Source organism: Brevibacterium sp. S22, assembly GCF_004745485.1.
Lineage (GTDB): Bacteria > Actinomycetota > Actinomycetes > Actinomycetales > Brevibacteriaceae > Brevibacterium.
Map to the genome: position 1 here is coordinate 172,340 of NZ_RHFG01000004.1, position 57,671 is coordinate 230,010.

General features: G+C 65.1%; 52 protein-coding genes and 1 tRNA gene (1 of these 53 cut by a window edge). 19 read left to right on the plus strand and 34 right to left on the minus strand.

What is annotated here, in order from left to right:
- Window positions 1-375 carry the 3' end of an NAD(P)/FAD-dependent oxidoreductase gene (locus EB835_RS06230; protein ID WP_240688580.1) on the plus strand. It extends 711 nt beyond the left edge of the window, so 375 of the gene's 1,086 nt are visible here — the last part of the coding sequence; its start codon lies beyond the left edge, outside the window; the stop codon is at window positions 373-375.
- Window positions 376-426: 51 nt separating this feature from the next.
- On the opposite strand, the gene EB835_RS06235 is transcribed toward EB835_RS06230, so the two are convergent.
- From EB835_RS06235 to EB835_RS06325, 19 genes are all read right to left on the minus strand, one after another.
- Entirely contained in the window at window positions 427-822 is a 396-nt protein-coding gene (locus EB835_RS06235) for a universal stress protein (RefSeq protein ID WP_135808597.1), read from the minus strand.
- 159 nt (window positions 823-981) lie between these two features.
- Entirely contained in the window at window positions 982-2,412 is a 1,431-nt protein-coding gene (locus EB835_RS06240; RefSeq protein ID WP_240688581.1) for an APC family permease, read from the minus strand.
- Between the two features lie 105 nt (window positions 2,413-2,517).
- A complete protein-coding gene (locus EB835_RS06245) occupies window positions 2,518-3,219 on the minus strand; it encodes a type 1 glutamine amidotransferase (protein WP_135808599.1) in 702 nt (233 codons plus the stop codon).
- Window positions 3,216-4,403 (minus strand): dipeptidase, encoded by a 1,188-nt coding sequence (locus EB835_RS06250; protein WP_135808600.1) that lies wholly within the window; start codon window positions 4,401-4,403, stop codon window positions 3,216-3,218. The genes EB835_RS06245 and EB835_RS06250 overlap by 4 nt, the downstream gene beginning before the upstream one ends.
- Before the next feature lie 193 nt (window positions 4,404-4,596).
- A complete protein-coding gene (locus EB835_RS06255) occupies window positions 4,597-5,754 on the minus strand; it encodes a DUF819 family protein (RefSeq protein ID WP_135808674.1) in 1,158 nt (385 codons plus the stop codon).
- Between the two features lie 136 nt (window positions 5,755-5,890).
- Complete coding sequence (locus EB835_RS06260; RefSeq protein ID WP_135808601.1) at window positions 5,891-6,199, minus strand: DUF3870 domain-containing protein; 309 nt, start codon at window positions 6,197-6,199, stop codon at window positions 5,891-5,893.
- 131 nt (window positions 6,200-6,330) lie between these two features.
- The gene (locus EB835_RS06265) at window positions 6,331-7,161 is read right to left on the minus strand and encodes a serine hydrolase (RefSeq protein ID WP_240688582.1); all 831 of its coding nucleotides are present in this window, start codon (window positions 7,159-7,161) and stop codon (window positions 6,331-6,333) included.
- A 65-nt stretch (window positions 7,162-7,226) separates the two neighbouring features.
- Entirely contained in the window at window positions 7,227-8,375 is a 1,149-nt protein-coding gene (locus EB835_RS06270) for a S66 peptidase family protein (protein WP_240688583.1), read from the minus strand.
- Between the two features lie 121 nt (window positions 8,376-8,496).
- Entirely contained in the window at window positions 8,497-10,152 is a 1,656-nt protein-coding gene (locus EB835_RS06275) for an ATP-binding cassette domain-containing protein (protein WP_135808603.1), read from the minus strand.
- Entirely contained in the window at window positions 10,152-11,150 is a 999-nt protein-coding gene (locus EB835_RS06280; RefSeq protein ID WP_240688584.1) for an ABC transporter permease, read from the minus strand. Before EB835_RS06280 ends, EB835_RS06275 begins: the two co-directional genes overlap by 1 nt.
- Window positions 11,150-12,310, minus strand: a complete 1,161-nt coding sequence (locus EB835_RS06285) for an ABC transporter permease (protein ID WP_205749876.1) — start codon at window positions 12,308-12,310, stop codon at window positions 11,150-11,152. Before EB835_RS06285 ends, EB835_RS06280 begins: the two co-directional genes overlap by 1 nt.
- Window positions 12,311-12,393: 83 nt before the next feature.
- Window positions 12,394-14,214, minus strand: coding sequence for an ABC transporter substrate-binding protein (locus EB835_RS06290; RefSeq protein ID WP_135808604.1), 1,821 nt, complete (start codon window positions 14,212-14,214; stop codon window positions 12,394-12,396).
- Window positions 14,215-14,397: 183 nt separating this feature from the next.
- Complete coding sequence (locus EB835_RS06295) at window positions 14,398-15,816, minus strand: type III PLP-dependent enzyme domain-containing protein (protein WP_135808605.1); 1,419 nt, start codon at window positions 15,814-15,816, stop codon at window positions 14,398-14,400.
- Window positions 15,817-15,914: 98 nt separating this feature from the next.
- Window positions 15,915-17,840, minus strand: a complete 1,926-nt coding sequence (locus tag EB835_RS06300; protein WP_135808606.1) for a PucR family transcriptional regulator — start codon at window positions 17,838-17,840, stop codon at window positions 15,915-15,917.
- Window positions 17,841-18,035: 195 nt separating this feature from the next.
- On the minus strand, window positions 18,036-18,716 hold the full coding sequence (locus EB835_RS06305) for a response regulator transcription factor (RefSeq protein WP_135808607.1): 681 nt from the start codon (window positions 18,714-18,716) through the stop codon (window positions 18,036-18,038).
- Complete coding sequence (locus EB835_RS06310) at window positions 18,713-20,194, minus strand: sensor histidine kinase (RefSeq protein ID WP_135808608.1); 1,482 nt, start codon at window positions 20,192-20,194, stop codon at window positions 18,713-18,715. Before EB835_RS06310 ends, EB835_RS06305 begins: the two co-directional genes overlap by 4 nt.
- Before the next feature lie 260 nt (window positions 20,195-20,454).
- The gene (locus tag EB835_RS06315; protein WP_135808609.1) at window positions 20,455-21,111 is read right to left on the minus strand and encodes an NAD(P)-dependent oxidoreductase; all 657 of its coding nucleotides are present in this window, start codon (window positions 21,109-21,111) and stop codon (window positions 20,455-20,457) included.
- Window positions 21,108-21,935, minus strand: a complete 828-nt coding sequence (locus EB835_RS06320; RefSeq protein ID WP_135808610.1) for an SGNH/GDSL hydrolase family protein — start codon at window positions 21,933-21,935, stop codon at window positions 21,108-21,110. The genes EB835_RS06315 and EB835_RS06320 overlap by 4 nt, the downstream gene beginning before the upstream one ends.
- Entirely contained in the window at window positions 21,932-22,627 is a 696-nt protein-coding gene (locus EB835_RS06325; protein ID WP_135808611.1) for a hypothetical protein, read from the minus strand. The genes EB835_RS06320 and EB835_RS06325 overlap by 4 nt, the downstream gene beginning before the upstream one ends.
- A gap of 146 nt (window positions 22,628-22,773) precedes the next feature.
- On the opposite strand from EB835_RS06325, the gene EB835_RS06330 reads away from it, so the two are divergent.
- From EB835_RS06330 to EB835_RS06345, 4 genes are all read left to right on the plus strand, one after another.
- Window positions 22,774-23,298, plus strand: a complete 525-nt coding sequence (locus tag EB835_RS06330) for a MarR family winged helix-turn-helix transcriptional regulator (RefSeq protein ID WP_135808612.1) — start codon at window positions 22,774-22,776, stop codon at window positions 23,296-23,298.
- A 144-nt stretch (window positions 23,299-23,442) separates the two neighbouring features.
- Entirely contained in the window at window positions 23,443-23,781 is a 339-nt protein-coding gene (locus EB835_RS06335) for a VOC family protein (protein WP_135808613.1), read from the plus strand.
- A complete protein-coding gene (locus EB835_RS06340; RefSeq protein ID WP_135808614.1) occupies window positions 23,778-24,632 on the plus strand; it encodes an NAD(P)H-binding protein in 855 nt (284 codons plus the stop codon). Before EB835_RS06335 ends, EB835_RS06340 begins: the two co-directional genes overlap by 4 nt.
- On the plus strand, window positions 24,622-25,482 hold the full coding sequence (locus EB835_RS06345) for a sigma-70 family RNA polymerase sigma factor (protein ID WP_135808615.1): 861 nt from the start codon (window positions 24,622-24,624) through the stop codon (window positions 25,480-25,482). The genes EB835_RS06340 and EB835_RS06345 overlap by 11 nt, the downstream gene beginning before the upstream one ends.
- A gap of 72 nt (window positions 25,483-25,554) precedes the next feature.
- Here the strand turns inward: EB835_RS06345 and gabT are convergent, their stop codons facing one another.
- From gabT to EB835_RS06365, 4 genes are all read right to left on the minus strand, one after another.
- The gene (gene gabT, locus EB835_RS06350) at window positions 25,555-26,919 is read right to left on the minus strand and encodes a 4-aminobutyrate--2-oxoglutarate transaminase (protein WP_168216643.1); all 1,365 of its coding nucleotides are present in this window, start codon (window positions 26,917-26,919) and stop codon (window positions 25,555-25,557) included.
- Between the two features lie 207 nt (window positions 26,920-27,126).
- Window positions 27,127-28,338 (minus strand): CAF17-like 4Fe-4S cluster assembly/insertion protein YgfZ, encoded by a 1,212-nt coding sequence (locus EB835_RS06355; protein WP_135808616.1) that lies wholly within the window; start codon window positions 28,336-28,338, stop codon window positions 27,127-27,129.
- Window position 28,339: 1 nt separating this feature from the next.
- Window positions 28,340-28,939: a heme-binding beta-barrel domain-containing protein gene (locus EB835_RS06360; protein ID WP_135808617.1), complete on the minus strand. Its 600-nt coding sequence runs from the start codon at window positions 28,937-28,939 to the stop codon at window positions 28,340-28,342.
- Window positions 28,940-29,205: 266 nt separating this feature from the next.
- Window positions 29,206-30,009, minus strand: coding sequence for an ammonia permease (locus tag EB835_RS06365; protein WP_240688585.1), 804 nt, complete (start codon window positions 30,007-30,009; stop codon window positions 29,206-29,208).
- A 219-nt stretch (window positions 30,010-30,228) separates the two neighbouring features.
- Between EB835_RS06365 and EB835_RS06370 the strand changes: the two genes are divergently transcribed.
- The 5 genes from EB835_RS06370 (at window position 30,229) to EB835_RS06390 (ending at window position 36,186) form a co-directional block, all read left to right on the plus strand.
- Window positions 30,229-31,032, plus strand: coding sequence for a class I SAM-dependent methyltransferase (locus EB835_RS06370; protein WP_168216644.1), 804 nt, complete (start codon window positions 30,229-30,231; stop codon window positions 31,030-31,032).
- A gap of 126 nt (window positions 31,033-31,158) precedes the next feature.
- Complete coding sequence (locus EB835_RS20765; RefSeq protein ID WP_135808680.1) at window positions 31,159-32,049, plus strand: winged helix-turn-helix domain-containing protein; 891 nt, start codon at window positions 31,159-31,161, stop codon at window positions 32,047-32,049.
- A complete protein-coding gene (gene mshD / locus EB835_RS06380; RefSeq protein ID WP_135808619.1) occupies window positions 32,046-33,059 on the plus strand; it encodes a mycothiol synthase in 1,014 nt (337 codons plus the stop codon). Before EB835_RS20765 ends, mshD begins: the two co-directional genes overlap by 4 nt.
- A gap of 11 nt (window positions 33,060-33,070) precedes the next feature.
- The gene (locus tag EB835_RS06385) at window positions 33,071-35,215 is read left to right on the plus strand and encodes an RNA degradosome polyphosphate kinase (protein WP_135808620.1); all 2,145 of its coding nucleotides are present in this window, start codon (window positions 33,071-33,073) and stop codon (window positions 35,213-35,215) included.
- Complete coding sequence (locus tag EB835_RS06390; protein WP_135808621.1) at window positions 35,212-36,186, plus strand: NUDIX hydrolase; 975 nt, start codon at window positions 35,212-35,214, stop codon at window positions 36,184-36,186. Before EB835_RS06385 ends, EB835_RS06390 begins: the two co-directional genes overlap by 4 nt.
- Window positions 36,187-36,270: 84 nt before the next feature.
- Here the strand turns inward: EB835_RS06390 and EB835_RS06395 are convergent, their stop codons facing one another.
- Window positions 36,271-37,080: a methyltransferase domain-containing protein gene (locus tag EB835_RS06395; RefSeq protein ID WP_135808622.1), complete on the minus strand. Its 810-nt coding sequence runs from the start codon at window positions 37,078-37,080 to the stop codon at window positions 36,271-36,273.
- 297 nt (window positions 37,081-37,377) lie between these two features.
- On the opposite strand from EB835_RS06395, the gene pstS reads away from it, so the two are divergent.
- The 4 genes from pstS to pstB all read left to right on the plus strand — a co-directional run bounded on the left by pstS (window position 37,378) and on the right by pstB (window position 41,663).
- Entirely contained in the window at window positions 37,378-38,472 is a 1,095-nt protein-coding gene (gene pstS / locus EB835_RS06400; protein ID WP_240688590.1) for a phosphate ABC transporter substrate-binding protein PstS, read from the plus strand.
- 247 nt (window positions 38,473-38,719) lie between these two features.
- Window positions 38,720-39,610: a phosphate ABC transporter permease subunit PstC gene (pstC, locus tag EB835_RS06405; protein WP_240688591.1), complete on the plus strand. Its 891-nt coding sequence runs from the start codon at window positions 38,720-38,722 to the stop codon at window positions 39,608-39,610.
- 5 nt (window positions 39,611-39,615) lie between these two features.
- Entirely contained in the window at window positions 39,616-40,764 is a 1,149-nt protein-coding gene (pstA, locus tag EB835_RS06410; protein WP_135808625.1) for a phosphate ABC transporter permease PstA, read from the plus strand.
- A gap of 119 nt (window positions 40,765-40,883) precedes the next feature.
- A complete protein-coding gene (gene pstB / locus EB835_RS06415) occupies window positions 40,884-41,663 on the plus strand; it encodes a phosphate ABC transporter ATP-binding protein PstB (RefSeq protein WP_135808626.1) in 780 nt (259 codons plus the stop codon).
- A gap of 459 nt (window positions 41,664-42,122) precedes the next feature.
- Here the strand turns inward: pstB and EB835_RS06420 are convergent, their stop codons facing one another.
- Window positions 42,123-42,776 carry a winged helix-turn-helix transcriptional regulator gene (locus tag EB835_RS06420; protein WP_135808627.1) on the minus strand — a complete coding sequence of 218 codons (654 nt, stop codon included), beginning with the start codon at window positions 42,774-42,776 and terminating at the stop codon, window positions 42,123-42,125.
- A gap of 109 nt (window positions 42,777-42,885) precedes the next feature.
- Between EB835_RS06420 and EB835_RS06425 the strand changes: the two genes are divergently transcribed.
- Window positions 42,886-43,446, plus strand: a complete 561-nt coding sequence (locus EB835_RS06425) for a dihydrofolate reductase family protein (protein WP_135808628.1) — start codon at window positions 42,886-42,888, stop codon at window positions 43,444-43,446.
- A gap of 255 nt (window positions 43,447-43,701) precedes the next feature.
- Here the strand turns inward: EB835_RS06425 and EB835_RS06430 are convergent, their stop codons facing one another.
- The 3 genes from EB835_RS06430 to EB835_RS06440 all read right to left on the minus strand — a co-directional run bounded on the left by EB835_RS06430 (window position 43,702) and on the right by EB835_RS06440 (window position 46,978).
- Entirely contained in the window at window positions 43,702-44,799 is a 1,098-nt protein-coding gene (locus EB835_RS06430) for a hypothetical protein (protein WP_135808629.1), read from the minus strand.
- 86 nt (window positions 44,800-44,885) lie between these two features.
- Window positions 44,886-45,524 (minus strand): response regulator, encoded by a 639-nt coding sequence (locus EB835_RS06435; protein ID WP_135808630.1) that lies wholly within the window; start codon window positions 45,522-45,524, stop codon window positions 44,886-44,888.
- Window positions 45,509-46,978: a sensor histidine kinase gene (locus tag EB835_RS06440; protein ID WP_168216645.1), complete on the minus strand. Its 1,470-nt coding sequence runs from the start codon at window positions 46,976-46,978 to the stop codon at window positions 45,509-45,511. The genes EB835_RS06435 and EB835_RS06440 overlap by 16 nt, the downstream gene beginning before the upstream one ends.
- Window positions 46,979-47,089: 111 nt before the next feature.
- Here EB835_RS06440 and EB835_RS06445 point away from each other — a divergent pair, with 111 nt between their 5' ends.
- Window positions 47,090-47,548 (plus strand): DUF4383 domain-containing protein, encoded by a 459-nt coding sequence (locus tag EB835_RS06445; protein WP_240688586.1) that lies wholly within the window; start codon window positions 47,090-47,092, stop codon window positions 47,546-47,548.
- A gap of 229 nt (window positions 47,549-47,777) precedes the next feature.
- Here the strand turns inward: EB835_RS06445 and EB835_RS06450 are convergent, their stop codons facing one another.
- From EB835_RS06450 to EB835_RS06460, 3 genes are all read right to left on the minus strand, one after another.
- Window positions 47,778-48,791: an inorganic phosphate transporter gene (locus EB835_RS06450; protein ID WP_135808632.1), complete on the minus strand. Its 1,014-nt coding sequence runs from the start codon at window positions 48,789-48,791 to the stop codon at window positions 47,778-47,780.
- Window positions 48,792-48,794: 3 nt separating this feature from the next.
- Window positions 48,795-49,415: a DUF47 domain-containing protein gene (locus EB835_RS06455; RefSeq protein WP_135808633.1), complete on the minus strand. Its 621-nt coding sequence runs from the start codon at window positions 49,413-49,415 to the stop codon at window positions 48,795-48,797.
- Between the two features lie 418 nt (window positions 49,416-49,833).
- The gene (locus tag EB835_RS06460; RefSeq protein WP_240688587.1) at window positions 49,834-50,421 is read right to left on the minus strand and encodes a hypothetical protein; all 588 of its coding nucleotides are present in this window, start codon (window positions 50,419-50,421) and stop codon (window positions 49,834-49,836) included.
- 175 nt (window positions 50,422-50,596) lie between these two features.
- Between EB835_RS06460 and EB835_RS06465 the strand changes: the two genes are divergently transcribed.
- Window positions 50,597-51,535 (plus strand): hypothetical protein, encoded by a 939-nt coding sequence (locus EB835_RS06465; RefSeq protein ID WP_135808634.1) that lies wholly within the window; start codon window positions 50,597-50,599, stop codon window positions 51,533-51,535.
- 243 nt (window positions 51,536-51,778) lie between these two features.
- A tRNA-Lys gene (locus EB835_RS06470) sits at window positions 51,779-51,854 on the plus strand.
- A 213-nt stretch (window positions 51,855-52,067) separates the two neighbouring features.
- On the opposite strand, the gene EB835_RS06475 is transcribed toward EB835_RS06470, so the two are convergent.
- The 3 genes from EB835_RS06475 to EB835_RS06485 all read right to left on the minus strand — a co-directional run bounded on the left by EB835_RS06475 (window position 52,068) and on the right by EB835_RS06485 (window position 56,047).
- Complete coding sequence (locus EB835_RS06475; RefSeq protein ID WP_240688592.1) at window positions 52,068-53,621, minus strand: transposase; 1,554 nt, start codon at window positions 53,619-53,621, stop codon at window positions 52,068-52,070.
- Between the two features lie 136 nt (window positions 53,622-53,757).
- Window positions 53,758-54,459: a hypothetical protein gene (locus tag EB835_RS06480; protein ID WP_135808636.1), complete on the minus strand. Its 702-nt coding sequence runs from the start codon at window positions 54,457-54,459 to the stop codon at window positions 53,758-53,760.
- Between the two features lie 397 nt (window positions 54,460-54,856).
- On the minus strand, window positions 54,857-56,047 hold the full coding sequence (locus EB835_RS06485) for an integrase catalytic domain-containing protein (protein ID WP_135808637.1): 1,191 nt from the start codon (window positions 56,045-56,047) through the stop codon (window positions 54,857-54,859).
- Window positions 56,048-57,129: 1,082 nt separating this feature from the next.
- Between EB835_RS06485 and EB835_RS06490 the strand changes: the two genes are divergently transcribed.
- Entirely contained in the window at window positions 57,130-57,414 is a 285-nt protein-coding gene (locus EB835_RS06490) for a hypothetical protein (protein ID WP_135808638.1), read from the plus strand.
- Window positions 57,415-57,671: the final 257 nt, after the last annotated feature.

Sequence of the window (57,671 nt, forward strand, 5' to 3'; positions counted from 1 at the left end):
GACACTCTCGGCATCGAGTACATCGATTCCACCGTCACCGAGGTGGCTCGCGCCGAGTCCGGAACCGTCGTTTCATTGGCTGCCGGAGAACCCGCCGACGGGGCGAACGCTCTCACCTTCGATGCACTCACCGTCGGTGCATATGCGCGGGCGGATGCCGATCTGTTCTCGCAACTCGGCGGTGAGGTCGTCGCTCATCCGAGCGGAATGGGAACCTTTATCCCCACGCAGACGGCCGGGCAGACCGATGTGCCCGGTGTCTGGGCGGTCGGCAACAGCGCAGACGTGTCGGCGATGGTCGTGGCCAGCACCGCCAGCGGCGTGTTGGCCGGCGCACATATCAACGCCGACCTCATCATGGAATCGCTCGGCTGAGGCAGGCGGGGCGGCTGACTCCGGCAGGTCACCGGTGCCGAACCCTCGGTGTCAGTGCGCGGCCTTGACGCACAGCACCGGGGCTTCGGCGTCGAGGATGACCTTCTGAATGGTCGACCCGAGCAGGAACTTCCCGACCGGGGTACGCTTCCGGGTTCCGAGCACGATCAGCTCGGCCCCCACCTCGGTGGCGGTGTCGAGGATCTGCTCGGCCGGGTCGAATTCGCTGCCCAACGTCAGCACGCGAAACTCGACGTCCGCCCTGGCCAGATAGTTGTTGACCGATTTGAGCTCACCCTCGCCGAGGCGGTAGGAATCGTTGCGCTGCGCCGACCGTGAGGCGTTGACGACGACGATTTCCCTGCCGTCCTTCTTCGCCTGCGCGATGCCGGCATCGAGAGCAGCGTGTCCGGCGGGATTGTTGACGTAACCGACGAGTACTGTCATTTTTCACCTTCATTGGATTGAGCTGTACAGATCCGAGCGCAGGTCGGGAACCCACCGTCCCAGCATATCGAGCAATACCGCTGGACGACCCCGCCCGCACCACCTCGGCGAGGAGCCGCACGCTTCGCCCTGCCCCACCGCCTCGGCGAGGGGATGGGCTCACGTCAGTTCTTCGGGATTGCGAAAGCGAGTGCTCGTGCCCTTCGTCGAACGGTTCCAGAACCAGGTCACGACCCACAGGACGACGCCGATGCCGACGAGCGCGACTGCGATCTGATACTGGATGAGTTCGTCGAGGCGGGCCCACGGACCGACGAGGAACGCGCAGGTGATGACGCCGATCCACGGCAGGAACGTCGGTGCCTTGAAGTGGTCGTGGACGGATCTGTCCTTGCGCAGGATGAGCACGGCGACGTTGACGACGGCGAACACGGCCAACAGCAGCAGCGAGGTGGTGCCGCCCAGGGACGCGGTCACCGTCTCTGGCAGGATCGTGCTCACGACGATGATGAGCGCATAGGCGATCAGCGTCGTGAAGATGATCGACACCCATGGCGAACGGCGGCCGGCCATGACCTTGGCGAACACGGGCGGGAGCACATTCTGCTTGGCCATTCCGTACAGCAGTCGGCTGGCCATGAGCATATTGATCAGTGCCGAGTTCGCGACGGCGAACATCGTCATGAACGGGAAGATCGTATCGATCGGCAGACCCGGGGCACCCTCGCGGACGACTTCGAGCAGCGGCGTCTCGCTCTCGGTGAGCACGCCGATGGGCACGGCCGCGACGGTGACGAGGGAGACGAGGACGTAGATGATGCCGGTGATCGTCAGTCCCGAGAGCATGATCTTCGGGAAGACCCGCGGATCCTTCGTCTCCTCGACCATATTGACCGAATCCTCGAATCCGACCATGGAGAAGAAGGCGAGCGCAGTGGCACCGGTGACCGCGAGGAAGACGCTCTTGTCGCCCTCGGTCTCGAAGATCATCACGCGCGAGAAGTCAGCGTCGCCCGAACCGAGCGCGAAGAACCCGACGACGATGACCAGCAGCAGACCGCTCAGTTCTATGAGGGTGAGGAACACGTTGAACCACACGCTCTCGCCGACTCCGCGGAGGTTGATCAGCGCGATGAGAGTGAGGAATGCCAGCGCAATCCACATCACCCCTGTGCCCGATATGTCCCAGCCGAAGCCGGCCACGAGGTTCGCGGCGAAGACGTTCGATGCCGTCGACGCCGAAGTGATTCCGGAGCTGAGCACCGCGAAGGCGACGAGGAACGTCACGAAGTGGATCCCGAACGCCTTGTGCGTGTACAGAGCCGCACCCGCGGCATGCGGATACTTCGTCACGAGCTCCATATAGGAGAACGCGGTGATCAGCGCGATGAGGAAGGCGAGGATCACCGGCGCCCAGCCGGCACCTCCGACCTGTCCGGCGACCTTGCCGGTCAGCGCATAGACGCCCGTTCCGAGGATGTCGCCGACGATGAACAGAAGCAGCAGCTTCGGCCCCATGACCCGCTTGAGGGTCTCGGGCTGGTGTCCGTCACCGGGATCGATTGTGGTCGTGGGTTCCTTGTCGCTCACGATTCCTCCGTGTCCACTGCGGCGGCTGTGCCGCATGCCTGGCAACCCTGACTGTGGTCAGAGCCTCGCCTAGTATGCCTCAGACGCGAGCCTCAGACACAGGCTTCAGTCTCGGACCACTGTGAGAAACGCCGAGAACAGAGCCTTCGAGTCGCGTTCGCTCTCGGGCCCGAGCTCCTTCGCTTCTTCCAACAGGGTATCTTTATCGAACCCCAATGTCTGCAGTCTCTCCGCGTCCCAGCGCTCGATGTTCGCCCGCGTCGATTCCGGGTGGAACTGCGTCCCCCACGCCCGGCCGACGCGAAACGCCTGGAATTCGCAGGCCTCGCTCGTGGCCAGCAGAGTCGCCTCCTCAGGCAGGGCGACGATGCGGTCGACGTGGCTTTCGACGAACGACGTCCGCGCTCGGATCGCTGAGAACACGGGGTCCGCGACCGCCTCGTCGGTGGTGTCGATCATGGTGTACCCCTTCTCCGGGGCACCGGTCTGAGCCCGCACATCACCGCCGATGACGTGGGCGATGAGCTGCCCGCCGAGGCAGATCCCGAACTGCGGCAGATCCGTCTCCAGCGCACGGCGGACGAGATCGGCCTCATCGGCCAGCCACGGCGCACGCTCGGTCTCATCGGGCATGTACCCGCCGCCGAGCATGATCAGCCCGTCATAGGCATCGAGCTCAGCCGGCCGCGGCAGCGGTGAGACCCCGCCGATGCGCAGATCGAATTCGACGTCTTCACTGATCATCCACCGTGTCAGCAGCCCCGGTTGGGAGTCGACGTCATTGACGATGACGAGCAGTCGCGTCATGATTCCACCCCCGCCGAGGCGGCCGGACCGTCGTCCGGGGAAGCGGAGTTGCCCGCGGCTCCTCCGTCGTCCCCCGCCGAGGCGGCCGGACGAATGCCCGCGGACGGTGCGTCGTCCGCGGAGCCGAGGAACGCCGTGTACGCCTCCTCGTGCGCGTCGAGGACGCGCATCGCGTTGTCGAAGCCGAGATTGCGCAGGTCGGTCTGCGACCATCCGCGCGAAGCGAGCTCCGCGAACAGGTTCGGGTATTGGCCGGCGTCGCCGAGTCCGGTCGGCAGCTCATCGACTCCGCAGATGTCGCCGCCGAGGCCGATGTGGTCGATGCCGATCCTCTCGCGCACGTAATCGCAGTGGTCGGCGACCTGGGCAACGGTCACCTCGGGGGCGGTTCCCTGCTCTCCGGCGTCGACCCATTCGCGGCGGGCGTTCGAGACGAACGAAGGCACGAAGGTCATCATCGCCACTCCCCCGTTGCCGGGCACGCGGTCGAGGACGTCGTCGGGGATATTGCGCGGGTGCGGGTTGAGCCCGTAAGCGCAGGAGTGGGTGAAGAGCACCGGCAGGGTCGACTGGTCGAGGGACTGGTGCATGACGGTGGGTGCGACATGGGAGAGGTCGAGGATCATGCCGATCCGGTTCATCTCCGCCACGACCTCGCGGCCGAATTCGCTCAGTCCACCGTGGACCGGTTCGTCGGTGGCCGAGTCGGCCCAGGAATGCGTCGTCGACCAGGTCAGCGTCATGTATCTGGCTCCGGCGCGAGCGTAGGAGCGCAGCACGGGCAGGGACTCGTCGATCTGCTGTCCGCCTTCGACGCCCATGAGGGAGGCGACCTTGCCGGCGGCGCGGGCGGCGCGGACATCGGCGGCGGTGCGAGCGAAGGCGAGGCGTTCGGGATAGGCGGTGACGAAGCGCTGAACCGCGTCGATCTGCTCCCAGGTGGCCTTGATCGCGTCCGTGCCGGTGATCGAGGAATGGACGTAGACGGACCAATACTGAGCTGCGACATGTCCCGCGGCCAGCTGGTCCATGGTGGTGAACGGAGAGACGCTCGGGTCGTTGAGCCCCTCCACGCTGTAGTCGCGTTCCTCGCGGAGATACCAGGCGAGGTCGTTGTGCCCGTCGAACACGTCGACGGCAGCGTGTGCGGATGCGGGTGCGGATTGTGCAGCGGGTGCGGTCATGGTCGGGTCCTTCCGGTCGGGCGAGCGTGGTCAGGGCAGGTGCGGTCCGTGCATGTGTGGACGGGGCAGGTGCGGTCGGGGCGGGTATGGACGGGCCGGTTCGACATGGTCGGGGCGACGCGGGGCGCGCACGGATCGGCGCGTCCGCGATGGGGAGGTCGGCCTCCTCGGCGAGGGTGTGTCGGTCCGCTCATCATGCCAGCCCGGACAGGATCTGTGCCGACCACAGGCCCAGGAACGTGCCGAGGAACGTTCCCATCAGCGCGAACAGCACACCGACGGGCACGAGCTGCCGGTTGAAGGCACCCGCGACGACCGGCGCCGAGGCGATGCCGCCGATGTTCGCGGTGCTGGCCACGGCGATGCTGAAGAGTTCGGTGCGGGTGAGCTTCGCGTAGATGAGCATGATGGCGATGTGGACGACCAGGACGATGATTCCGGCCACCAGGTACAGCGGTGCTTCGGCCAGAGATGTGAAGTCCGAGCCGGAGGCGATGATGCCGATGATGAGGTAGAGCAGGATCGAGGCGAGCTCATTGGATCCGGCGGTCTTGCCGAAGCGAGTCGAGCCGATGACGAGGCCGAGGATGCTGACGATGAGGATCGTCCACGCGGTGCTGTCGATGACCGCACCGACCTCGGGCAGCAGCTCTCCGATGCGCGTGGCCAACGCGGAGGCGAGCAGTGCGAATCCGATGAGACCGAAGATCGACGGCAGCGTCATCGGCCTCTCCTCCTCAGCGTCGACCCTATTCGTGAAGTCGAGCTTCGACATATCGGCCTTCGTCCACTTGTCGAACGAGTCGGAGACCGTGACGGAGGAGAAGATGAGCAGCAGCCAGAACGAGTAGAGCACCGTGTCGACGATGAGGACGTAGCCGAAAACGTTCTCAGGCGCCTGGAGGACTTCCTGCACCGCGACCATGTTCGCCGATCCGCCCGTCCAGGAGGCGTTGAGCGCGCCGAGGGCCTTCCACGCTTCGGGGTCGAGGCTGGAGTGCAGGATCAGATAGCTGATGATGAAGCCTACGATGATGCTCGCCGCGGTCACGGCGAAGGTCAGCAGCAGCTTCGGCCCGAGCTTGATGATCTGCCGGATATCGCATTTGAACAGCATGAGCAGGATCATCGCGGGCAGCAGCGCCATGCGCAGTGTCTCGCCGACGTCGTCGATGTCCCCGCCCGCGTGGTCGAAGACGCCGATGGTGTTGAGCAGCGCGGCCACGATATAGAGGATGACGAAGCCGGGCACATACTTGAACAGCTTGAAACGCCCGCTCCGGTCCGCGACGACGAGCGCTGCGGAGATCGCCAGAAGCAGGCTGATGAATAGATAACCGTCCGTGATCACAAACGACACTTCCTCATTGAATTCGTCCACCCCGACAGCGGCACCATTGGCGGTACCGAGGATGGAGCAATGTGCAGTTGTCGATCGGATCCGGTCCGGTGAGGGGCCGGGCAATCGCGGTGGTCGGACGCGCTACTTAAGCAGCAACCTCGCGGTACTTCTTCGCGGCGTTGTTCACCGCTGTGATCAGAGCCTTCTGCGAGGAGCCGTGGTAGCGGCGCTGGATGCGCTCTATCAGTCGACCGGGGTCCGTGATGTCGGCATCGACGAACAGGCTCCGAATGAAGTTTCGGGTCAGAGCCAACGTCGCCGTGCAGTCCACATCGAGGATGCGGTGGGTGTCCGGTTCGATCTCGAAAGCCACATAGAACAGACCGAACTGGCTGGTGATCGGGTTGTTCGACGGAGCCTTCGCTTCGCCTGTGAGGTAGATCGTTTCGGACATCGCCCACCAGACTACCCCACGGTCCTCTGCGCCGCGGGTGGTTGAAGGGGCGTCGGACAGCGATCATTCTCGCTCGACCGGAGACGAAGGTCGCAGGCCGAAAGACGATGCCCCGTCGACGGCAGCCACGATCATAGGAATCGGTGGATCGCGTCGCCGGCTCGCCGCATGACCGGCATGACGTCGACGACACGGTCGGTGCCCGGCTCCCAGTTCGCGAACACCGCATAGGCGACACGCCGCGTCGGCGTCATGACGATCCCGGCATCGGCCCTGATCGTCCCGTTCGTGCCGGTCTTGTTCCACACCCACACATCGCGCTGGTAGTTGTAATGTGCGAGCGGGTCCAGATCGAACGCCGAGGCGACCATCGAGGTGTCCGCGCCGGCTCCCAACCAGCGCCGGAAGATCTCATTCGTCGACTCGTCCCAGAACTCGTCCCTGGCATGCCGGGCCATGAAGTCACTGATCTCGGCGGCCGTGCCCGTCGACAGGGTCCGCGGCGCTTTCGCCGGTCGCGGCCAGCGCAGGAAGTCGTGCAGACCCGAGTTCCGGTACCCGAGCTGCTCCACCTGACCGGCGACATTCGCCAAACCGACCCGGCGGATGAGCACGTTCGTGGCGAAGTTGTCGCTGAACGCACCGATGAGCAGCGCAACGTCGAAGATGCTCAGCTCGTCCTGCTCCATGAGGTACCAGATCCCGGATTCGTCGACTCTCTCCGACGGCCGACGGTGCAGACGTTCCTCCAGGTCAAGTGTGCCGTCTTTATACATCTGCAAGGCGGTGTGGAGCAGGAGCACCTTGCCCATGCTGGCGGTGTCGAGTTCGTCGTTCTCGTTGTGGGCGAAGACCCGTTCCCCGCTGTCGACGTCGAAGGCCAAGGCGCTGAAGCGCACCCCGGGCAGTCCGTCGAATTTCAGTTCACTCATCATCGTTCCTGTCAGTCTCGTATCAGTCATGTCTGCTCATCCGCGAAGCGTTCATCGCCCCATCGTGCCTGGCTGTCCGCAGAACGTCCGCCCCGTCATGCCTGCTCCTCCGCGCGATCCACCGTCAGTCGCGGCTGCTCGCCGGGCTCAGCGTCGAGGGTGACGCCGACGCCGAGCGGGGCGCTCGGAGCATCGGGATCGTGGCCGAATCCCATCTCCGACACGATCGGAATCCCCATACCGCCGAGGTAGTCGATCATCAGCGCCTCCACCTCGTGGACGGGAGCGCAGTCCTCCCACGAACCGAGCACCACCGCATCCGCCGAGGTGAACCACCCGCCGCGGACCAGCTGCACCATGAGATTGTCGAGCCGGTACAGCTCCTCGTCGACGTCCTCAAGCAGAAGGATGCTCGGACCGCGCCGCTCACGCCGCTCCCGCACGTCGCTGAGCTCAGGACTGCCCATCCCGGCGGCGATGAGGCTGAGATTTCCTCCGCCGAGGCGGCCCCTCGCCGTCCCCGGAACCAGAGTCTGCGCCCGGCTGAGCGGACGAGAGGGCACAGCGGTCTCTACCGCAGCACGGTCTTGGGTGGTCAAAATGGTCTCGCCACCGGCGGTTTTCTGCGACCATTCTGACCACCCAAGCGACGACCCGGCAGCTTCCGGCTCCGCCGCCGTCTCACCGCCCACGCCGACAGAGTCCGCGGGGAAGCCGAGTTCGCGGCCGCCCCAGGGGTGAAACAGCCAGGAGGCCACCTCGTCGGGGACCACCACCGAGTTCTTGAACGGGTCGTTGCCGACCATCGGGCAGAACAGGGTCGCCACCCCGAGGTGGTGCTCCCAAGACTGGTGGAGTGCGGTGATGTCCGAGGAACCGGTGAGCAGTTTGGGGCGGCCGTCTCGCCGCCACATGTGTCGGTGCATGAGTTCGAAGTCGATGCCGTCGAGCAGTCGCATCGCCCCGAATCCTCCACGCAGCACGATCACTGCATCCGTGTCCGGATCGCACCAGGCGTCGACGAGGTCGGTGCGTCGCTGCTCGTCGGTGCCGGCCAGATACTTCACTCGCGGGTGACGAGCACGAATGTTCTCACCTGGGGTGACGCGCAGTCCCCAGGATTCGAGCTGAGCGATCGCGCGCTGCAGCGATTCCTCGTCGGTGGGTCCCGACGGTGCGATCAGCCGAACGGTGTCGCCTGCGGCCAGGGGCGCGGTGCTCAGATAGGGGCTCGGCTCACTCACACCAGCGAACGCAGTCGCGGCCGTGCGATCAGCCTCGGTTGTGCGACCAGCCCCAGCCGTGCCACCAGACCCAGCCGTACGACCGACCCCGGCCGTGCGATCGATCTCATGCAACTCCGACTCACTCATTCCTCACCAGACTCTGACTTCCCAGTCGGGGAACCGCGGCGAGCAGCTCCTGTGTGTATTCGTGCTGCGGATCGGACAGCACCCTGTCGACCTCACCGTATTCGACGATCTCCCCGCTTTTCATCACGGCCACCGTATCCGCGATGTTCCACGCCAGTCCCAAGTCGTGGGTGATGATGAGAGCACTCATTCCGAGGTTCTTCTTCAGCGCGAGGAACAGCGACAGGATCTCTCCGCGCACGGACGCATCCAACGACGCCACGGGTTCATCGGCGATGAGCACCTGCGGGTCCAGAGCCAGGGCTCCGGCGATGACGACGCGCTGCCGCTGTCCGCCCGAGAGCTCCTGCGGAATCGATTCGAGATAGTCCTCGGCCGGAGTGAGCTCGGCGGCCTCGAGTGCGCCGACGACCCGCTCGTACTCGCGGTCCCTGATCCCCTGCACCCGCAGGCCTTCGACCACGGCTTCGTACACGCTCCGCTTGGGATTGAGCGAGCCGGCCGGGTCCTGCAGAATCATCTGCACCTGCCGCCGGAACGTCCGCAGCGCCTTCGCCTTCCGTGGCAGCGGCTTGCCCGCGAACGAGCGCTGCGAGCCCTCCTCCACTTCCTGCAGACCGAGCAGCGACCGCGCCAGAGTCGTCTTCCCGGAGCCGGACTGGCCGACGACGGCGAGGATCTCCGCCTTCCGCAGCACAAGGTCCACTCCGCGCACCGCCCGTTCGCGGCCTCGCCGGGTGTCGAAGGAGACGCTGAGATCCTTCGCTTCGAGGACCACCTCATCGGTCATGGTGAACGGTTCGGCCCGGGCCACCTCGGCGGGTCTCTGGGTCTTCGGACGCAGCCGGGATTCGGGGTCCCCGATCTGCGGAAACGCTCCGGCGAGCTGCTTCGTGTAGTCCTCCCGCGGAGCCAGGCACACCTCGTCGCTGGGCCCGAATTCGACGAGGCGGCCATCGCGCATGATGGCGAGATCCGCGCAGACGGCCGAGAGCACGGCGAGGTCGTGGCTGATCATCAGCAGGGAGATCCCGCGTTCGGCGACGAGGCGGGCCAGGCCGGTCAGGATCTGCTTCTGCACGATGACGTCAAGCGCCGTGGTCGGTTCGTCGGCGATGATGATATCCGGTTCGCAGGCGAGCGCCATGGCGATCATGATCCGCTGCTTCTGCCCGCCGGAGAGCTCGTGGGGATACGCACTCGACTTCGCCGCTTCGAGGTTGACCTCGGCGAGGAGTTCGAACATCCGGTCCTGACGCTTCTGCGGAGTCGTCCACGTGCCCTTCGAGTGGTGTTCGAGGGCTTCGATGATCTGCTGCCCGACCTCGCGGACGGGGTTGAGCGAGTGCAGGGCGCCTTGGAAGACGATCGAGGCCTGAGCCCACCGGACCGCGCGGATCTGGCCGAAGCTCAGCTCCCGGACGTCCTGCCCGCCGAGGAGGACCCGCCCGTCCAGCCGGGCCGACTTCGGCAGCAGGCGCAGAGCCGACATGATCAGGGTCGACTTCCCCGAGCCGGACTCCCCTGCGATGCCCAGAGTGGCGCCGGCGGGCAGGTCGAGGCTGACATTTTCGACGGCGACGACATCGCCGCGAGTCGAAGAGGATCGGTAGGTGATCGAGACGTCCTCGAACTGAAGATCAGTCATCAGCGGCTCCTCAGGGCAGGGTTGATGATGGCCTCGAATGCGCGCCCGACCATCGTGAACGCGAGCACGACCAGCAGGATCGCGATACCCGGGGTGAGTACGTACCACCAGTAGCCGGAGGTCGCCGCCGAGACATCCATCGAGTTCTTCAGGATCGTGCCCCACGATTCCTTGGACGTATCGCCGAGGCCGAGGAACGACAGCGTGGATTCGGCGATGATCGCCCCGCCCACGGTCAGCGTCGTGTTCGCGAGCACGAGCGGCATCACGGCCGGCAGCAGGTGCCGGAAGAGGATATGCCGATGACCGGCACCGAGGATGCGCGCCCTTTCGATGTAGAGCCGAGACTCGACGCTCAAGGTCTGCGAGCGCACGATCCGTGCGGTCGACGCCCACGAGGTCAGCCCGATGGCGACGACGATCGTGAAGACTCCACGCTCGAGGACGGAGGACAGGACGATCGCCAGCAGCAGGGAGGGCAGGACGATGAAGAAGTCGATGAGGCGCATGATGATGCCGCCGAACAGTCCCGTGAAGTGGCCGGCCGCCAGGCCCATGATCGTACCGATGACCATGGACATGACGGTGGCGGCGACGCCGACGAGGATGGATACGCGGGCTCCCCAGAGGATGCGCACCCACATCTCCCGCCCCAGGTCATCGGTGCCCAATGGGTGGTCGAGGCTCGGCGGAGCGTAGCGGGGGACGTCGAGCTGCTTCGTGACGTCGAGCATCGTGGCCGGGGCGATGAGCGGGGCGGCGACTGCGATGACGACGAAGAAGAGGAGCACGACGGCACCGATGAGCGCGGGAACGTCGGAGCGGAAGAGCGCCCAGTTCTTCTTCGCGTTGTTCAGTCGGCGTTCGCGCACGAGTTTCGCGCCGTCGACGGCAGGGTTCGCACCACGCGGAGCCGCACCGCGCGGGCCCGAGCCGCGCGGGCCCGGTCCGTTCGACGGGGAGCCCGGGCCTGCCTCTGCGGGGGTGTCTGCACTCATCAGGCCCTCCTGACGCGGGGATCGAGGAATCGGTAGACGATGTCGGCGGCGAGATTCATGACGATGATGATCGCCGAGAACACGACGAAGGTGCCCTGCAGCAGGGGCAGATCGGGGCCGCGGATGGCTTCGAAGGTGAGTTTGCCCAGCCCCGGCCAGGAGAACACGGCTTCGACGGTGACCGCGCCGGCGATGAGTCCGCCGATGTGGAGGAAGACGACGGTGACGGTCGGCAGAAGCGCATTGGGTACGGCGTGCTTGCGGCGGACCTCATCCTCGGTGAGCCCCTTCGCACGGGCGGTCGTGAGGTAGTCCTCGTTCATCTCCTCGAGCAGGGAGGCGCGCATGATCATGAGGAACTGCGCGTAGACGACGGCGACGAGCGAGACGACGGGGAGGATGAGGTGTGTGATCACGTCGATGATCCCGGCGAACGACCACGGGTCGAGGCCGGGGGTGATCATGCCGCCGGTGGGCAGCCACTGCAGGGTGCCGCCGAAGATCATGAGCAGGATGAGGCCGAGCCAGAACGTCGGCACGGACCAGAAGATCAGCGAGGTCGAGGACGCGAGTTTGTCGAACAGCGAATTGCGCCGCCAGGCCGAGATCTGCCCGAGCCACAGCCCTAAGACGATGGCGATGACGGCCGCGGTGCCGGTAAGCAGCAGGGTCGGGCCGAGGTATTCGCCGATGAGCGCGGACACGGATTTCCGGTACACGTAGGACTCGCCGAGGTCGCCGGTGACGATGCCCACGAGGTAGTCCCAGAACTGGACGATGACGGGTTTGTCGAGCCCGTACTGGCTTCGCAGCTCGGCGATCTGCGCCGGCGACATCGGGCGTTCCTTCGCGATCTTGAGCACGGGATCGCCGGGCAGCATGCGGAAAGCGAAGAATCCGAGCACGATGACGAGGATCATCGAGGTCGCGGCCCCGCCGAGCTTGCGCAGGAAGTAGCGAGCGAACGATCCGCCGGCCGGTGGTTCGTCCGCATCGACGGCGCCGGGGGCATCGGCAGAATCCCTCGCCGAGGCGGGGCCCTGGCCTGCGGGATCCGAACCCGGGGAGGTCGGGTCAGCGGGATCTGTGCCCGGGTTCGCCGAACCTGTTCCCGGCGTACGGCGATCCTCGGGATGGGGATCGTGGGTGGGTGTGCTCACTGTGGTGCTCCAGGTGGTGGGGACAGGCCCGTGGGCCCGGGTGCCGCAGGTGGTGCGCGACACCCGGACTGTGGGTGTGGGGACTATTCGCGGTCGTCGGACTTCTTGCGGCGGCTGAGCAGCCAGCCGCCTCCGCCGAGGACGACGATGACCGCGGCCGCGATGCCGATCCAGCCGCCGGCTCCCATTCCACCGCCGGTGGCTTCCTCATCGCTGACGGGTTCGACCGAGGAGTAGCCCCAGTAGCCGACCTGGTTGGCGATGGCGCCGCCGTCGGTGGGCTGTTTGGTGAAGTTCTCGAACCGGTCGGAGCGGAAGGCCTCGAGCTGGTTCGGGTACCACAGCGTCACCGAGGGGGCTTCCTCGTAGTGGATGGCCAGGGCCTGCTGCACGAGGTCCTGCCGCTTGGCCTGATCGAGTTCGACGTGCTGAGCCTGATAGAGCTTGTCGTATTCCTCGTTGCACCAGCCGTCCTGGGTGGTGCCGCCGTTGCCTTCGGCGTCGGGGCGCTGACCGCAGGTGTTGATGCTCAGCTGGTAGTCCGGATCGGGGTTGATCGACCAGCCGGAGAAGTACATGTCATAGTCGCCCTTCGTAGTGCGCTCGGACTCGGTGTCGGCGTCGGTCGACTCGTTCTTCAGGTCGATGCCGATGTCCTTCATCCATGGTTTCAGGAACTTCGCGGTGCTCTGTTCGGTCGGAATGTCGGCGTCGGTGAGGAAGCGCAGCTGCAGCTTCTCGCCGTCCTTCTCCCGGATGCCGTCGGAGCCTTCCTTCCAGCCGGCGTCGTCGAGGAGCTTCTTCGCTTCGTCGACGTCGAAACCGCTGATGACCGGGTCGTCGGGGTTCAGTGCCCAGTTCGGGTAGACGGCGGGGATGAAGCTCGTGGCCGGCTGGGCATAGTCCTGCATGACCTGCTTGCGCAGAGTCTCGGTGTCGATGCCGGCGCGGATCGCCTGGCGGACCTTCTTGTCCTCCAGGGCTTCGTGACCGGTGCCGAATTCCTTGCCCTCGGCGTCGGCGACTCCCGGGTTGATGGAGATGCCGTTGAAGCGGCGGCCGTGGCCGTCGTTGAGTTCGACGTCGTCAGCCCCCTCGAGCGCCGTGAACTGGTCGGGGGTGAGCCCGGTGATGAAGTCGACTTCACCGGAGCGGATCGCCTGCACCTGTGCGTCGGAGTTCGTGTAGTAGCGGTACTGGATCTCGTCGAGCTTCGGCTTGCCGCGCCAGAAGTTCGGGTTCGCCTTGAGCGTGATCGATTTGTTCGCTTCGTAGCTCTCGAGCTGGAAGGGCCCCGAACCGACGGACTTCTCGTCGTTCTTGAATTCGCCCGGCTTGTCGACCTCCGACCACACGTGTTCGGGCACGACGGGGATCTCTTGGCCGGGGTTGTTCGCCTGCGGCTTCTTGAGGGTGATCTTGACGGTGCCGTCGTCGGGGGCCTCGACCTTGTCGAAGTTCTCGACGAGGCTGCCGTTGGCCACCGCCATCTCTTCCTTCTCCATCATCTGGTTGTAGGTCCAGGCGACGTCATCGGCCGTGAGCGGTTCGCCATCGGACCATTTCATGTCCGGGCGGATCGTGTAGGTCCAGACCTTGCCTTCGGAGTCCGTGTTCCATTCGGTCGCGAGTCCCTCGGTGACCGAACCGTCCTCGGCGTCGTTGGCCACGAGGTTCTCGTACATGTAGCGGAAGGTGTTCGTCGGTACGAGGTAGAAGGAGGTGAACGGGTTGAAGGAGTCGATGAATCCGTCAGTGGCGATCCGCAGCACGTTCTCGGACGCCGGGGCCTCCGAGGTGGCGGCCTGCGCCGGTGAGGCGGCCATTGATCCGGCCAGGGCCAGTGCTGCGACTCCGGCCAGGCACCGTTGCCAGCCTCTGCGCATTGAGTGTGAAGTCAACATCTTTGTCTTTCTTCTCGTGCGGTGATTCACTTGTCCTCCCCTGATCCCGGCGAATCTGGGTGTTCGCCCGGGTCAGGACAGATGTGTTCCTCATCACTCTACGTTCGAAGTGACGTGATTTCGGCACAACAACACACAAATCTGCCTGCCCGGCACTGTGCAGATCTCACAGGTGCCGCGCAATCAGCTGCTCTGCGCCATGGGTGTGACTGCGGCCTTTCGGTCGCTTTGACCCAGCGGGCGCAGTTCGGTCTCCCCCGCCTCGGCGAGGACTTCGACGATCGTCTGCCCGCGACGGATGAGGAAGAACTGCGCATCGCCGTCGTCGGCTGCGGTGCGGTATCCGAAGATGGGCACGCGCGGGAGCAGGTTGTAGGAGAACGGGTTCGAGAAGTAATAGGCGCCGGTCTCGGGAACGGCCACGATGTCGCCCGCATCGAGGCGCGGCAGCAGCTGATCCCGCGCCAGAAGGTCTCCGGAGAAGCAGGCGGGGCCGGCGACATCGGTCGGGACGATCTCGGTGTCGGCCGCCTCGGCGATCTTGGGGTTCCCTTCCGGGGTGAACGGCAGGATCCGCAGCGGCCAGTCGTTCGGGGCATAGGCGGTGCGGGTGGCGACCTGGACGCCGGCGTGGGTCATCGCGATGCGGCGCCCGCCGGTGGTCTTCGCGTATTCGACGCGGGTGAGGACGGTGCCGGCCTTGGCGAGGAGCGCGCGGCCGAATTCGGTGACGATGTCGAAGTCGAACAGGCCCGGCACCTGCGCCTCGAGCACGGCGCGGTAGTCGGCGAAGGTCGGGGTGATGTCCTCGCCGTCGAAGTTCACCGACAGTCCCCCGCCGATGTCGATGCGTGTGATCTGTCGGACCGAGGCGTGGGCGTTGATCTCCTCGGCGAGGTCGACGGCGGCGCGGACTCCGACGGCGGCCTTCTCCAGGCTGATGCCCTGAGAGCCCGAGTGGACGTGGATCTGCCCCAGCCAAGGGCGGGCGAGATAGGCCTCGATGAGGACCTCCCGGGCACCGGGGTCGGCCAGTCCGACACCGAATTTCGAGGTCTCGGTCGCGGTGCTCAGTGCCCCGATCGCCCCCGTGCCCGACTGTGGGTTGATGCGGATTCCGATCCTCGCCGAGGCGGCTGTGCCGTTCCGATCGTCAAACAGCGTGTCGAGGCGGGCGAGTTCGTCGAAGTTGTCGACGTTGATCGAGACGCCGAGGTCGACGGCCCGGCGCAGTTCGGCCCAAGTCTTGGCCGGGGAGTCGAAGACGATGCGGTCGGGGGTGAACCCGGCCGAGAGGGCGAGTTCGAGTTCGCCGGGGCTGGCGACCTCGCAGCCGGCACCTGCCTCGGCGAACCGGCGCAGCAGCGACGGCAGCGGCACGGCCTTGCACGCCACCGCGTGGAGCACGTCCTTATCAAACGCGAAGGCCGAGGTCAGCCGGTCGAAGGCGGTGTCGACCCAGTCGAGGTCCATGAGCCCGAGCACGGGCACCTCCTCGGTCAGCGCGGGGACGGCGGAGTGGACAGGCGAAGCGCTGTTCTCGGCGATCGTTCGGATTGCTCGCGCGCGACGGTTCGGAATCGCATGGTGGTGGCTGGGCATAACGTCCTTTGTTCGAGATCTGTTGTCACTTTAGGACGGCTGACCTCGGAGAACGGACAATATTCAGCCAATCTTCATGGGGGCTGGTTGTAGGTTTCTCACGACCGGTCGTGAACGAGGACCGAGAGTTCGAGCCAGAGCCGATCGGCCGGTTCTGCCGTCGAGAGGCCGGTGATCTCCTCGATGCGACCGAGTCGGTGTCGCAGCGAGTTCGTATGCACATGCAGACGGCGGGATGCCTCGGCTGAGTTGCCGACCGTGGCGAAGTAGACGCGCAGGGTCTCGAGCAGGCTGCCGTTGTGCGCTCTGTCGTGAGCGGCCAGCGCCAGTGCCGGGCCCAGCACTCCGGCCTCGGAGGGGACCCGCTCGTCCGCGGGAGTCCGCCCGTCTGTGGACACTCGCGTGTCCGCGGGCACTCGTCCGCCGCCCTGCGCGGGGCCTCCACCGGTCGCAGGCGGGTCTGCGGCCAGCAGCGCATCGGCGACCTGCAGACCGACGACCTTTGCGGCGACGTCACGGGTGGTCGCGCCGACGATCCGGCCGTGGGTGTCCAGGGTTCCGTCCGGGTCCGAACCCGGACGTGTCTCGTCGCCCAAGCGTCGACCGTCGTCCGTGCCGCTTCGCACGGCATCGACGACATACGCGGCCTCCGTCCACGACCGGTGCACGGCATCGAGCCGATCGACCGGAGTGCCGACTCCGAAGCACAGAGTCTCCGTCTTCGGCAGAGACCTCCGCAGAGCAGCGATCACGTGTGCGCGCACCTGCTCACCGCTCATCGGCTCGCTCATCTGCACCAGCGCCGCGAGGTGCCTCCGCTCACCGGCTCCCCCTCCGCGCGCACCGGCACCGGCACGTCCCGAACCGACTCCGGGCGCACCGGCTCGTCCCGAACCGACTCCGGGCGAACGGACGTCTGCCGAACCGGCACGCGCGGAACTCACGTGCGCGAGCACGGCATCGGCGAAGGCGGCCCGCAGGTGGAACCGCAGAACGGGCTCTCGGTCGGGGGCCACCTCGGTGAAGGCGAGGACACAGAAGCTGCCGGAGAACGGCAGGGACAACAGAGTCGCCGACGGCCCGAGGTCGGCCGAACCGGCGAGGATCGCACCGAGCGCCTCCCGCCGGATGCGCTTCTCGAACGGGGATCGACGCAGGGTCCGCAGCATCACGGGCAGGGCCGCACGGGCGGCGTCACGCAGCACCTCCCGCAGCGGTTCGGCGTCGACCTCGGCCGGGTAGGCCGCCCAGATCGTGCCGATGAGCTCGCCCTCGCTGCGCAGAGCGATGACCGACCGGGCCGGTGACGTGCCTTCGGCGGGCCGCTCGACGACGTCGGTCGAGCGGCGGATCGTGTCGAGGAACCCGGATTCCTCGAGCTCGGCGATCCGCCAATCGGGGATGGCCCCGGACAGGATCGTCTCGCGTCGGATCTCATCGAGCTCGTCGCCGAGGTTGGCGTGGGCGAGCACGCGGGAGGCCGGGTCTTCGATCGTGATGGACGCACCCGTGGTTTCGGCGATGACGGCGGCCAGAGCGCTGAGATCGTCGACATCGGGCCAGGCCAGCGCGCTCGTCGCGCCCTCGGTGAGCTGTCGCAGATGGACGAGGATCTCCGACCACGTGACATGCGGCGAACGTTCGAGGAGGACCGGTGTCCTTCCCGCCTGGCCGGGGCGGCTGCCGGCACCACCGACCGCATCTTCGCCGAGGTGGTCGTGCGCTCCGGGGCCGAGCACCAGTGCAGCCGCCCCCAGGTGTTCGTCGATGACTGCGTCGAGATCGCTGGGACTGCGCACCGCCTCGGCGATGAGGATGACCGTGCCGTCGAGAACTCGCGACTGAGAGCGTGTGCCGGAGGCTGTGGTCGCCTCCGTGCCGGTGACACCCGCAGGGGCGGGAAGGTCGAAGTCGAATTCGACGCGGATGACCTCGGCATCGTCGTCGACTTCGGTCAGCGGCAGGAGGAATCCCTCGGTGCCCCTGATGAGTCGAGACAGTCGCAAGATCGCGTCATCGGTCATGGTCACACTGTAGCCAACGACGGCACAGGCATCACGAGTGCTACCTGCAGGCTGCTGAGTCAGGCGGTCAGACGCAGGCTGATTCCGGCGGCGTCGGCCACGCGGCGACTCCGGGGCGCAGGGTCACTGCGGGTCGGCCGGTCACTGCGGGTCGGCCGGTCACTGCGGGTCGGCCGGTCACTGCGGGTCGCACGGTCACTCCGGCGAATAGTACTTGAACTGCAGGGACCGAACCACGAGTTGAGCGAGATTCTTCGCCTGCAGCTTGATCCGCAGATTCCGTGCGTGGGACTTCACAGTGTGGACTGTGAGGAACTCCGCCGCGGCGATCTCCTCATAGTCAGACCCGCGGCAGAGGTGCGCCAAGAGCTGCAGCTCCCGTTCGGTCAGCTGCGGTGCCTCCCGCGGTGCTTCGGGAATGGTGTCACCGCTGATGACGATGTCCTCGGCCAAGGTCCGCAGCAGTCCGGGCGAATCTCCCTGTAAGGCGGCACGGACCACAGAGGTGAGTTCCTCATCGCCGGCTGTCTTGTTGACCACGGCGAGTGCACCGGCCTCCAGACCGCGGGCGATGCCCGGCCCCGGTGAGACGGTGGTCAGGAGCAGGACGCGTGCCTCGGGATCGATGTCCATGATCGCCTTCGTCGCATCCACTCCGCTCATACCGGGTGGCATATTCACGTCCATGAGCACGATGTCCGGGCGCTTCGCCGCATAGGCCTCCACCGCGTCTTCCCCGCAGTGGACGGGGTCGAGGACGTGGAATTCGTCGGTGTCTCTGAGCACCGCGGTCACAGCACGGGTCGTCCACGAATCATCGTCGACGACGAGCACGGATGGCGCGGTTTCCCCCGCGGAAGGAGTCTCTTCTGTCATGCCTCGATCCGGTTCTCCCGCCGCGCGGAGCGCTCGGATTCGGGCAGTTCGGAACCACCGGATGCCGCGGCCGCTCCAGCCGACTTCCGTGTGTCGTCGGTATTCGCCGAGGCACCTGCGCGGTGAGCGTCCGACGTGTCCTGGTGCATCGGGTCGTCGTGGCTGCAGAGCACATCGATCTCGTCGGCGCCGCCCTCGCCGCCGGCGGCGCCGCCCTCGCCGCCGGCGGCAGCGCCCCGCTGAGCGCCGCCCTCAGTGTGCTGCCCAGGACCGCGTGCAGGCGATGTGCCGTCGTCGGTTCCCGCGGTGACGTATCGGACGGGCAGAACCACCTCGACGATCACTCGATGTCCCTCATCGGCAATCACGCGACAGGCTCCGCCGACTCTTCGGGCCCTGCGGCTCAGCGAGCGGGGAGTCTCGGACAGTTCCGTCTCGGTTTCGTTCGTGCTGCGGCAGACGAGTTCGGTCCTGCCGTCTGAGTTCCGTCGCATCTCGACGTCGAGAGCGGCGGGGGCCCCTGGGGTCGAATAGCGGATGACATTGGTCGCGAGTTCGAGCAGGATGGCTCTGTAGTGCTGGCCGAGGGCGGCCGAAGCGTACGTCGGCAGTTCGGTTACATGAGTCGACAGGCGAATCGAACCGGCGGCGCATCCGCTTTCGAGCATCGCGGCCAGCTGCCTCATCTCCGTGTGCAGACGGATTCGCTGCCCCTGTGTCTCTCCCGAGCTCAGGCTGCTGACGAGGTGCCGCAGGCGCTTCGTCGCTTCCGCGTTGACGAGGGAGAGCTCGGCGAGCAGGCGCTCCGATTCCGGCGATCCGGTCGTCCGGGCCATTGTCCTGATGATCGCGGTCTCGGTCGCCAGCGAGTTCGAGAGGGTGTCGTGCATATCACTGGTGAACCGCGCACGCATCGACTCGACATCCTGCTGGTGTTCCACGGCGGCACGTTCACGCCGGGTGATCTCGCGTCGGATCCTCGCCTCGACGAGGCCGGCGGCGAGTCCGAGCAGCGAGTAGGTCAGCCAGCCGAAGCCCAGGTCGATGAATCCGGCGAGGCCGCCGTCGTAGGCGCCGAGCTCGGTGCAGGTCGCCAGGTAGGCCGCCAACCCGAGCGTGGCGATCACAGCTGCTGTCCACCGTCGATGGCTGAGCAGCACTGCCGCGGCGAAGATGAGCACCTCGGGGAACATGTTCTCGAGGTCGGGATAGGACATCACGAATATCATGCTCAGCCCGGTCGACAGGAGCCCGGCGACCAGTGGCATGAATGGAGCGAGGAAGAAGAGTGCGTAGGCGACGATGATGAGCATCACGTAACGGGGTTCGTCGATCTCGAACGATCCCGGGATCAGCACGGTCAGTCCCATGATGAGAGCGAGGAGCCGGATCGGCAGATCCACGAAGCGCGGTCCGCGAATGAGGCTCATCCCCCGGACTGAGGTGCTTGCTGAACCCTCGTCGCTCACTGAAGTCATGGAATCCATTGTGCAACACCGGAGGCCGGCTCCGCCGAGGCAGTCGAATTCTCGGGCAGTCACACCTCAGGCAGGTGGCGCCCGGACTGCCGATCCCAAACGACCGAATCTCATACTTACGTGCGATGTGCCGACGATCCTGAACCGGTAGCGTCAACGGTGGTTCCGGTGGCAGCGGAACCGCCCCTCGGTCGACCCGAACAGACATCCCCATGAAGACGGTGAACCTCGTTGCCAGTCCACCACGTCGGCAGCGAGATTCACCGATTCCTCTTGTCGCCCCGTGATATCTCGACGATGTCTTTCCACGTCGATGGATCATCGACGGCGGCGAGCATGTAGTGAGCAAGGTCGGTTCTGGGAATGGAACTCATATTCGCCAGATGGCTGCCGCTCGATGTCCGGTAGTCACCGCCGCCCGTTTCGTCCGTGAGCATGGGTGGCCGCACGACAGTCCAACGGGCGTCTGTGTCACGAAGTGCATCCTCCATTCGTCTCATGTCGGCGTAGCCGTGCCGATACAGCCTCTGGATGATCAGCCTGGTGACGAGCTTCTGCGGCAACGGAGTGTCGGGCGGGATATCGAGACCGGCCGATGACAGGCAGATCAGTCGGCGGTGCGGATCGGTCCCCATGGCGGCCAGCACGTTGAGCGTGCCTTGGGAGTAGACCGTCGTGGGATGGTGCCTGTCCGTGCTGCCGAGGCAGGACAGCACTACAGCGTGTTCGGCCGCGACGGCCTGCCACGGCCCGGGTTCGAGGACATCCCCTTCGACGACTTCCACGGTCTCTTCGGCAGGAACCCGGACATCCGCCGGGCTGCGGGCGATGACGGTGACATCGTGTCCGGCGGCCAGCGCCTGGTCGAGCAGGGCGGCTCCTGTGCCGCCGGTCGCTCCGAGGACGAGCAGCTTCATCTGCCCTCCTCGACGAGTGATTCGACCACCTCGGCGGCCAAGGCGCCCTGCATCTGGGCGCTGGGGTGCAAGCCGTCGTCGGCGAGAGCACCCGGAGCGTCGGCAGAAGAGGCGGCCGAACCGTCGATGACCATGTCGGTGCCCGTCGGCAGCTTCCGGGCCATTTCGTTCAGATCGTGGTTGGTCCAGCTGATTCCGGAACCGGCGAAGAAGGGGAACCGGGCGATGCGCTCCTCGTCGACCCGTGTCGGAGTCAGCCAGACCCACTCTGCCTCGCCTCTCGTGAGAGCTCGAGCGCGCAGCTCGGTGAGATTGCGCTTCGTCTCCTCCGGACTGACGAGGAGGGGTCCCGAGGGAGCGTCGAACCGCTGGCAGTCATTGGACCCGAGCATGCAGAACAGCCAGTCGGGCTCGTGGCGTCTGATGCTCGGTAGCATCGACAGCGCCTGGGTGGTGGTGGCACCGGAGACGGCGAGGTTGGTGAATCGAAGTCGAAGGTCCGGTCGGTGGGATTCGACGAGAGTGCGCAGGATCTCGAACCAGGAGAGCCGATCGGCTGTCGTGCTCTCACCGATGGCGACCAAGTGTACGCCTTCCGAGAAGGGCAGATTCTGCAGATGGGATCCGATCACGGGCGAGGTCGCAAGCCGCGCCGCGACTTCCTTTCGCTGTCGGTCGAGATCCTCGACGACGAGGGTGTATTGAGTCTCCTCGCCCCCGAAGACTCCCGCCAGGGTTCGGGCGTCGAGTGACTGCGCGAACGGCAGGGAGTTCTCCAAGCGTTGGAAGCGGACGAGTTTGTCGAGCACAGCGGTGGACATCATGATTCCTTTCGGTGGTGCGTGGGACGTCGCCTGGGCAGAAGGAAGGCAGCGGTCACGATCCAGGCCAGTGCGAGGAAGCGGGCGATGGGCAGGAGGATGGACAGTTGAGGGACCGCGATGGAAAGAATTGCGATCATGGCGAGCCCGGCGGTGACGAGACCGGCCCATGCATGCCACCGAGGCAGCAGCTGCGCGAGCAGGCCGGGCACGGCGATGCCGGCGATGAGCAGCCCGAGAGGAGCAATGAACCCCGGCCCGCCCGTGATGAACGCGAGATCATGGACGAGTCGGATGATCTCTGGGTGGTCGAGGACCTCGGGTCGGGTGAGCGTCCAGGTCAGAAGCGCCGAGAGTGCCATTGCCGACGATGCGAGGACACCGCCGAGAAGCCCGATGGTGGGCCCGGGCACACGCACGCCGAGGTGGTTGAGTCGGACCGAGGCGACAGCCGCGAAGATTCCCAGCGGCAGTGATGCGGCGAACTGGAGCAACGCGGTGACAAGCACGGGATTCGGGTGCGTGCGGAAGTACTCCACGATCGGTTCCGCATCGGAGTACGGAGAGGGGAAAGTGGCTCCGGAAGCGAGGATGATCGGCAGGATCAGGGCGGCCATCATGAGTCCGACCGCCGCGACGGCGATGGGTGGCAGAGGTGGCCCCGAGGTGCGGGCAGGTGTGCGATTGGCGGCCATGGGGCCTTTCCTCCTGTGAAGCTGGGCTGTGTACCGGTGATCCGCGGAGCACGGTCATCCACTCTGATGACAGCAGCGAATTTCCAGTAATCGATGTGAACCCTTCATAGCACAGAATGATTCTTCTGCGCTACTATATATGGGTGATGGATAACTCGAACCAGACTGCACGCAGCGGTCAGATCTCCTCTGCAGCCTTCCTCCTCTCCCAGGTGGGAGCCTTTGCAGCCGGACAGTTCGCCGCACGTTTGGAGCCGCTGAGCCTGAACCCCGGCGATGTCGGCATCCTCAGGCTCATCGCGGCGGAGACGAGCCTGAGTCAGCAGGGACTGGCGAACCGCCTCGGCGTCGCTCCGAGCCGCGTCGTTGTACTGATCGACGCTCTGGAGAAGAACAACCTCGTAGCGAGGGAGCGAAGCGCACGTGACCGTCGCACCTACGAGCTTCACCTCACCGACGAGGGGCGGGCGGTGATGAAGGAGATGCGAACGATCGGCTCGTCCCACGAGGCGGAGATCACCGCAGCTCTGAGCGCTGTCGAACGCGAAGAGCTGATTCGACTGCTGGAGAAGATCGCATCCAGCCACGACCTGACCCCGAAAGTGCACCCGGGATACCGAGCCCAGGACACGACGAACCGCGGCGGAACTCGCCAGTCATCACAGAGTTGACCGCGAAGGGAGACTGTCTGCAGCACTGCCGCGTCGGTTCCAAGCCCAACCCCTTCTGACATCTGTCACATTCGAGACCGACGAATCGTCAGAGAACTTGAGGACGCACACAGGGTGCGTCTCAACGAACGGATGGAGGAAGTCATGGGTTTCGACACGATCATCGTGCCGGTGTCCGATCTGGCACAGGGAAAGAAGTTCTACGGCACCTTGCTGTCCACTGCTCCGATGGTGGATGAGTCATACTACGTCGCATTCGACGACGCAGGAGTTCAGGTCGGCCTGGATCCACACGGAACACCCGGAGGACGCGGGGCACTGCCCTACCGCGAATGCGAAGACATCGCTGAGACGATCCGCAGATCGTTGGAGCTGGGCGCGAGCGTCATCAGCGAGCCCCGCGACGTCGGCGGAGGGAAGCTCGTGGGAGTGATCTCCGACCCTGACGGCAACGAGATCGGCTTGACGCAGGCGGCGTATTGAGCACTGTCGCCGTCACCGGCGCCTCCGGCGCGATCGGCTCACGTGTCGTCAGTGAGCTGGCCGCCGGCGGCACCGACGTGCTCGCGATCGTTCGCCGGCCGGGGTCGGCTCCGCCAGGCCCCGGCATCTGCGAACGCGCTGCACACTACGATGACCCGGACTCGCTGACGGGGGCCTTCTACGGTGCGCAGTCGCTGGTGTTCATCGGCAGCGACGGCGAAGCCGACCGAATGCTCATGCATCACCATCACATTCTCACCGCAGCCATGAGCAACGGCATTGCCCGCATCATCTTCCTCAGCTCCCAGGATGCGGATCCGTCGTCCCCCTTCTGCTACGCGCATCCGTACGCAGTCACCGAATCATGGCTGCACACCTCCGGCGCTCACACGATCATCGTCAGGGCAGGCCTCTACTCGGAATTCCTCGGCAGGTGGGTGAAATCGGCAGCGCATGAAGGAAGTCTGCGTCTGCCCATGTCTTCGGGACAGGTCGCTCCCGTCGCACGTGCCGATGTCGCCCGCGCACTCGTGGCGGCTGCCGATTCGCAGGAACAATCGACGTACGTCGTGACGGGCCCTCGAGCTTACGGCCTCGGCGGCCTGGCCCGGGCAGCGGCGAAGCTGACGGGGACGGTCGTAGACTCAATGCCATGCCATCCGGGCGAATTCGCGGCGATTCTGGCCGAACGCGAACCCAGCGCCTGGTGGCGCTACGCATACTCCACGATGTTCGACGCCATCGCGCTGGGACGATTCGCTGCAGTCACCGACGATCTGCGGCGCCTCACCGGCAGTGCGGGCATCGACCTCGATGAAGTGCTGGGCTCAGGTGGGGACAATGGATTCTGATCACGCCGATGAGCTTGCGCTCAGGTTCGACGCGGAGCGACCACGACTGACCGCACTGGCAATTCGCCTGCTGGGAGATCAGCACGCCGCCGAGGACGCTGTGCAGGAGGCTTGGCTGCGGCTGTCTCGCCAGGACGCCAGGAGCATCGACAGTCTCCCGGCGTGGCTGACCACCGTCGTCTCCCGCATCTGCCTCGATCAGCTGCGCGCCCGCCGTCCCGAGGTCCTCTCCGAGGAACGGCCCGATTCGTCGGCCGCCCACTCCGATGATTCTCCGTCCGAAGCGGCTGTGCTGGCCGAATCACTCAGCGAGGCCCTCGTCGTGGTGCTCGAGACCCTCAGCCCACTGGAGCGGCTGGCGTTCGTGCTGCACGACCTCTTCGACGTCCCCTTCGTCACAATCGCCGAGATTCTGTCCATCAGTCACGCCGGGGCACGCCAGCATGCCAGCCGAGCCCGTCGCCGGATCCGCGGCCAGAGCCAGGGGCGCCGGTCGACGGACTATCACCTCGTCGCTGCCTTTCTCGAGGCATCACGAGGCGGTGACTTCGCAGAACTGATCAGTCTGCTGGCGCCGGACGCCGTCCTCGAGGTCGATGCCGCCGCTCGCGCCCTCGGTGCCGAAGACCTGCGCACCGGGCAGCTGATCGCAGACACCTTCAGTGGCCGAGCACGCGGGGCAGCGCTGACAACCGTCGACGGGCGGGCCGCCGCGGTCTGGATGCACCGCGGCCGAGCGCGCATGCTCTTCACCTTCGGCATCCGCGGCGGAAGGATCACACGCATCGACATGACCGCCGATCCCGACACGCTCTCGGAATACACACGCTCACGCTCCACAGCGCAGTAACCCCTCCAGAACTACCTGACGGCGGCTCTGCAACCTCGCGCGAGGTTGCAGAGCCGCCGTCAGGTAGTAATTTTAGGGGAGGAGTTCTGCGAGGGCGGCCTCGACGACGTCGAAGGCGTCGTTGAGCAGCTCGTCGGAGATCGTCAGCGGCGGCAGGAAGCGCAGGATGTTGCTGAAGGTTCCCGTGGTGAGCACGAGCACGCCGTTCTTCGCGCAGTAGTCCGCGATCCTCTTCACCAGGTCCGCGTTCGGCTCGATCGAATCGCGCTCGACGAACTCGGCGGCGATCATGGCACCGCGGCCGCGGATGTCGCCGACCTCGGGGTACTTCGACTGCAGCTTGGTCAGACGGTCGACGATGATCTCGCCGATGGCCAGCGCACGCTCGGGCAGCCCGTCCTCTTCATAGGCTGCGATGGCGCCGAGCGCTGCGGCACAGGCGGCTGGGTTGCCGCCGTAGGTTCCGCCGAGGCGGCCCGGTCCGACCGAGTCCATGATCTCCGCGCGACCGGTCACAGCTGAGAGCGGCAGACCGCCGGCGATGCCCTTGGCCGTGGAGATGAGGTCGGGCACGATGCCCTCCCACTCGGAGGCGAACATCTTGCCGGTGCGGGCGAATCCGGCCTGCACTTCGTCGGCGACGAAGACGATGCCCTTCTCGCGGGCGTAGTCGACGAGCGTGGGCAGGAAGCCCTCGGCCGGGACGATGAATCCGCCCTCGCCCTGGATGGGTTCGATGACGATCGCGGCGACGTACTCGGAGCCGATCTGCTTCTCGATCATCGTGATGACGCGCTTGGCTGCATCCTCACCGCTGATCTTCGTGCCGGCCGCATCGTTGTCGCGGTACGGGTAGGACATCGGTGCGCGGTAGACCTCACCGGCGAAGGGACCGAAGCCGGCCTTGTAGGGAGCGGCCTTTGCGGTCATCGCCATGGTCAGGTTGGTGCGGCCGTGGTAGGCGTGGTCGAAGACGACGACGGCGTCGCGGCCGGTGTGCGCGCGTGCGATCTTCACGGCGTTCTCGACAGCCTCGGCGCCGGAGTTCAGAAGCACGGTGCGCTTCTCGTGGTCACCGGGGCTCAGACGGTTGAGGGCTTCGGCGACCTCGACGTAGCTCTCGTACGGATTGACCATGAAGCAGGTGTGGGTGAAGGCCTCGAGCTGTGCCTTAGCGGCCTCGACCACACGGGGATTCGCATTGCCGGCTGTGGTCACGGCGATGCCCGATCCGAGGTCGATGAGCTGGTTGCCGTCGGCGTCCTTGAGGATGCCGCCGCCGGCTGCCACCACGTAGGCCGGCAGGCTCGAACCGACACCGGTCGCCACGGCTGACTTGCGACGTTCCTCGATCTCACGGGACTTCGGTCCCGGAATCTCAGTGACGATCTTACGTTCCTGCGGCAGAGCTTCGCCGCCAATCTCCAAAGCTGTCATAAGGGGAAGAATAGGGGCTACCGACGCTTTTTGTCACTTACCGTCCGAGGGCTGAGCAGAACTGACTGCCGCGGAGAGACGAAGCCATGGATTCTGCGCCAATGGGGTACGGATTCCGTTGCCGTGCGTCGGCCGCCCAATCCTCATCTCGGACGGCGAGGACCGGCAGCAGAAGCAGCGCCGGGTCGCGCCCGGCACCCGCTCAGATCAGCGGTTCTGGCTGCGGGCGTCGACGTCCTTGTTCCGTTCCGGAAGGACGCGCTCGTGTTCGCGCATGGGCACGACGATCGTCTCCTGAGCGCCGACGACGTGTTCCCCGTCGCCGATTTCGAAGCTCAGCCCCGCATCGGGGGACAGATTCCGTTTGACCACGGCCAAACCGATCGGACCGAGCTCCCAGTGCACGGTCACCGAGGTCAGAGTGCCCACGGGGCGTTCGGACCCGCGGACTTCGGCGAGCACGTCGGCGCCGGGATCCGGAGCGATGTGCCCGGACCCGTCGAGATGGACGAAGGTCAGACGCCGAGGCGGCTGTCCCAGATTGTGCACACGCGCCACTGCCTCTTGACCGCGGTAGCAGCCCTTGGCCAGGTGCACAGCTGTGCGCAGCAGGTCGAGTTCGCCGACGAGTGCCTTGTGGTCGATTTCGTTCCGGCCCGGCCTCCAGGCGGCGATCCGCAGGGCCTCCCAGGCATCGAAGCCGGCCATATCGAAGCTCTTCGCAGACAGCCCCTGCAGGTCAGAGCGTTTGACGATGCCGATGACGAACGGAGTCTCGAGGCCGGGATGGTCGGTGCCGGCGACTTCCTGGCCGATGTCGATCTGCGCATAGGAGGCCGAACCGCTCCCGATATGCGGCCACGGATCGGACCAGATCCGGGTGACCGGCAGAGACTCCGGCAGAGAGGTGATGGCGCCGAAGCACTGATAGTCGTCGCTGAGATCCTCGATCTCGACCCGCATCATGAAGACCATCCTGCGCAGGAAGTCCAGCGTCTCGTCGGTGCTCAGGTCGCTGATGGCCCACAGGGCCTCACCATCGTCGACGATCTTCAGCCAGCCCTGGATGCGGCCGTTCGGGTCGAGCACGAGGGTTTCGGTGGACACACCGGGAGCCAGGGAGTCGATCTTCTGTGTGGTGATCGAGTTCAGCCAGGTGAGACGGTCGGGTCCACTCAGACGCAGCACGCGGAGGTGGGCGAGGTCGACGAGACCGTCCTTCTCCGCGAGCAGTCTCTGCTCACGCAGGGAGGCCCCGTAGTGGATGGGAGTCTCGGCGAGTTCGCCGGCCCCGAGCACCGCGGTCGAGCTCAATCCGCGGGCAAGAGACGAGCGCCGAACCGCCTCGGCGGGTGTGTCGGTGTTCTCCGGCGATGGCGAATCGGAGGGAACAGAATTCGGCGACACGGGATCATTCATCTTAAGACAGCTTCTTCAATCTGGCAGAGGAGTGGGAGGCGAGTTCGTGGCCCATGGCTGCCATATCCCAGGCCCACATGAGTTCGCCGCCGACGAGGCCGTACATCCGCGTCGAGGCGGTGTACTCCTTCGCGGTCTTCGTTCGGGCCACCACATCGGTGGCCAAGTCGATGCGCGGCCCCTTGACGGTGCCGGCGTAGAGTTCCATGACTCCGTGCGGATGAACGACCTCGGCTTCGATCTCGAAGGCGTCGTCGTTCGTGCGCAGGGTCTCGACCGCGGCGGCCGAGGTGAAGCTCTGCGGCTCGGTGGGCACCATCATTCCCGGGCCGACGTCTCCGGCATCATGCTGGCGCACGAGCTGCCAGATGCCGGTCTCCAGAGTCAGGGTCGATTCGAGTTCACCGGATTCGTCGAGCAGCCATGCATGTGCGGTGTACTGGAGGAACGGTGTGCCCTCATGGGCGACGAAGTCGATGCGCTGGCCGAACTGCTTCTCAGGAGTGTCCGCATAGCCGACGACACCGACGCCCTCCCAGGACCCGATCAGCCAGGACAGTGGGACGAGCTCCGGATGGACCGAGGCATCAAGTTCGATCATGGGAGATCAGCGGTTGTCTTTGAACAGCGCGGTGACGACCTTGACTCCGACGCCCAGGGCACCGAGCGCGGCGATGCCGACGAGGCTGGAGAAGACGATTTCGAGAGCAACAAGATTATCCATGCTCCCAGTCTACAGTTCCTGGCAATGTGTTGTGCATGCAGCCCGGGGGCGCGACCGTGGTCCGCGAGACCCAAACCGCGACACCCAGATACGGACTGTGCGGCCTGTGCAGCGCAGCTCAGGAAGCACCTGTGCGGCGCAGCTCAGGAAGCGACGCGCTCAAGGGCGTAGACGACGACTCCGCCGAGTGCGATCGGAGCAGCACCGAGGGCGAGCTGAACGGCGAAGCTGCGGGCCTTCTCGACATTCTTCTTCACCTCGATGTTCTGCGAGGCCTCGAGGTTGGCGGCCTGGAACTTCGCATAGGCGACGAGCCCGAGCATCCGGTCGACCGCGGCCACGAGCAGACCCATGACGACACCCAGGACGAGCGCGGTGGGCAGGGAGATCGCCGCAGAGAACACGAGCACCGACAGGATCCCTGCCACGGCCGCAGACATGGCGATGGCCAGGGGTGAGGTGTAGATCGCCGGCCACGGCAGCGCGGTCATGCACTGCGCCACGATGAGTGAGGCGAGGCCGATGACGATGGCCTCCTTGTCACCGGGGACCGTGATCGCCGCGACCCAGGTGCTCGCGGACAGGACGATGACGAGGCCGGAGACCTGCGCGGACACGTTCGCCACCGCATAGGAGGCGCCGATTCCGCGGGTGAGGTTCTGCACGAACGTCCACAGCAGACCCAGGCCCGCGAGGACGGGCAGCCAGTCGAGATAGGGAGCCGTGGAATCCTGCCAGGCGGCGTAGAGTCCGCCGACCCCGAAGAGGGCGAGCATGATCGAGGTCGCCCGCGGCTGCGGGGAGTCCGTCAGGCGCGGCCAGCCATAGGCGACGCCGAAGACGATGAGCCCGGTCGCAAACAGGAACAAGGTATAGCCCCAGTACACGGAGGCACTGAGGGCCAACACCAGCACCAGGGCGACGGCTACTCGAATCCATCTGATCACAGCACTATCGTGCCTTATCGAGCAGCGACACGGCGATTCGACTGGGCACGGCCGGCTGTTCGGATCGGGCAGGAGAGTCTGGTTCGCGGGCATGACTGTGAGGATCGACGAGCCCTGGCTGCCGACGTCGAGCAGCAATATTCTTCAGGGGACGCAGAGGAGCATCGGCGCAGCGGTGGAAGTCCGCCGCAGCATGCGCCGACTCCGAAGGGAGAAACCGTGAAGAATGTGAAGGCCGCCGCGGCGCACGATCGATACCTTTTCGACAGCGGCACCGACCTCGGCGGAGCGCAGCTCAACTATCTCTCCGCTCTGCTCGACGGAACCACACGGTCGGTCCTCGGGTCGCTCACCCTGGCCGAGCGGCCGCGCTGCCTCGAGATCGGCGCCGGCAACGGGTCCGTGGCGCGGATGCTCGCCGAGGAGTTCAGCGGACAGGTGATGGCCGTCGACCTCGACGTCGACCACCTGGAGCCCTCCCCCGGCGTCGAGGTCGACCGGTACGACATCCGCGACGGTGTTCCTGCCGGACCATACGACCTCATCCACACCCGGTTCGTGCTCGTCCACCTGCCCTCGCGCCGCGAGATATTCGCCCGCCTCATCGACGCACTGTCCCCCGGCGGTTGGCTCGTCATCGCCGATATGGGCTTCGCCGGAGAGCTGCTGACCGCCCCTGAAGAGTCCGACCATCAGCTGTGGCGAAAGTACTATCACGCCGCGAGTCGGATCGTCGGTCCCGCCGCCGGACATGACTACGGCTGGGCGGAGCAGGTCGAACGCGAGATGTATGCCGCCGGACTCATCGACATCGCAGCCGAGCACCTCGTCCCGCTCGCCCGAGGCGGCGGGCCTTGGACTCGGTACCACTCGAATCTCAGTCTGCAGGCTGAGGAAGCCTTCCTCAGCGCAGGGCTGAGCCGTGCTGAGCTGACCCGCTTCCGCGCAATGCTCGCCGACCCGAGATTCCGAGCACGATTCTTCACCGTGACCTACACGGTCGGGCAGAAACCGCCGCGCTGATCCCGCCTGGCCCTGCCGTGCTGCCGCCGTCCCGCCGCCGCCTGTCAGCGGCGGACGTCAGCGCCGTCATCGTCTCTCGCTATAATTTGGCTCAGACGACGGGCGCCGAGGAGGTGGATGCAGCACATGCGGATTCTGCACATCTGCCCTACGGCCAGACTCGACGCTCCCCTCGCTCCCGAATCCCTGCAGTACCTCGGCCACCGGATCGACCGCTGCGGCCCCGACGGTCTGCCCGACCGGGCCTCCGAATCCCCCGAGATCGATGTCGTCATCGCCGATGCCTGCCTCGACCTGTCACTGGCACCGCGGATCACCGAACTCCTCGCCGAGGCGCGGATCACCGCACCCGTCATCGTCGTCCTCGGTGAGGGCGGGCTCGCGACGGCCTCGGCGAAATGGGATGTGGCCGACCTCATCCTCACCACGGCCGGCCCCGCCGAGGTGGAAGCGCGGCTGCGCGTGGCCCGCGACCGTCACGCCGCATCCTCGTACGACGGCTCCGGCGCCGGATTCTCCGGCGGGGCGCATGCCGGTGTCGGCCGTCTCGGCGCGGAGGGCGCCCCAAGGGGATGGGGGCCGGTTCGCACCGGACGCGGACCCGTCGGCACGTCCCGCGGAACATCGTCGAGTCGCCTCGGTGAGACAGGCGACGGCGGCCCGTGGAATGCCGACGGCGAACCGATGATCGTCGTCACCGGGGCCCTGCGCATCGACGAGACCGCGTTCACCGCCGAACTCGGCGGACGCGGCCTCGACCTGACCTACCGGGAATTCGCCCTGTTGAAGTTCTTCGCCTTACACCCCGAACGGGTCTTCACCCGCGACGAGATCCTGCTCGCCGTATGGGGCGACGACTACTTCGGCGGCACCCGCACCGTTGACGTGCATGTTCGCCGCCTCCGTGCGAAACTCGGCAAAGACCTTGAGAACGCCATCCACACCGTACGCAACGTCGGCTATCGCTTCAGCGCCGACAGCGTCACAGACACAGACTCAGAGGACGTGACGGCATGAGAATCCACGCCAGCGGAGCAATCGCCTCCACCCCGATCGACACCCTCACCGAGGATGAGCTGAGGTTCCTCGACGACGTGGCAGCGGCCGACGGCGCCCCGGAGATCTCCGGCGGACTCATGGCCATCGCCGCCGGTGAGGACACCGCACACGAGGCGCAGACCGCCTCGAGCGTATGGCGCATCTACGCGGGCGACACCACCGCAGACGACTCGCCTGCCGACACTGCCGACACCGCAGACGGCGAACTCATCGGATTCGGAATCCGCGCCCTGCAGGGTGACCGTCACGCCGCCGAATTCCTCATCGCACCCGACCACCGCGGCCAGGGCCTCGGCGAACAGCTCCTGACAACGATCCTGGATGAAGAGCCCGAAGCCTGGTGTTGGTCCCACGGCGACCATCCGGCCGCAGCACACCTCGCACAGAAGTACGGACTCGGCCGTGATCGCGTGCTCTATCAGATGCGCACCGACACCGGACTGAGCCTCGACGGCCTCCCCCAGAGCATCAGTCCCGAGAGAGTCGAGATCCGCTCCTTCGCACCCGGCGACGAGGACGGTTGGCTGGCCGTGAACAACGCCGCCTTCGACTGGCACCCCGAACAGGGCGGCCAGACCCGCGCCGACATCGACGCCGTCGTCACCGCCGCGGACTTCGATCCCGACACCTTCATCATCGCCGCCCGTGAAGGTGAGATCATCGGTTTCCATCAGACGAAGATCACGGACACGGATGGCCAGGGCCGCCTCGGCGAGGTCTATGTCGTCGGCGTCGATCCGCGCATCCACGCCAAGGGCGTGGGCAAGGCGCTGACGATCGAGGGGATGCGGCGGATGGTGGCCGTGGGAGCGGACGTCATCGAACTCTACGTCGAATCGGACAACGCCCCGGCGCTAGGCTTGTACGAGCGACTGGGATTCCACGTCGCGGTCGCGCACGTGGCCTATGCACCGGCCTCCGCCGAGGTCACCGGCACTGATTCTGCGAGCACGGCGTCGAACGAGTAAGGAGCAGAACGTTGTACGACATCGCAGCGTCCGGAAAAGAACTGGGTCTGCCCGAGCCGGCAGACCGCTTCCTCGATCGCGAACTCAGCTGGCTGGCCTTCAACGAACGCGTCCTCGACCTCGCCTCGGATCCGGAGATCCCGCTGCTCGAACGCGTCCGGTTCCTCTCGATCTTCGCGACCAACCTCGACGAATTCTTCATGGTCCGCGTCGCCGGCCTCAAACGCCGCATCAACACCGGTCTGGCCGTGCCCAGCGTCACCGGCCGCATGCCCGCGCAGGTCATGCACGATATCGGGGTGCGCGCATTCGAGCTGATGAGCCGGCATGCCGCGCTGCTCAAGGACGATATCGGCCCCCGCCTCGACGCGGAATCGATCACGAAGGTCCAGGTCGAGGACCTCACCGAGGACGAACGACACCGCGTCGACGAATTCTTCTTCGGCCACGTCTACCCCGTCCTGACCCCGCTGGCCGTCGACCCGGCGCACCCGTTCCCCTATATCTCGGGCCTATCGCTCAACCTCGGCGTGCTCCTGCGGTCGCCGGATTCAGGCAAGGAGTTCTTCGCCCGCGTCAAGGTCCCCCCGCGTCTGCCCCGGTTCTTCAACGTCGCCGAGGCGACCGACCGACCCGCCGGACGCGACGTCCCGGCCCGCTTCGTCGCCCTCGAGGACATCATCGCCGAACACCTCGGCACTCTGTTCGAAGGAATGGAGATCGTCCACCATTCGACCTTCCGCGTCACCCGCAACGAGGACCTCGAAGTCGAAGAGGACGATGCGGAGAACCTGCTCAAGGCGCTGGAGAAGGAGCTCCTGCGACGCCGGTTCGGTCCGGCCGTGCGCATGGAGATCACGGAGAACATCCACCCCCGTGTGCTCGAGATGCTCAAGGACGAGCTGGGCATCCATGACTCCGAGATCTACCATCTGCCCAGCCCGCTGGATCTGTCGGGCATGTCCGATATCGCCGATGTGCCGCGCGATGATCTGCACTACCCGAAGATGGTCCCGCAGATGAACAAGGACCTGTCGCTGCGGGAGTCCAGCGATCAGGTCGATGTCTTCGACGCGGTGGCCAGCCGGGACATCCTGCTGCACCACCCCTACGATTCGTTCTCCACGAGCGTGCAGGCCTTCCTCGAGCAGGCTGCGGCGGACAAGAACGTCCTGGCGATCAAGCAGACGCTCTACCGCACCTCCGGGGACTCGCCGATCATCGACGCCCTCGTCGATGCCGCGCAGGCCGGCATCCAAGTCCTCGCCGTCGTCGAGATCAAGGCCCGGTTCGACGAGGAGGCCAACATCACGTGGGCCCGCAAGCTGGAGCGCGCCGGCGTCCACGTCGTCTACGGAATCGTCGGACTCAAGACTCATGCGAAGCTCTCGCTCGTCGTCCGTCAGGAGGCCGAAGGACTGGTCAGGTACTGCCACGTCGGCACCGGCAACTACCACCCGAAGACCGCCCGCGGCTATGAGGACTTCGGGCTGCTGACACGCGACCGGACAGTCGCCGATGATCTGACGAAGCTGTTCAACCAGCTCTCCGGCTACGCGCCACGCTCCGAATACTCACGATTCCTCGTCGCTCCGAGCAACGTCCGCTCCGGACTCATCGACCTCATCGACTCCGAGATCGCGATTGCGGAATCCGGCGGTGCCGGCCAGGTGCGGATCAAGGTCAATTCGATCGTCGACGAGGCCATCATCGACGCCCTCTACCGGGCGTCTCAAGCCGGAGTCGCCGTCGAAGTGTTCGTCCGCGGGATCTGCGCCCTGCGCCCCGGAATCGAAGGGCTGAGCGAGAACATCACCGTCCGCTCCGTGCTCGGACGCTTCCTCGAACACTCTCGCGCCTTCGTCTTCGGCAACAGCGGCGACCCGATCGTCTACATCGGTTCGGCCGATATGATGCACCGCAATCTCGACCGTCGGGTCGAAGCGCTCGTGCAGATCGTCGACGACGGCCACCGGGCGGAGATCATCGAACTCTTTGATCTCGTCTTCGCCCCGACCACCTCGGCGTTCGATCTCGCCGGCGACGGCAGATGGACCCGCCGGACCCACGATGACGAGGACAACCTCCTCGCCGACTATCAGACGGAGCTCATCCGTTCGCACCGGAAGCGTCGGCGAATCGGGGATGAAGCGTGAGCCGCTCCGAGGTCGCCTCGGCCCAAGCGTCATCGCGTGTGACCGCCGATGTCCTTGCCGCCGGGGCCGTGTGTTGGAGGCGCGGGCCGGACGGGCTCGAGGTGGTGCTCATCCACCGTCCGAAGTACAACGACTGGTCGTGGCCCAAAGGCAAGGTCGACCCGGGCGAGACGCTGCCGGAGGCCGCGGTCCGCGAGGTCAAGGAGGAGACGGGGCTCGATATCCACCTCGGCATCCCGCTGCCGTCTGCCGAATACACGGTCGGAAAGAAGACTCTGAAGAAGGTCTTCTACTGGTCGGCCGAGGTCAGGTCTGAGTCCGCCTTCGCCCCGATGAACAAGCGAGAGGTCGACCGGGCCGAATGGTTCCCGATCGACACAGCCCGGTCCAAACTGACCGCATTCGCCGATCGAGAACAGCTCGACGCACTGGAGAAATTCGCTGAGACGGATGCGCTGAGAGCGTGGCCGCTCATCCTCGTCCGCCACGGGAAGGCGTTCCCTCGTTCGAAGTGGTACGAGACCGAGCATGTGCGCCCGCTGCTCAAGCTCGGCACCCGTCAGGCCATGGCGCTGACCGGGCTGTTGGGAGCGTGGGGAGTTCGGAAGCTCGTCTCGAGTCCGTGGAAGCGATGCATGGCCACACTGACACCGCTGTCTGCCGCGACGGGCAAGTCGATCAAGAAGGTGCCGACGCTCAGCGAGAAGGCGACCGCGGCGAACCCGGACAGGACCGCCCGCTATATCGAGAAGCTGCTGGCGAAGGGCAAACCCGTCATCTACTGCACGCATCGGCCGGTGCTGCCGACGATCTTCTCCGTCTACGCCGCTCATGCCCCGAAACGCGTGGTGGCGAAGCTGCCGAAGGACGACCCGTATCTCAAGCCGGGCGAGGTCCTCATCGCCTATGTGCGGCCCGGACCGGTGCCGCGAATCGTCGAGATCGAACGCGTCCGCCCCATCGACAGCTGACGCTTCAGATCGCGGACGAACCGATTCTGGTCCGCCTCGGCGAGGGCCGGGTTCAGCAGAGGTCCGCCTCGGCGAGGGCCGCGTTCAGCCGAGTCTGCAGTAGGCGCCGTACATGACCGGCCCGAGGAGGGTGGCGTCTTCGGCGTCCAGCTCGTCGGTGAGCCGCTGCGTGAGTGAGTCGACTCCGAGCTCGTCAGCGTTCACGATTCCCTGCTCTTCGAGGTAGGGCAGCAGAGCGTTCAGGGCATTGACCCATCCGAAGCTCGGTGCTTCCGCCCCACCGCCTACCGGAGCGCTCAAGGTCAGATGCGGGTCGGGCAGCCCGGCCGCGCGGAAGGCTGCGAAGAGGTCACGTCCCAACCTGCTGTGGATCCCGAATGTTTCGAAGGCCTGCAGCACCAGTTGCCTCACGCGGTCCAACAGCGGCGTCTCCACGCTCGCCCAGTCCTGAGAGAGGTCGAGCTCGTGCATGACCAGCAGGCCTCCGGGGCGCAGGTGCTGGGCGAGACGCTCCAGCACCTCGACGGGGCTGCGCAGATGCATGAGCACAGCCCTGCCGACGATCGCGTCGAACTGCCGACCGAGGGCGAGGGAACCGAGATCCGCCTCGGCGAATTCGATCTCCGGCCGATGCCTCAATCGGTTCCGGGCCCCGTCGAGGGCAATGCGGTCACGGTCGACGGCGAGCACATGCCCGTCCGGGCCGACGAGATCGGCGGCGATGACAGCGACGTCGCCGGCACCGGTGCCGATGTCGAGGACGCTCATGCCCGCGGTGATTCCCGCTTCGTTGTGCAGCTGTCTGGTCAGCGGGTCGAACACGACCGACTGGTCGCGCAGTCGTGAGTGTTCGCCGGCGGATTCTCCGAGGACATAGCGGTTCTGTTCGGTCATGGAAGCGACCGTAGGGACTGGGGTCGGTCCGGGGCAAGGAATCGACGAACCTCAGAGTACGTGCACGCGTACGGGGAGGGCCGCCTCGGCGAGGGACTGCCGGTCCCGGCAATGATCCTTTCACGAATCCGGCGCCGTCTGTGATCAAGCACTCAAAGCGGTTCCAACCCTTCGCCGCTCGTTCACCTTCCATTCACGTTCCACCTCCTTGCACTTCACGCGTGATCTTTAGCGTGGATCACGAGCAATCGAGAACTCTCGAGCTGTGTCCACAACATGAAAGGCATCTTCGTGAAGATGAAGCATCTCGCCCCCTCCGCTGCGATCCTCGCGGTCGGCGCCATCACCCTCTCGGCCTGCGGCGGAGCCTCCGCCACCGGCGAAGAGGCCTCCGGCGGCGACAGCGACCTGCAGGGCACCCTGACCGGCATCGGCGCCTCTTCGCAGAAGGCCGCCATGGATGCGTGGACAGCGGATTTCACCTCGGAGAACTCCGGCGTGACCGTCAACTACTCCCCCGATGGCTCGGGCGCCGGCCGTGAACAGTTCCTCGCCGGCAACGCACAGTTCGCCGGATCCGATGCCCACCTCGACGACGAAGAGGTCAAGGCCGGTGAGGAAGCCTGCGGCGCCGACGGAGCCTACGAGTTCCCCGTCTACATCTCCCCCATCGCCGTGACCTTCAACGTCGAGGGCGTTGACGAGCTCAACCTCTCCCCAGCCACGATCGCGAAGATCTTCAAGGGCGACATCACGAACTGGAACGACGAGGCCATCAAGGCCGACAACCCGGACGCCGACCTGCCGGATCTCAAGATCACCGCCGTTCACCGTGCCGACGATTCGGGCACGACTGAGAACTTCGCCGAGTACCTCAAGGCCACCGCCGAGAAGGACTGGGACGCCGAGGTCGACGGCAACTTCCCGAAGGAGTACGGCGGCGAAGCCGCGCAGGGCACCGATGGTGTCATCCAGACCGTCTCGGACACCGACGGAGCCATCGGCTATGCGGATGCCTCTGCCGTCGGTGAGCTCTCCACCGCGAAGGTCAAGGTCGGCGACGAGTTCGTCGAGCTCTCTCCGGAAGCCGCCTCGAAGGTCGTCGACGCCTCTGAGAAGGTCGAGGGACGCAGCGAAGGCGACCTCGCCTTCGACCTGGCCCGCGACACCACCGAGTCCGGCGCCTACCCGATCGTGCTCGTGTCCTACCACCTCGTCTGCTCGTCGTATTCGGACCAGGAGACCGTGGACATGGTCAAGGCGTGGGAGAAGTTCGTGGTTTCGGAAGAGGGACAGCAGTCCGCAGCCGAATCCGCCGGGTCCGCCCCGCTGTCGGACGACCTGCGCAAGCAGATCGAAGAAGTCATCGACTCGATTGAGGTTGCAGGCTGATTTCGGCCTCTGACCTGGAGAAATAGCCAGTCGGGAGCGGCGCAGAATCCCTGCGCCGCTTTTCCGCGCCTGTGGAGCCACCCCGGTTCCACCACAAGTCACATGAGGAGCACTTGTGCCGACCAGCACACAGACCACTGAGTCAGGCCCAACCGGGCCGGGCTCCACGCCCGAGTCCGGGCAGAAGCCGCCGAGCCGGAGTTCCGCGCCGCGGCAGCAGAAGGCCGTCGTCCGGCCCGGCGACCGCATCTTCTCCGCCGCCACACTGATCGCCGGGATCCTGATCCTGGTGATCCTCGCCGGCGTCGCCCTGTTCCTTCTCGCACAGTCGAAGGACACCATCGCCGCGCAGATCAGCGATCCCTCCCAGATCACCGGCGGCAAAGGCTTCCTCTCCTATGTCTGGCCGCTGGTCATCGGCACGCTCATCTCGGCAGCCATCGCACTGATCGTCGCGACTCCCTTCTCATTGGGCATCGCACTGTTCACCACGCATATGGCCCCCCGCAAGCTGGCCCCGGCCCTCGGCTACGTCATAGATCTGCTCGCGGCCATTCCCTCGGTCGTCTACGGCCTGTGGGGCATCGCGCTGGCCGGGAACCTCACCGGCTTCTATCTGTGGCTGTCGAAGTGGTTCGGCTGGATTCCGATCTTCGCTCCGGCGGCAGACGGATCGGTGTCGCAGACGGGCCGGACCCTGCTCACCGCCTCGCTCGTACTCTCGATCATGATCCTGCCGATCATCACCTCCCTGACCCGGGAGATCTTCCTCCAGACCCCGCGCCTGCAGGAAGAAGCGGCGCTGGCCCTCGGTGCCACCCGCTGGGAGATGATCCGCATGGCAGTGCTGCCCTTCGGCAAGTCCGGAATCGTCTCGGCCACCATGCTCGGCCTCGGTCGCGCACTCGGCGAGACCATGGCTGTGGCCATGATCCTCTCGCCCGGCATCCTCACCGCATCGCTCGTCGTCAGCGGCAATCAGACAATCGCATCCGAGATCGCGCAGAACTTCCCCGAGGCAGCAGGTCTGCGCCTGTCCGAACTCATCACGGTCGGCCTCGTGCTCTTCGTCATCACCCTGCTGGTGAATATGGGAGCTCGCGCCATCGTCGCCCGCACCTCGGTGAAGGGAAGTTGAGAACCATGACCACCACGCACACCACCACCGAGGCGGCCGTATCCAAACCGCCGAAGCTGACGTCGAAACAGCTGCCGAAAGCCACCCCGTGGATCGTCGCCATCGCCTCGATCCTTGTCGCGATCCTCATCAGCTTCATCGCGTTCGGCGGCTTCAACATCCCCGTCGTGGCCGTCCTCGCCGGACTCATCAACGCGATCGCGGTCTTCGCGGTCTCCGCGGCCTACGAGGGCCGCCGCAAGGCCGTCGACCGAATCGCGACAACCGTCGTCACCTCGACGTTCATCCTCGCATGCGTTCCCCTCATCTCACTGCTGTGGCTGACCGCGTCGAAGGGCGGAGCCGCCATCAGCGGAGACCTGCTCACCCGCACCATGCTCGGCATGAAGGGCGTCCTCGACCAGCAGTACGTCGCCGGGGAGGTGACTCTGGCCGGCGGCTTCTACCACGCCATCGTCGGCACCGTGCTCATCACCGCGGCCGCCTGCATCATCTCGATCCCGATCGGCGTCCTCACCGCCATCTACCTCGTCGAGTACTCGAACAAGAACCGCCTGGGCAAGGCGATCACCTTCCTCGTCGACGTGATGACCGGAATCCCCTCGATCGTCGCCGGCCTCTTCGCCTTCGCTCTGTTCTCCACGATCGCGAATGTGCTCATGCCCGGGTCTGCGGGAATCGCGAAGACCGGCTTCACTGCGGCCGTGGCGCTGTCGGTGCTGATGATTCCGATCGTCGTGCGCAATACGGAGGAGATCCTCCGCCTGGTGCCGATGGATCTGCGCGAGGCCTCCTACGCTCTGGGCGTGCCGAAGTGGAAGACGATCGTGAAGATCGTGCTGCCCACCTCGGTGTCGGGAATCCTCTCCGGTGTCACCATCGCCATCGCCCGCGTCATCGGCGAGACCGCACCCATCATGGTCACCGCCGGGTTCGCCAAGACACTCAACTGGAATCTCTTCTCCGGCTGGATGTCGACGCTGCCGACGTTCATCTACGACTCTCAGCTGCGCCCGGTCTCGCCGGGAGCCGCCGCCCTGGCCAGCTCGGAACGCGCTTGGGCCGCGGCCCTCGTGCTCGTCGCCCTCGTCATGGTGCTCAACCTGCTCGCCCGCATCATCGCGAAGGTGCTCGCACCGAAGGCCGGACGCTGATGTGCGGCGCGGACGCGCGAGGTGACCTGGTCACGGTGCGGCCGCCTCGGCGATCATCGCAGCGGCGCATACCGGTCACGACCCTCTAGACTCATCACAATCCACGAATAGGAAACAGAATGTCCAAGCAGATCGACATCAAGGATCTCGACATCTTCTACGGCGACTTCCGCGCCGTCGACGGTGTGCAGATGCAGATCAAGCCGCGCTCCGTCACCGCCTTCATCGGCCCCTCCGGCTGCGGCAAGTCCACTGTGCTGCGCACGCTCAACCGCATGCACGAGGTCATCCCCGGTGCCAGCGTCTCCGGTGAGGTGCTCATGGACGGCAACGACATCTACGGCGCCGGCGTCGACCCGGTCAACGTCCGCCGCGAGGTCGGTATGGTCTTCCAGCGCGCGAACCCGTTCCCGACGATGAGCATCAAGGAGAACGTGCTCGCCGGGGTGCGTCTGAACAACAGGCGTCTGTCGAAGTCCGAAGCCGACGACCTCACGGAGCGTGCCCTGCGCGGCGCGAACCTCTGGAACGAGGTCAAGGACCGACTCAACCTGCCCGGCTCGGGCCTGTCCGGCGGTCAGCAGCAGCGGCTGTGCATCGCCCGCGCGATCGCCGTCGAGCCCGAGGTCCTGCTCATGGACGAACCGTGTTCGGCCCTCGATCCGATCTCGACCCTGGCGATCGAGGACCTCATCAACGACCTCAAGGACAAGTACACGGTCGTCATCGTCACGCACAATATGCAGCAGGCCGCTCGTGTGTCCGACAAGACCGCGTTCTTCAACATCGCCGGCACCGGCAAGCCCGGCAAGCTCATCGAGTTCAATGAGACCTCGACGATCTTCTCGAACCCGGACAAGGAAGAGACCGAGAACTACATCTCCGGCCGCTTCGGATGATCTGATCCGTGCCGGTCGCTTCGGGGACCTGAACTCACTGGTCGTTTCAGGGGATCTGAGCTCACTGGTCGCTTCGGGGACCTGAACTCACTGGTCGCTTCAGGGGATCTGAGTCCTCCGGTCTCTTCTCGGGGGACCTGAGCTCACTGGTCGCTTCGGATGATCTGAGCTCTCCGGCACGGTCGGCAGGAGGTCCGAACCGAGCGCTGGATCTGTCACGTCGACGGGTCCAGCACTCGGTTCGTCATCTCAGGCAGGCGGTTCACGGTTGTGCGGGTGAGCGGTTCACGGTCGTGCGGTTGGCCGGATCCGCCGACGCACGTCATTTTCCGGCCGGGTCCGCCGGCAGCCACGTCATTTTCCGGTCGGGTTCGCCGACGCACGTCATTGTCTGGTCGTTCCACGGCGTTCAGCCGCTCTGAAACACCGCGGATCGACCAGGGAATCCCTTGAACGAGCTCACTCTGCGGCCGGTGGGCTGCGGACGACCTCGTCGAGTGGTGCTCGGAAGGCACGGACGAACTCGGGCAGCAGGGATGCGTCACCGTCTGCGGTCACCGCTCCAGCCGCCACGGCTGCCTCCGCTTCACCATCGGCAAGCAGGCCCCGCAACCCCGGTCCACCGATGAAGAGCTGCGCGTGCGGATCAGCACCTTCGGCGACATCGACCCCGAACTCATGCACGACCGCATGGGCCACTGCCGGCCCCGCAGTCACTTCGACGGTGAATGGCCGCACTCTCACCTCGGTGCGAGATGACAGCAGAGCCGCAGCCAGCGAGCTGTCGGTGGGAACTTCGTCCTCGCGTGCAGCGGCCAGACGTCGAGCGCCCCAGCGGCCGAGTTCGATCAGCACAGGCTCGAGGTCCGAACCGTACTCGCTGAGACGATAGACGACGCTGCGCCCATCAATGCTGCGCTCGACGATCTCGGCAGCTTCGAGTTCACGCAGTCGTGTGGTCAGCAGGTTCGATGGGATGCCGGGGATGCCCTGCCGCAATTCATTGAAGCGCTTCGCGCCCACGAGAAGATCGCGGAGGATGATCAGAGACCACCTCTCGCCCAGAACCTCAGCTGCCCTGGCCAAACCGCAGAACTGCCCATACGCCTTCATGATTGACAGTCTAACCAGGATAGTTCACTATTGAAACTGCAGTTTACTTTTTAAACTGATATTCACTGCATCACGCTCGGCCCACACGACACTCGATGAGGAGATCATCATGAGCCGCACTGTCATCGGCGCACTGTTCCAATCGCTTGACGGTATCGCATCAGACCCGTTCAAGTTTCAGTTCGATTCCTTCGACGAGGAGGTGGGACAGTGGATGAACACGGCCATCGGAGGAGTCGACGACTGCATCCTCGGCCGTGTCACGTATCAGGAGTGGGAGAACCACTGGCCGAACCACACCGAAGGCGAAGACGCACCGTTCGCCGACTTCATCAACTCGACACCCAAGCACGTCGCCTCGACGACTCTGTCGCAGGCGGACCTCCGATGGGAGAACTCCACGCTCATCCAAGGAGACCTCATCGACTTCGTCCGTGAGCTCAAAGACACCTACGGCGGCAAGATCGCCGTCGAAGGGTCGATGTCGGTGGTCCGTCAGCTCGTCGAAGCCGAGCTCATCGACGAACTGACGCTGGCCGTCCATCCGGTCTTCGCCGGCAGCGGACGTTCGCTCTTCGAGGGAGGCACTACAACTCGGCTGGCACTCAAAGACCTGCAGCGCACCAGCAAGGGCAATCTGCTGGTCACGTACGGACCATTCGCCGGCTGACCGCCGGTCCTACAGGCGGGCAGTCCGATGGGTCGGCAATCCGACAGGTGGGCAGCCCGGCTGAACGGCACCCCGACGGGCGCAGTCCGACGGGGCAACCTCGACAGACGGGCTATGCCAGGTGAACAGGCAGCTCTTGGGGGCAGCCCGACGCCGATGAGGCGGACGATTCCCGTCCGCCTCATCGGTCGTGGTGAGCACTCGCTGTTCGGCTGTCACGTCTGTACTTCGGCTGTCACGTCTGCGCTTCGACTGTCAGTTCCGAGCTTCGGCTGTCAGTCGGCGTTCCCGGTAGGCAAAGGTCGCCCAGCCGAGGGCCACGGCCCAGACCGGGAAGAGCAGCGTCGGCCCGATCGTCGCCCACCAGCCGTCCGCGAAGACTTCAGGCATGCCTGAGAAGGCTGTGCGCACCAGGCCGACTCCGCCGGTGAAGATCGCCAACGACACGACCGTCGCAGGAATCGTCGCGAGAGTGATCGGCACTCGTCTCCCGCCCAAGGGACCGAGCCACGCAGGCAGCCGTTCTCCCCATTTCTGCACGAGCCCGAGTGTGAGCAGGATTCCTGCCACCGCGGCGAGGGCGAGCGCCAGGCCCGAATGCCAGAGCCCCACGCGCTGCCCTTCGTCGAAGAGGCCTTGGCTCAGACCGATCGGAATGCCGAGCGCCCAGAGAATCCGGGTCAGTGCGTAGAATCCCGGGACGACGACGGCCACGGCAACTGCGAGCTTCGCACTGGTCGAGACCGCGGTCGAACCGCTTCCTTCGGGTACCGCAGATCCGTCGACCGAACCGGCATCTCCGGCCGGATGCCGGTCACTGTTACTGCGCAACCCGGCCCGACGCGACCGTTCGGCGACGGCCCACACGACGAGCCACAGCAGCGGACCGATGAGCATGATCGCCTGCCAGATCACTGGAGCCGGGATCGGCGGGAACTGCAGGCTGAGCGCATAGCCCAGGTAGGCCAGCAGCAGAGTATCGGTGAAGAAGACGGTGACCACTGCGGTGATTGCGAGTGCGACGACTCCGAGGGCCCGGACCGCGGAAGGTTCGTGCAGTCGTTCCCGCACACGGGCCACGGTGAGCGGAACCGCAGAGAGGACGAAGCTCAGCAGAGCGACGAAGCCGACGACGCCGGTCATGACCGATATCGGGAGCGAGGCGATCGCCGAGGTGAACGCCCCGTCTTCGGATCCGGCCAGCGGTGCGCCGACGATTCCCAGACCCCAGAGGACCGACATGACGAAGAGGAAGAGCGACCACGCCGAGGCGGCCGCCAGTCCCGCCCGAACAGCGACGGGTGCGGGCTGTGATGGATGATGGACTGTGTGGTGGAGCTGTTTCTGTGTCATGCCTCCACATTCGCCCCCGCGGGCCTGCCACGGTCTCCCCCACAAGGGTGAACCCCGTCCCCGAGCGGGTGAAGTCCGATTCGGGCTCAGTGTGTGATGAACCCCGATTCGAAGGCCAGGATCACCGCCTGCGTCCGATCTCTCGCGCCGAGTTTCGACAGCAGCGAACTGACGTAGGTCTTGACCGTCTCCGCCCCGAGGAACATCTCACCGGCGATCTCGGCGTTGCTCATCCCCCGCGCCATCAGGGTGAGAACCTCCTGTTCCCGGCTGCTCAGCTGAGCCGAACTCACCAGATCGACGTGTCGGACCGACCGTGCCGCCATGTCCCGGATCTTCTGCGGATAGAGCAGCGCCTCTCCCCCTGCCACGGTGTGCACCGCTCTGATCAGCTCGTCCGGTTGAGCGCGTTTGAGGACGAAACCGTCGGCTCCCACACGCAAGGCCTCGAAGACGTAATCATCGCTGTCGAAGGTCGTGAGGATGAGCACCCGGGGCGACTCCTGCCGGTCCACGAGCAGCCGCGTGGCCTCCAACCCGTCGAGTCGGGGCATGTGCACATCCATGACGACGACGTCGGGACTCAGCCGAGTCACGAGATCCAGCGCCTCCGCCCCATCGCCGCCTTCCCCGACCACTTCGAGCCCCGGATCGGAGTCGATGATCGCGGCCAGTCCCGCGCGCACGAGCGGCTCATCGTCGATGAGGATCACCCTGATGGCCATGGCACCTGTCCCTCCGAATACGGCAGCCTCACCTGCAGAGCCCATTGTCCGCCATCGACTCCCCAATCCGCGTTCCCACCGAACAGCGCAGCTCTTTCCCCGATGCCCACGAGCCCCCGTGATTCCCTCGCCGAGGCGGCCGCCCCCTTCACATCGGACCTGCCGTCCGTGGCATCGGACCTGCCCTCGCTGACCGTGCCGAACGCGGGACCGGTGGCTCCGCAGGCATTGCGCGCAACCACCTGCACGCAGTCCGCACCGATGTCGATGGTCACGTCGAGGCCAGGCGTCGTCGCATGCCGCAGCGAATTCGTCACCGCCTCACGCACGATCCGGCGGAGTTCGCGGACCACCGCCGTGGGCAGTCCGCCGGAGTCTCCGCAGATCGTCAGCCGGGTGGGGTGACCGATGGAGCGGGCCTCTTCGGCCAAGCGGGTGATGTCGAGCATCGTTGGCCGAGGCGGCCGCGCACTTCCGCTGTCACCGTCGTCCGCGATCCCTCCGACATCAGCCTCGGCGCCGGCGATGTCGCCGGCGCCGCCCACCAAGTCTTCGACCTCGCTCACAGTGCCTTCGGCATCTGCCTCCGCGCGCAGCAGCGCGAGCACATGATCCAACTCAGCCACAGCGTCACGGCCGGTGCGAGCGATCTCGTCGACGGCCGCCTCGGCGAGTTTCTCATCCTGGGGCAGGGCGCGCTTGGCCACCGCTGCCTGCATCGTCATGATGGTCAGGGCGTGGCCGATCGAATCGTGGACCTCCCGGGCGAGGACGGTGCGGCGGAAACGACGGACGCGATCGGCCCCGGCGAGCGCAGCCCGGTCAGCGGCCGAGGGTCCGAGCAGGATCTGTGCATAGTGCGGCAGGAAATAGCCCTCGGCGATGATGAAGGCAGCGAGGAGGAGAAGAACCAAGGGTGCCAGGATCTGGATGAGTCCGGCGGGCAGGACGATGGCGGGCTCGGTCCACGGGCCGGCCGACGAATCCCCGCCTCCGCCCGGTGCCCCGCCGGTGGAACCCGCAATGCCGAGGAGCCCGTTCGACAGTTCCGAGGCCTGCTGCGGATCGGCGATCATCAGCGAAGCGGAGGGGATGACGACAACCACGGTGAGGAGGAGCAGTGCGCCGGCAAAGGCGTGACCGAAGTAGAACAGGGCACCGCGGACACGGTCGGAGGTGGTCGGCCGCCTCGGCGGGGTGGGGATGGACAGTTCGAGGAGGTGCTCGGCCAGGGTCCGCTCGAGCGCGCGGATCACAGCCAGGAACGCAGGAATGCACAACAGGATGAAGACGATGGTGCCGAAGACGAAGATGCCGAGGGCCAGAGACCGGTCGCTGGCCTCGTTCCACGCGGTGACGACCCAGATGATCACCGCGATATAGGGCACGGCGACGACCCCGCCGATCAGAAGGACCAGCAGTCTGCGCCACAGCTTCGCCGCCCAAGCTCCCATCGCCACCAGACTACAGCGGCGGACTGACACGACGATTCTGCGCGCAGCAGCCATCCGAATCGGCATCGGCTCCGAATCATCGATACCAGTCACCTTTGGGAAAGGATCGTCATGAATATCTCGATGTCGTCACAGTCGGCCGCAGCCTCACGCAGCACGCGTTCGCAGGTGCAGATGGTCTCGGGGCTCTTCGGCGCCGTGTTCCTGCTCGTGGGCATCCTCGGATTCGTCCCGGGCATCACCGCGAACCTCGGCTCGATCAGCTTCGCCGGACATCATACGGACGCGGCGCTGCTCGGTCTCTTCCAGGTCACGGTGCTCCACAACATCGTCCATCTGCTGTTCGGACTCGTCGGAATGCTCGGGCTCCGCTCGCGCGGATTGGCGAAGAACTACCTCATCATCGGCGGCATCATCTATGCGGTGCTGTGGATCTACGGGATGGTGATTCCGATGGAGTCGATGGGCAACTTCGTCGGGCTCAACACCGCCGACAACTGGCTGCACTTCGTCCTCGCTGCAGCCATGATCACCACCGGCTTCGTCTTCGGGCGGAAGTCGCGGGGCTGATCCGTCGACCGCTTCGTCGGGCTCGGCCCGGGCTGCGGCGAACCCCGCGCCCCCGCAAGACCCCCGGGCCCGGGTTCCGCCGACCCTGGGTCCTCCGCGGTTGGGTACCTCAGGGCCTGGGTACCTCCGAGTCTGGGTGCCTCCGAAACTCGGGTCCGCCACCCTGTCCGGGAAGTCGCCCTTGAGTGGGAGCCCAACCTCGCTCGGGAGGCCGACCTTGAGTGGGAAGTCAGAATCCGACGGAGACCTTGACGATCCATCCGAGCACCACGGCAAGCAGTGCTGCAGCGGGGATCGTCAGCAGCCAGACGCCGAACATCGGCAGAAAATACCGGGCTCTTGCGTGGCCCTTGCGCCCGGCGTACTGGGTGCCGAGGATCGATGAGCCGAGCACGAACGTCAATGACACAGGAACGCGCATGATCAGGGCGGCGGTGTACATGAGGATCGTGGCCGCGCCATCGGCGATGGAGGATTTGAGGGGATCGAGTCGGACCATGCGCACCGACAGCGTCTGGACCACTCGCCATCCGCTCAGACCGGTGCCCGCAGCCAGCGCCGCGGCGATGAGGAGACGCACCGGCCAGGAGATCTCGACGATGGACAGACCATCGTGCGGAGTCGCCTCGACGGCAAGAATCCCGACCATGACCAGGGCCGCGACCTTCTGTGCGTCCTGGACTCCGTGGACGAGCGACAGTGCCGCCGTGAGCACAGAATCGACCATGCGTGCACCGCGGAACAGCGGCTTCGGCGGAGCGGAGGCGAGTGCCCTCGACAGGATGAGTGTGAGCACCCATGCCAGGATGAATCCGAGGATGGGCGAGAGCACCAGCGGCCACACCACGGAGTCCATCGCCTCCCCGGTATTGACGGAGAAGCCGAAGATGATTCCGGCCCCGAGCAGTCCGCCGATGAGACAGTGGGTCGACGACACCGGCAGCGCCAAGCAGTACGTGAACAGGCTCCAGGTCGTGGCCGCAACGAAGGCGATGATCAGGCTGGTGAGGATGAGGTCGGCCGAACCGGAGAAGAGCACGATCTGGTTGGCCACGACGATGGCGATTCCCTCACCGAGGAGGGCGCCGATGAAGTTGAAGATGACGGCCAGGCTGAGCGCCCACCCGGGGCGCATCGCACGTCCGACGACCGCGTTGCCGACGGTCAGGGCGGCGTCGTGGAATCCGTTCGAGCCGGCGAAGATCACCGCGGCGATGACGACTGCCGCCAAGAGCAGCTCCACGGATTACGACTCCTTGATCGCGATGGCGGCGACGACCTTGCCGAGTTCGGTGAACCCGTGGGCGGCGCGGACGAAGGCCTGTCCGAGTTGGGACACGGCCGCCATATAGGTGAGCCCGCGTTTGGAGTTCGGCACCGCATCCGACATCCGCCACTGCAGGCTTTCGACCTGGTAGGTCAGCCGATTGATTGCGTCGACGTAGTCCCACTGGTCCAGTCTGCCCGGCAGCCGGGTGATCATCCGCGAGGTGTGGTCGGTCTGGTTCGACAGCACAGCAAGGGTCTCGGGGACGCCGGAGGGCAGCGGGTCGAAGGCTCCGGAAGCGAGAACGTATCCGACCCCGTGCAGCCGATGGCAGATCTCACGCATGTGGTGGCTGAGCAGGTAGAGGTCGTAGCGGTCGAAGGGGGTGATGTAGTTCTCGCGCAGCGCACGCAGCATCGCACCCATGTCCTCATCGGCGTTGTCCCCGATCTCGCGGAGGCGGTCAGCGACGTCGCGCCGCTCGCTGATTTCGATTCCGGAGAGCTCGGCGAGCACCAGGTTGCACTGCCGCATCTGAGAGACGAGATCGGACAACCGCTCGTAGAAGACAGTGTCCTGCGGTACCCGCTTGAGCCGCATGCGCTCCTCCTGCCCGGGGCCCGGACGAGCCGGACGAATGTGCATGGTGCCTGGGTGGTATGTGCCGAACGCTGGACCGAGAGCGCCTCTCGGCGGAAGGCCGCTCGAAGCGGCTGAATTTGGAGCCCGGGGCTTCAGCGATCCAGCGTCCGGTGGCCCGAAGGCCACCCCCTACGATACTCGTTCATGCTCAAGAATCCACCGCCGAGGCGGCCCTCCGTCCGTTGAGAATCTCACAGTCCCGGTGTCGGTCGGGAGGGAATAGCCGGTCCCGGCAGGGATCGGTCGTACAGGGCCGGTCAGGGCCGGTGATTCCGGTGATCGCACGCTCGATCGGGGCCGCCTCGGCGGAGGTGATTGCGGTGGTGACACGGGCACACAGGGTCGGTCGGGGCCGGTGATTCCGGTGGTCACACGGTCAGTCGAGGCCGCCTCGGCGATGGGCGACGGCCGCGTCGGACAAGTCCTGGGAGAGTCGGTGCAGGCGGGTGCCGGTGTCGTGGTCGTCGGTGCCTGCCGCGCAGATGCCGACGAAGGCGGCGGCGCGCAGCAGAGCGATGACGACGTCGCCGCGGAAGGCTCCGACGAGGATCTCGTCGATGGCGTGGGCCACTTCATCGGGTCCGGCGGGCAGTTCGACGCCGGCGAGGATCTCGTCGTAGCCGATGCCTTCGGTCATGCGACGCTGACCGTCGGAGAACATCTCGGAGAGTTCGCGAGGTGCGGACTTGATCCATTGGCGCAGCGCGTAGAGGCGCCACAGCGCACCGGGTGCGGAGACGGCTGGAGCGGCGGACCACATCTCGGCGATGACTTCGAAGCCGATGTCATCGGCGAGTTCGACGAAGCGCCTGGTGGCAGCCTCGTTGCGGTTGCCGTCGGAATCGCCGAGCAGCAGTGCCGCCGTGGCGTGCGAGGTCTCCGAACGGGCGACGGGATCGTCGACGGCACCGACGGCGTCGAGGTCGGCCAGGGGGACGGGACGGTGGAATGCGCGCTGTGACATGGTCAGGGCAGTCTAGTCCCTGCGGGCGCGCGGGGACTAGGACGTGGAGCACATTCGGACTTTCGCCGCACGGTCAGGTTCCACTCCTCAGACTCACAACGGCCGCAATTAGACTTATCCGTGATTCGCGTCTGCGACCTGCAGTCGCAAGTGACCGAAACGAGGAGGAACTCTCGTGGCAAAATCATCAGTGGCGAAGACGGGCCTCGACAAGGCTGCGAAGTTGGCAGTCAATGACGACGGCACCCTCAATCCCCGCGCCCAGTCGATGTTGTCGCGTCTGCTGTCCGTGCAGCGGCCCGCTGCGCTGGCATACGTGCGCAGTCTGCGCCGCAGGCACCCGGACGCAACCCCCGAAGAGCTCATCAAGATCATTCGCCGGCACTACCTGACGCTGACGACCTCGGGCGGTGCCGCTGTCGGTGCGACTGCTGCCGTTCCGGGGCTTGGCACGACGGCCGCCCTGGGTGTCGCCAGCGTCGAAACTGCGGGGTTCCTCGAAGGCACTGCACTGTTCGCACAGGCGATCGCAGAGATCCACGGATTGCCGGTCGCCGATGCCAAGCGGGCGAACGCGCTGGTACTCGGTCTCATGCTGGGCAAGGACGGAAAGAACCTCATCCAGAAGTTCAGCAAGCAGAACGGCGGCGTGGAGTCGATGTTCGGCAGCTGGGGCGCCACCGTGACCAAACAGCTGCCCGCTCCCCTGGTCGACCTGCTCGTGCGCAAGCTGCGCAAGACCTTCATCCGCAAGTTCGCAACTCGCGCCGGCGGGTCGCTGGTCGGCCGCCTGCTGCCTTTCGGCATCGGTGCGGTCATCGGAGCTGTGGTGAACGGGCAGATGGCGCGGAAGGTCGCCGCGGAGTCGAAGGAGGCCTTCGGCGCCGCGCCGACGGTCTTCCCCATCGAGACCGATCCCGAATACGTCGCTCCGAAGAAGGACCGGAAGCTGCTGTCGAGCCTCAAGCACGTCTCGGCTCTGCTCGGAAAGCTGAAGAAGGACAAGGGCATCGAGTCCGAGGTCATCGAGCCCAGCGACTCTGCTGAGCTCGAGGCGCCGGACGGGCTGCCTCGCACCTACACGGGTGAGGATCAGCGCGGACTGGAGAAGTAGGGCCGGCCGGGCGGGCCGTCTCGAGAAGTAGGGCCAGCCGGGGCGGGCCGTCGAAAGGTCCGGCCGGGGCGGGCCGTCGAAAGGTCCGGCCGGGGCGGGCCGTTGAAAAGGTCCGGGTTTCGGCTGACGGCCGATGGCCGCCGATGGCAGCCCCTGGTTTGAGTAATCTGGGCGCCTGCCTCTACTATTAATTCGTCTCCACCATGCATTGTCGGGCCTGTGTCCTGCGCCTGCGGTGGGGCGGGGCCTCTAGCTCAGTTGGTAGAGCAGCGGACTTTTAATCCGCGGGTCGTGGGTTCGATCCCCACGGGGCCCACCACGGGTAGTTCGCGAAATTTCTGGGAGTGGGTTCGCGAAACTCCGCCACAGGCCCTCTCGCCCATTCGAATCGACCAGATACGCCGCCGTGACTCCACACAGGGCGAGTTTCAGTCACCCTCACCGTATGAGACACCATGCCGACGGGCCACAACAGCATAAATTGGCCCGTGCACGAACGAATTCGGGCACGGGCCGTCGCTAGAGGTGTTGATCAGTTACTGGGCAGAGAAAATGGTTGCAGCCAATCGACGCCGTCTGCAGGTTCGCCAGGCGGTGGTTGGTCCGGCTTCCGCCTGGTCCGGTGAGCAAATGCTCTCCTTTTTGTGATTTGCGACGACGATGGCCTCCACGTGACTTCCTCGGCGGGCACGTTCGGGGCTCCTGGATCCCACTCATACGCCGATAGGAGTACCTCAATATTGTTCGCCGCGACCAGCAGTGCCACCAGAATTCCGGTCTTGTTCGTCCCCAGCACACGAGTACTGCCGCGGGCGAGGCGTGAGTGATGGAATTTGATGCTGGCGTTGTATGACTCGACGTGATTGCGTCGATTGTAGTCAGCCTTCCATTGCTGTGTCCCGTAGGGGTGGCGCTGTCGTATTTGCAGATGATCATCCGGTCCCAGAGTCGGTGCTATAGAGCAGGCGCATCCGTGCGGGTCGCAGTCCAAGGTCGGTCGAGTCGCCGGACTCAGTCTCATCGATTTCGCATTGTTCGGGCAACGCACACGACCGGTTAGGGCCGGGCCACGCACCCTTTGGGTCCCCCGTTTCAGGTCCGGGGGCCCGAGTCGGGCGAAAAGGTATGGCAGGCGTTCTTCGTACAATGCCACCTTTTCGACGGTTTCTTCCTGAGTCTCTCCGATCGAGAAACCCGGCAGATTTCGCAGCCGAGTCGGTAATGCGTCGATGAACAGAGCACCATCGACGAAGATGGTGTGGGGTTTCGGCCCAGGATGGACGCCTCGCTGATTCGTGTGCAGGTCACAAACCTGTTCGATGCCTCGTAGACCGAGTTCGCGTGCCCAGTTCTCGGCGCTGAGGTATGAGTATCCGCGATCGACCAATGCTGTGTCCGGTCCACGGTCGTCGCGGATCAACGCGTCGAGGACCCCCAAACCTCCGTCTGCCTTATAGTCACCAGCAGGCTTGATTGAAAACGCAGTCGTTAAGGGCGCAACCGCGTCTTCCGGTGACTCGCCCACGCAGGCCGCGAAATGCAGGTCCCATCCGACAAAGACACCCTTGGGTGAGAGGTTCTTCCCCGCCCGGTATCCTTCGCGGGCATCGGGATCGAACGTGGCCTGAATGCGTCCGTCATCGCCGATCCGTGGCCACCCGCTTTCGTTGGCCCCCGGTTTCACAGGCTTGGCGTCGGGTTCCGGCAGCGATCCTGGCGCAACGTCCGGGGTCTTCCTCCATGCGCGGCGACGGCGATGAGTCTCATAGTCTGTCGAATCCACGGCCACGCTGGGTCGATTCTTCAAGTGCTCGGGCAATACCCCACTGACGATGAGTGAAGCGAGGTCATCGAGGCCCATGCCCAGTTTCGGTGGCGTGTATTCCCCTGTGTCATTGTCTACAGTCTCTTCGACCGCGCGGGACAGGTCTGTCAGTGCCCGATCGACTTGCGAATACGATGCGGCACGTTCCATACCGATGCGTTGTCGTTGCTTCGCAGTCAGCCTCCCAGCGACACGGTTGATTCGGGTCAAGAACAACTCACCATTCGATTCGATCGCCGCGATCATCGCCAGCACCAACATCACGTACCACGACTGTGCCCGAGGACGACCAACACGGGCCGTCATCCGTTCTTGGAGCGTCTTGACAAGCGACGGATCGACAGCGGCGCATGCCCGCCGGAAAACGTGGGCCGCGACAGGGTCGACGATGACAGACTCACGCCTCGGCATTGATACCCGCCGCTTTGAACAGATACTCGCTGGCATCAGCTCGAACCGGAATATGGGGTGTCAGTCCTTCCAGCGACTTCGCCGACGCTGTGCCCGACACTCGCTGGAACTCGCTGATGCGAACATCATCATTGAGAACCCGGGCCATCCAGGTGATCCGGAGTCGACGGCACCGCAACGGTGGAAGATGGACAGGGAATTCAATACCTTCCAGCATCGCGCCCATGGGATCATTGACTTTTCGTGACACTCGCCCGATCAGCCGCCCTGTCGGGTACCGTTCGCACAAGTCCGCGAGAACAGGTGCATAGTCGATGCGAACGGGCACAGTCCGATCCGGTAAAACGATCACCCACAAGCGGTCATCATGTGGATGCTGACGCACATTCTCGGCAGCGGATACCGACAGAATCTCCGACGCCTGCAATCCGGCTCCCCCGCCGAGGGTCAGCACGGTCTTGAGCACGCGTTGACGACGGACAGTCGCCTGCGCGTATGCTGCCTGCCAGTAGGCTGCAAGGGTGTCGGAAGTATACGGGCCCGACAGTGTCGACGGGCGGGGGAACATCACTGCCGGAGACCACGCCGGTGACTGTGCCTGAGCCACTCGTCGCAAATGTGAACGCACTGAGCTCTTACTACTCATCGACAGGTCCGCCAATGCAGTCGCGACGAAGTGATCAATCATCGCCGGCACCAAGATCCGCCCCATATCAAGGGGTGCGTCCTGTCGAAGAGCCCACACAGTTAACTGGGTTGTGTAACGGATAGCGCACAGGGCCGCGCGCGCAGAGCCATGATCGGCTCGCTCAACAGCAGCCCGAACCTCATCTCGGATCCGGTCCCATTCTGCCGGAGGCACTGATGACGGTGACGGCCGATAGACGCCGATGACACAGACAGGGTCACTGACGCGCTGCCCGCCGACAGAGACTAAGCCAGCCACGATGAGTTCCTACCAATGTGTGGCAGAGCATGAACGCCTGAAGCCTCATTGCAATACCTCCGGGAAAGAAACATCGTTGCCTCATAGGAAAACCTCCGGCACGGCAGGGTCGTTGCCTCAGATGAGAACCTCCGGAAGTTCACCCGTGTTCCCAGAACCGGTGGGGCACAGGCTTGGCCCGGGCTGGGTTCTTCGCCACCGATAGTGCCTCGAGCCGACCAGTGAGGTCGAGGACCTGTCGCTCCAGGGCCGCCGGTTTGATCCGTTTGAACGCAGCATTCATCGTGATGATCGGGCGTTTGCGCATGGTCTCGTGCGCAATCGCTCGCTGGTGGGGCGTCTTCGGCTGGTCGTGTTGCTTTGAGACTTTAGCTCCGTGGCGGGTCTTGGAGATGAGTTTCTGTTGTGGGAGCAGATAGTTCGTGAACACTCGGTCGAGTTCCCAGATCTGGTTGAGCAGCTCGAGTTCGGCTGGCGTGTCGTAGCGGAGGTAGCCGACGAGTTCGCGGACTCTGGCCCAGTTCTTCTGCTCGACATGAGCGCCATCGTTTTTGTTTCCGGCCCTTGACCGGGTGAACGTGATCTTGTGGTCGGTGCAGTAGGCCAACAGGTGGTCGTTGATGAACTCTGACCCGTTGTCGGAGTCGATGCCGATGATCGGGAAGGGGAAGACGCTGATGACGTGCTCGAGGGCTTCGAAGACCCATTTCGCGGCCTTGTTCTTCACCGACCTGTTCACCGTCCAGCCCGTGCTGATATCGGTCACGGTCAGGGTGAAGCAGTACTCGCCGGCGGCGTTGCCGCCCTCGTGGCCGACGAGGTCGATTTCGACGAACCCGGGCACCGCGTCGTCCCACTCAGCCCAGGTACGGATGGGGATCTGTGACTTCAGCAGGGATCCGGGCTTGGTGTGGGACCGGCCCCGGGGAAGCATCTTCTTCCGCTCGCCGGCGAGCTTGCGATCGATGGTCGCCGCACTCATCTTCATGAGCAGGTCTGCTTGGTCATCGGTGATGTCGAGTTCTTTGTCGCGGCGCAGCATCGGCACCAGAGTCGGCAGCATCGCGGCCAGGAGGCGTCCTGCTGGTGCTCGCAGTACCGCCCAGCAGGTGATCAGCGCTGGCATCAGGTCGGGTCCATAGACGGGTTTCCGGCCCGGTTTGGGTTTGACGATGGTCGGGGTCAGCGCGTTCCTTAACGCTTGGCGGGCGTAGTCACGATGCCAGCCGGTGAGGTCGACGAGTTCATCGAGGATCCGGGTCTTGCCGGCCCGGTCGGTGCGTTTGTAGGCAAGGGCCTTCTTCTTCGTCACGGCTTGTCGTTGCTTCATTGTCAACTCCATGAAAATCAGGCGTACTCGTCATTGATGCCTGCCTGGTGGAGCCACTCCGGTGGCGGAGGTTTTGTTCTGAGTCAACGACCCGGCCGTGCCGGAGGTTTTCAAATGAGGCAACGATGATGGTTACGCGGAGGTTTTCTATGAGTCAACGCGGAACGTTGACTTGTGCCAAGAAATAAAGGCATAATGAAGGCACTGATTCCTCCTCGAGGTCAGTCAATGAGTAGCAGAAGGTCGATCTGCGGAAATATCGTTGAAGAGGATCCGAGCTACCACTCGGATCCTCTGATATATTCAGCCGTTGTCCGGAGGCTCGATCACCTCCCGAATCAAGGCACCATCAATGAGCCTCTCTACTGCTGATGAGAACGACGCAATCTTCGCCGCAGATTCATACTCAAATACGGCGGAATATGCGGGGAGGCGAACCTCAACCCGACGCACGGCATCCGGCTGACGTTGACGACGCCAGAGGGACTCACATTGCGTTGCAGAGAAAGACATTCAAACTTCCAAACCATAGAATTATCACTCGCAGTCCATTCGCTTCAGACTGCAAGCTGCCTCTCTCCTGGTGCACCATACTACCGGAAGCCGTCAATGGAGTCGCTGTTATCTTTTTCCCGGCGTGTCGTCCCCGCAGTGCGATCGTTCGGTTCGAGCGTGAACCGAACGATCGGCAACTCAGCTCAGCGCTGCCCCACTTCGATGGAGTGGGACTCGTCCACTGTCACGGAAGCATGGTCATGCATGCGCGGCGCGTTAAAGAACCGGCTCACCCGCCTCTGGTCCTTCTCTCACTTTGCACGCTCGGGTCAAAGCATGTAGAGATTCAGAAACGGTCCCCGTGCTCCCATTGCCTACAGCCAATGAAGCAATTCGGCCATCGAGCACGAGGCCTTTGCCGTACGAAGACACCACGCATCCCTCGTTCCCTGCTCAGTGACTGTCCATGAGACACAACAGCCCCTTTGCACCGCCCCCTTCGATGCGCCTCCTGTCTCGGATAGGATCAACACACCCCGGGTCGAGACAGAGGAGCGATTGCAGTGACGAACCACAGCATTGGATACGTGTACGAAATCGTCGCCATGATGATGACCGCCGATCTCCTGGGGATGAACAAGTCGGGACTGCGGAACGGAGCGCTCAAAAACGGTGTGACGGAGGACCAACTGCGCAATGCTCGAATCGTCCTTTCCGCACTTCCCGACACCAGCAACCAAGGGCTGGTCGAATTCACCCACCGCATCTACATCATGGACGGCCTGGAACGGGGCTACATTTCCAGCGGTGAAGAGAATAAATACACGCCCCAAGAAATCAGCCAGCTCGCCTACGAACACTACCGTCAGTAAAAAACGATCCACCGGCTCGGAACCCAACGATTTCGCGTGCGGTTGCCGTCAGGCTCCGAGGCGTAGAGGCTTCTCTTCTTGGTTTCCTAAGCAGCCGCGGGGTCCAGCCACGGACTGCCCGATCCATTCAGAATGGATCTCAAACGGCGGTCAGTAAGTCAATCACTGAGTGCAACCTCATCTGGTTGTACCAGGCCACCCACTTCGACGTCTCAGCCATGACGGCCGGTCGCCGTGGCAGAAGCCGCTACCGCCGG

Excerpts from the sequence above, each read along its gene's own strand:
- EB835_RS06235 (WP_135808597.1), bottom strand. The coding sequence starts at position 822 with ATGACAGTACTCGTCGGTTACGTCAACAATCCCGCCGGACACGCTGCT.
- EB835_RS06250 (WP_135808600.1), bottom strand. The coding sequence starts at position 4,403 with ATGACCGCACCCGCTGCACAATCCGCACCCGCATCCGCACACGCTGCC.
- EB835_RS06430 (WP_135808629.1), bottom strand. The coding sequence starts at position 44,799 with ATGACACAGAAACAGCTCCACCACACAGTCCATCATCCATCACAGCCC.
- EB835_RS06265 (WP_240688582.1), bottom strand. The coding sequence starts at position 7,161 with ATGACTGATACGAGACTGACAGGAACGATGATGAGTGAACTGAAATTC.
- EB835_RS06355 (WP_135808616.1), bottom strand. The coding sequence starts at position 28,338 with ATGAATGATCCCGTGTCGCCGAATTCTGTTCCCTCCGATTCGCCATCG.
- EB835_RS06275 (WP_135808603.1), bottom strand. The coding sequence starts at position 10,152 with ATGACTGATCTTCAGTTCGAGGACGTCTCGATCACCTACCGATCCTCT.
- EB835_RS06310 (WP_135808608.1), bottom strand. The coding sequence starts at position 20,194 with ATGACTTCAGTGAGCGACGAGGGTTCAGCAAGCACCTCAGTCCGGGGG.
- EB835_RS06330 (WP_135808612.1), top strand. The coding sequence starts at position 22,774 with ATGGATAACTCGAACCAGACTGCACGCAGCGGTCAGATCTCCTCTGCA.
- EB835_RS06425 (WP_135808628.1), top strand. The coding sequence starts at position 42,886 with ATGAGCCGCACTGTCATCGGCGCACTGTTCCAATCGCTTGACGGTATC.
- EB835_RS06475 (WP_240688592.1), bottom strand. The coding sequence starts at position 53,621 with ATGTTGGTGCTGGCGATGATCGCGGCGATCGAATCGAATGGTGAGTTG.
- EB835_RS06280 (WP_240688584.1), bottom strand. The coding sequence starts at position 11,150 with ATGAGTGCAGACACCCCCGCAGAGGCAGGCCCGGGCTCCCCGTCGAAC.
- EB835_RS06300 (WP_135808606.1), bottom strand. The coding sequence starts at position 17,840 with ATGACCGATGACGCGATCTTGCGACTGTCTCGACTCATCAGGGGCACC.
- EB835_RS06360 (WP_135808617.1), bottom strand. The coding sequence starts at position 28,939 with ATGATCGAACTTGATGCCTCGGTCCATCCGGAGCTCGTCCCACTGTCC.
- EB835_RS06485 (WP_135808637.1), bottom strand. The coding sequence starts at position 56,047 with ATGAAGCAACGACAAGCCGTGACGAAGAAGAAGGCCCTTGCCTACAAA.
- EB835_RS06460 (WP_240688587.1), bottom strand. The coding sequence starts at position 50,421 with ATGTCACAGCGCGCATTCCACCGTCCCGTCCCCCTGGCCGACCTCGAC.
- EB835_RS06295 (WP_135808605.1), bottom strand. The coding sequence starts at position 15,816 with ATGCCCAGCCACCACCATGCGATTCCGAACCGTCGCGCGCGAGCAATC.
- pstS (WP_240688590.1), top strand. The coding sequence starts at position 37,378 with ATGAAGCATCTCGCCCCCTCCGCTGCGATCCTCGCGGTCGGCGCCATC.
- EB835_RS06335 (WP_135808613.1), top strand. The coding sequence starts at position 23,443 with ATGGGTTTCGACACGATCATCGTGCCGGTGTCCGATCTGGCACAGGGA.
- EB835_RS06455 (WP_135808633.1), bottom strand. The coding sequence starts at position 49,415 with ATGCGGCTCAAGCGGGTACCGCAGGACACTGTCTTCTACGAGCGGTTG.
- EB835_RS06480 (WP_135808636.1), bottom strand. The coding sequence starts at position 54,459 with ATGATTGATCACTTCGTCGCGACTGCATTGGCGGACCTGTCGATGAGT.
- EB835_RS06445 (WP_240688586.1), top strand. The coding sequence starts at position 47,090 with ATGAATATCTCGATGTCGTCACAGTCGGCCGCAGCCTCACGCAGCACG.
- EB835_RS06420 (WP_135808627.1), bottom strand. The coding sequence starts at position 42,776 with ATGAAGGCGTATGGGCAGTTCTGCGGTTTGGCCAGGGCAGCTGAGGTT.
- EB835_RS06305 (WP_135808607.1), bottom strand. The coding sequence starts at position 18,716 with ATGACAGAAGAGACTCCTTCCGCGGGGGAAACCGCGCCATCCGTGCTC.
- EB835_RS06260 (WP_135808601.1), bottom strand. The coding sequence starts at position 6,199 with ATGTCCGAAACGATCTACCTCACAGGCGAAGCGAAGGCTCCGTCGAAC.
- EB835_RS06440 (WP_168216645.1), bottom strand. The coding sequence starts at position 46,978 with ATGGGAGCTTGGGCGGCGAAGCTGTGGCGCAGACTGCTGGTCCTTCTG.
- mshD (WP_135808619.1), top strand. The coding sequence starts at position 32,046 with ATGAGAATCCACGCCAGCGGAGCAATCGCCTCCACCCCGATCGACACC.
- gabT (WP_168216643.1), bottom strand. The coding sequence starts at position 26,919 with ATGACAGCTTTGGAGATTGGCGGCGAAGCTCTGCCGCAGGAACGTAAG.
- pstA (WP_135808625.1), top strand. The coding sequence starts at position 39,616 with ATGACCACCACGCACACCACCACCGAGGCGGCCGTATCCAAACCGCCG.
- EB835_RS06315 (WP_135808609.1), bottom strand. The coding sequence starts at position 21,111 with ATGAAGCTGCTCGTCCTCGGAGCGACCGGCGGCACAGGAGCCGCCCTG.
- pstB (WP_135808626.1), top strand. The coding sequence starts at position 40,884 with ATGTCCAAGCAGATCGACATCAAGGATCTCGACATCTTCTACGGCGAC.
- EB835_RS06320 (WP_135808610.1), bottom strand. The coding sequence starts at position 21,935 with ATGATGTCCACCGCTGTGCTCGACAAACTCGTCCGCTTCCAACGCTTG.
- EB835_RS06395 (WP_135808622.1), bottom strand. The coding sequence starts at position 37,080 with ATGACCGAACAGAACCGCTATGTCCTCGGAGAATCCGCCGGCGAACAC.
- EB835_RS06245 (WP_135808599.1), bottom strand. The coding sequence starts at position 3,219 with ATGACGCGACTGCTCGTCATCGTCAATGACGTCGACTCCCAACCGGGG.
- EB835_RS20765 (WP_135808680.1), top strand. The coding sequence starts at position 31,159 with ATGCGGATTCTGCACATCTGCCCTACGGCCAGACTCGACGCTCCCCTC.
- EB835_RS06345 (WP_135808615.1), top strand. The coding sequence starts at position 24,622 with ATGGATTCTGATCACGCCGATGAGCTTGCGCTCAGGTTCGACGCGGAG.
- EB835_RS06290 (WP_135808604.1), bottom strand. The coding sequence starts at position 14,214 with ATGTTGACTTCACACTCAATGCGCAGAGGCTGGCAACGGTGCCTGGCC.
- EB835_RS06435 (WP_135808630.1), bottom strand. The coding sequence starts at position 45,524 with ATGGCCATCAGGGTGATCCTCATCGACGATGAGCCGCTCGTGCGCGCG.
- EB835_RS06325 (WP_135808611.1), bottom strand. The coding sequence starts at position 22,627 with ATGGCCGCCAATCGCACACCTGCCCGCACCTCGGGGCCACCTCTGCCA.